Genomic DNA, 56,823 nt, shown 5'->3' with positions numbered 1-56,823 from the left:
CACTTCTGCCCGATTAAGCTAAATGAATACTTCTCCACGCCAGTCTCTATACCGCTTTCTACACCAGCAGCGCAAGTGGTTGCCAATAAGAGTGGATGTTATTACGTATAATATTACGTATAAGTCTTGAGCTTTCAACGCAGCATTCTCAGTTTTATTGATATCTAGTAAATAAGGGACAGGCGCTCAAACTATGAACAGCAGCAGTAGAAATAGTATTTACAGTGATGAGTTGATTAGTGCGACTGAGTTGAATCGCCAGCCTGGTCGCATTTTGGACATAGCTCTTAATCGTCCAGTGACCATCACTCGCAACGACCATGCCTTTGCATTGTTGCGGCGAGAAGAGATGGCGGGGCACATTAAAGCAGCGGCTATGACCAGAGTTGTGGTTGAGGTGATTAACGTTGCTTACCAATTGAGCCAAGGAAAAGAGATTGGTGACAACCACGAATATGGATGGATGAAGGCGTTTGACACAGAAGAGTTAAATGAACTGGTGGCAGAGGTAATGAATGCATGTAGTGTTGGTTATGACACTGGTGATTGGGAGGATCTCGATGTCGTGATACATGAGTGGCATCAAAGTGCCATAGCAATTAATAGTCCTCAATTGGAGAAAGCTTTCATTGACAATGATGACGAAGTGCCATTGACTCCACCGACTACTGAAAGCGTTATTGCATGAGCCAGATGATGCAACTATGTGTAACAACTGCTACTTCATCTGAAAATGTGGTGCCGCCAGAAGAACCACTCTCCAAACCGCCAACAGATATATCTACTGAAGAAGCTCTTGAAAACCCAGCCGCAGAGTCGTCTCTTCAAGCTGAAATTGCTGAACCCGCACCCCAGTGGCTAGTGGTAGCAAAGAATCGACGGGTTAATCGGGACTGGGAATTATTACTGTTGCGTGCGCCCGAAAATGCTCGTCGCTGCTATGAGGATTTATCTACCGCTCCTATGACTAGGAAACCTAAGCGGGTTTTTCCGTTAAAAGGCAAACGCTACAAGAGTGCATGGGAATATGAGGTCACAAAGGGAGATAGGGTGTTTTATGTCCCTGATGCCCAACAGGGGAAAGTCGTTGTTTATTATGCAGGAGAGCATCCGAAAAATGCTCCTGTGCCTGAATAACAGTTTATCGTACATTAAAGGGTTTAAGACCCTAGAGAGCCGGTCAAGTAATAATGGTTGACAATACAGACACAATCACCATTAATAACTTTTGTAGTTTCACTCACCTAACTGCCTTGCTTGTAATGCGCCCAATTCTATAAAAATTGGATACGCACAAACACCGCACTCCGTCAATTACGAATACTTGACCGACGCCCTAGGTCTACACGTAGTCTCAGTTTGAGTTGGGGTTTAAATCCCCAACTCAAACTGTCTTTAATGCGTGAATTTTGAATTTTGAATTTTGAATTGTTAAAGCCGTGTCGGGTTAAAGTCACGTTCAGACAAAACGAGGGTGGGGTGAAGCGAAAATTGTGGGCAAGCACAAAGCCATGATGTAACGTAATGACAAGGTTCTTGCCTTAGACACCAATGAGCAATGCTTCGTGCCCCTACCGCTTGGTGTATCCAAACGAGAACCGCTATAATTCAACTTTGTCGTCGATGGTTAGCTGCTTGTGTCAACAAAGAATCAGCAAAAGCGATCGCCTCCTGCGCCGACTTCCCACCAGCTAACTGTGCCAATTCTTCTCGGCGCTTAGTTAAATTATCCAAGGATGTGACTCGCACAACAGTACGCTGGTCAGGATGTCCGTTGTTTTCTTTATTACCTGTTTTTTCAGTAATCACTTGCTTGTCGACCCGGAAATGTCGGTCTGCCATTGCTGCAACCAGAGGTTGGTGTGTGACACATAATACTTGGGAAATTTGACCCAACTGATGCAATTTTTCGGCGATCGCCTGCGCTACGCGTCCGGAAACCCCAACATCAATTTCATCAAACACGAGTGTCGTATCAGCATCAGCTTGGGAAAAACAAGCTTTCAGCGCTAGTAAAAAGCGGCTCATCTCACCGCCAGAAGCAATTGCTGTCAGAGGTTGCAGGGGTTCTCCTGGGTTGGGACTAAACAAAAAGGTAATTTTGTCTGCTCCCGCTGCGGTTGGGGAAGTTGGTACAATCTCGACTTGGAACTTTACCTTTTCCATTGCCAAAGGTTTCAGTTCTCTAAGGAGTTTTGCTTCTAAAGCCGTCGCTGTGGTGCGCCGCAACTGAGTTAACTCCTGACAAGCTTGAGTCAACTTTTCCAAACAAAGATTTTCTTGTTGTTCTAAACTTTCAATAGATTGTTCGCTATCATCAAGCTCGGCTAACTCTCCCTGAATGCGCTGGTAGTGGGCAAGAGCATCTGCAACTGTTGGACCATACTTGCGACAAATTTGCTTTAATTCCTGAATACGCTCTTCTACTTCCTCTAAGCGCTGGGGATCTGCTTCCAAAGCTTCCCCATAAGTGTTAATCTGGCGTGCGACTTCTGCCAAGGTTGCTTGAGCATCTCTCACCATATCCAACAGCGGTTGCAGTTGGGTATCGTATTCTACCATGTCAGTGAATGTTTCCTCAGCGTCTCCCAGTAAGTCTGCTGCGGCTGGGCTTTCGCCATCGTTTTGGTACAAAGCCTGATAAACTTTGTAACTCATCTGTTGCAGTTCAACGACATGATTGAGGCGTTCCCGTTCTTGCAAAAGCTTTTCCAATTCATCGGGTTCGCTGAGGTTTGCTGTTTTGAGTTCCTGCACTTGATACGTCAGTAAGTCAAGTTGTTGCAGGCGATCGCGTTCTGATATCCGGCGTTTTTCTAATGCTGTACGCGCTTGTTGATAAGCACCAAAAACAGAGGTAACAACCTGACGCTGCTGCATCTGGGACTCGCCACCATAAATATCTAACCACTCACGCACTTGATTCGACTGTCCCACTTGTACAGTTTGCCCTTGGGCGGTGATTTCCACCAGGCGTTCCCTCAGTCCTGACATGAGTTGTCGATTCACCAACACTCCATTCACCCGCGAACGAGAGCGAATATTACTTGAGGTGGCTGCGATTTCTCGGCTGATGATCACACTATCTTCTATTAAATCTATTTCCTGTTCGCTCAACCAAGCCGTTAATCCTGAGTTAGAAGTGAAAGTGGCTTCTACCATCGCTCGACTTGTACCAGTGCGAATCACTCGACTGGAGACTTTACCGCCCAATACAGCATCAATCGCATCTAAGATAATGGACTTTCCCGCGCCGGTTTCCCCTGTTAATACATTAAGCCCAGCGCCAAATTCCAATTCTAGATGGTCAATAAGAGCAAAGTTTTCTATTTGCAACACAGACAACATTCAGCCAAATTCTCCGTGAGGGCAGACGCCGGATTCTTTTCATTTATGGGACACTAGGAATGAACTTTAAGCAATTAGCAATACCTAATACCATTGGACTAGTAAGACTTCTTGAGTGTACCAAATTTAGTTTAGTTCGAGTTTGATATATATGGTGCTGAGGATAGAGTTTCTTGATTAGGGAATAGGTTATCAAAGGAGTCAGAATGCAGAACCCACTAACTCATCAGAATTACTCCACCTCTAGGGGGATTAATTTTCACTCAAGAAAAATTGTGAGTTTTGGTTTTGCCCATAAAGACCTAAATATCAAACTCATAACTCATCTCAATCTTCAAGGTGAACTCACTCGTTCAGTTGTGAGTTATTGTTTATGAATTTCTACCATATTCTCTATTCCCTGTCTCCATACCCTATCCCTACAAGGATTTACACGTATGCATCATACATTGTTACAATACTTTACATATAAATCCGATGCGGTGGTAGAGCTACATGAATGCTAAGACAGTTCCCCCTACTTCCCAATTAATCAAGGAAGACAGCCGCATAAGTGGCGGTTCCAATTTACGTCAACTATCCGTTGAGGACAGTCACGCGAAGGATTTTCGTCGAGACGAACTGTCCAATAGTGAAGTGCTTGAAAATAGTGCTATCAAAGTTGTCAGCTTACCAACTTCAGAGGAAACTTATAAAGGCGAGGTGCTATTAACTACAAAGACTGGTGAAACAATACGTTATAACCCCCAGGAGATTTCGGCGCATTACAAAAAAAGACCTTTACAGGTTTTCGGACGTATTGTTACAGTTTTAACATCAACGTTGACTTTTGCTTTGGGGTTGTGGTGGGATAGCCAGCGGGGAGTCGTCGTCAAAAATGACCGACGGCGAGCAGTTAAGCTGCGAGAACTGCTGACAAACCTGGGACCTGCTTACATCAAAATTGGACAAGCTTTGTCCACCCGACCGGATCTCGTTCCTCCTGTGTATCTGGAGGAACTCACTCAACTGCAAGACAAATTACCACCTTTTCCCAACGAAATTGCTTATCGGTTTATTGAAGAAGAATTGGGTGCTTCTCCAGAGGAGGTTTATCTTGAACTGTCTCGGGAACCAATTGCTGCAGCTTCGTTGGGTCAAGTCTATAAAGGTAAGCTGAAAACTGGTGAAGAAGTCGCTGTGAAAGTCCAACGTCCGGACTTAAGAGAACGCATCGCCATTGATTTATATATCTTGCGCCGACTGGCTGCATTGGCGCAAAGAAATATCAAACGGGTGCGGAGTGACCTTGTTGGTATTCTCGATGAATTAGGCGATCGCATCTTTGAAGAGATGGACTATATTCATGAGGGAGAAAACGCTGAGCGGTTTTTCCAGCTTTATGGTCAAATGAAAGACGTTTATGTACCGAAAATATACTGGGAATACACCAATCGTCGCGTTTTGACGATGGAGTGGATTAATGGCGTTAAATTAACCCAAACAGAAGAACTTCGCGCTCTCGGTATAAATGCTCGTTATTTAATTGAAGTAGGTGTACAGTGTTCGCTGCGCCAGTTGCTGGAACATGGATTTTTCCACGCTGATCCTCACCCAGGTAATTTGTTAGCCACAGTTGATGGTCAATTGGCTTATCTCGACTTTGGGATGATGAGCGAGATTAAGCCACAGCAGCGCTATGGTTTGCTGGAGGCGATCGTCCACTTGGTGAACCGCGACTTTGACGGTTTAGCCCGTGATTACGTCAAGCTGGAATTTTTGACACCGGACACCGACTTGACACCGATCATTCCAGCGTTTGCTAGAGTGTTTGGTAACGCCTTGGGAGCCAGCGTCGCTGAGTTGAACATCAAAAGTATTACAGATGATCTATCGGCGTTGATGTATGAGTATCCTTTCCGCGTTCCAGCCTACTACGCCTTGATTATCCGTTCGCTGGTGACATTGGAAGGCATCGCCATTAATATTGACCCTAACTTCAAAGTCCTCAGCGAAGCTTATCCCTACGTTGCCAAACGTTTGTTAACTGATCAAGCGCCGGAATTAAGATCATCGTTGCGGGATTTGCTGTTTAAAGAAGGTACATTCCGCTGGAACCGTTTAGAAAACTTGTTACGTAATGCTCGTAATAGTCAAGACTATGACTTTGACTTGGTACTGAATCAGGGGATAGACTTTCTGTCTTCCGAACGCGGTGCTTTCATTCGTGACAAACTCGTGGATGAAGTTGTCAAAGGAGTCGATGCTTTAGGTAGAAATGTTTTACATAACTTTACATACCTACTGCGGGAAAGAGTTGGGATCACAACAGTCAATGAAACTCCTGCTGCTTCCATCGAACAACAACAAACCTTGGATCACATCAAACGGATTTTGAATATTCTTCAAGAAACCCGTGGTTTTGACCCAGCGCGACTTGCACCTCAACTTGCTCAGTTGTTGTTCAACCCAGGAGTACAGCGTTTAGGTCAACAAGTCGCCAACCAGTTGGCGCAGAAAGCTGTAGCCAGGTTCATTCGGCAACTGTTGGCATCAGAACAAGTGTATAACGCTGAAGGTCCCACCCTAGAGCAGCCTGGAAGGTTAGCTTTACCTGCTGCAAGAGTGTAGCCCTTGAAACCTGGTTTCTGTTTCTTTGACAAGACCTTCGCCAAAATGCCCTTACTCTAGAAGAGTGGGGGTATACAAACACTCGTGTCCCTCCGCAGCCTGCAACGATTTTAGTTTACGAAGGTGGGCTTCCTTTGTGTAGCCCCATTCGAGTTTGTGGGGCTTTTCAGAAATTGGCGAAGGTATTGAATAGCAGATGATATTTTAAGTAGCGATCGCGCCCCGGCGGGCACTCTGTGCCATCGCGCTTCAACAGCTGAATCAAATGCAGCAGTCATGCTATTATGAACCCAGTGGATAAACGAATATTTCTAAAAGCGCTCTAGCACTCGTGAAAGTAAACGGAGTGTTTTTAGGTTGAAAAAATACACTACATCAAATATCGGATAAAGCAACGTGCGATGATTCGTTAATAAAATCTTTGCCGTTGACGGTATTGTTCCTCTGCTTCTAGTTGTTGCGTGAGCGCATATTCCTTCAACCTTTCCCAGCTCCATCTTGTAGCTACAGAAAAAGTTATTCTCTTGCCTGTTCGCAACAAGATATAATCTTCGTTGACATCAGCAATAATTTGATTTCTTAAATCCTGACCCCACACTTTTCCTGCTTGTTCCCACCATGCAAAGCTTGGGCTTTTAAAATTAGGATTGTTTAAGTATTCGTCTTTCCAATAGCTGGATTTCCAACGTTGACCTATCGCTTGAATTAGACAAGCATTTGCATAGAAAGGTTGAGAATTTTCTGTTAGCCAGTACCAGTAAGCGATAGTGGCACATATGGCATCTTCAAAGCCGTCAATACAGTTGAGGAGAGCTTCTTGGACATCTTCTCTCTCAAAATCTACACCAATATATGCCAAAGCATACTTGTATTTACTGAAAATTTGTTCTTTGATTTCAATTTCAAAGTCGTCAAATAAATAAGCTCTTTGAAATGATCTTAAACACAGCATTATGGAAAGCTACTGAATAGGGATGCCAGTTACTTTCATGATACCAAGAGCTACATAGCAGCGCTATATCACCACTTGGCTTTCTAATGTATCACCAGGTCTTACTACATAAAATCTGGCGTTAGAAGATTTTGGGTTTTGTGAAGGAGGTATCACCGAGGCTTGTGAAAGAAGCCATTTTGAGTCCTCCCAAATTTTATCAAAGTCTTCTAGTGGGGGGATGTGCTTTCACCGCTGCACTTACCGGGTAGGTTTTGCACCTACATGGTCATTCAGTTGTCAACGTACCTAGCTTGCGGTTAATCCCCCGAAGCCTTTATAGGCTCTGGTTTCTAACCAAGGACTCGCACACTCCGAATCAGTGGCGGGAGGATGTCAAAGTATTTCAAGCAACGAGAAAAATTAAGTAACCCAAACCGAAAATGAGGATTAGTATAAGGAATGTAACTTTCTCACAATAAGCACGAGTTACTCATGAACTTCTTGACTTATGTCATGCACTTAGTTGGTTCTGGTGCTATGGCTTATTTTTCTGCTGTGCAAATCCGCGACCTCAAAACCCGCCCCAACGTCCTTGCGGGGTTCCAGTTGGCAGAGTCTGGCTCAGTTCCATTTCTGACAAAACTGAGCGATCGCGCTGCAGCAGAAGGCGACACATGGCTAGCAGAAAAACTGGCAAAACACGCATCAGATGAAACCAAGCATGGTCAAATTTTTGCTCATGCCTTAAAACAACTTAATAAAACAGTTGTAGATTTTAAAAGTTTGCCTAAGAATCCGGAGGAAAATAAAACTCAAGAACGGCGCAGCCCCTTCTTTGCTGCATTCTTTGAAGGGTACTCTCAAGAACAGCTCAAACCTGAGAATATTGATTGGGATGTGTTTATGGCTAGCACCTACATCCTAGAGTTGGATGCTAGCAAAGACTTTGCCCGCATGGCAAACGTGTTACCTGAAGATGACCCAATTGCTCGTAACCTAAAACTAGGGATGTTGAGCATTGCCCAGGATGAGACTGGTCATGCTGCCTATCTTTATGAAGCCATGACACGGCGGATGTCTGCAATCCAAGTGCAGAAACTCGTGGATGAGTGGCGCACTCGTAAGACCAACGCCTTGTTAGCATTTGCAGGTAATATGTTGCAACGCAATGATAACAGACCTTCCTTGGTACAAGATGGTGCGCCATCAGAAAGTGAGTCTGAGTTAGTGGTTGCTTGACGCTCCCACGGCTACCACATTTTCGCTCCGCTCCAATGTGGCGTAAAGCCGTGGGATTCGTGTCTAGTTCCAATCCCCCTGGATTGGGTTTTCATCCAGTTCGGGGCTGCGCCAAACAGCCCATTCTCTCTTAATGCGTGAATTTTGAATGCGTGAATTTTGAATTGGTATTAGGGGTGGGGTTCTGTAATTATCGGTAATTTGCCGGACATCATATAATTTCTCTCTTATGAAACCCTTAGCACAGATGGTTTCTTATGAGAAGGATTCACTTGCACTTTTTGCATCACTTCAATGCCAATCAAGGAATCTTATATATTAAGAAACTTGTACATTAAGAAGTTTCGCCATTAAATTTTGAAACCTCATTTGAAGGGTAAAGTGAAGTGAGGTGATTCCTCGTTCTAATTCCCTCAAAACTTTTCATAGAGGCAAGTTTGCACTTGTCATGTTTCTGATATCAGGGAGTTGCTCAAAGGTAGATAGAAAAAGGATTTTGGCTTAGCTCGTACGCTTTTTCCACTTCGGTACGCTGACGAATGGCACTCATAAGCTTATTGCTTGCTAGCCATTTTATTCTCAAGAAGCCATAGTTATGACTGTGAGCATTTACTTTAGGTTAGTTTACTCAAAATTACGTAATTTTAAGTTGAATTACGTAATTAGTATATAAGCAAGACATTTGAAAGAAATTGAAGAAGAATACAGAATGCCGAACTCAGAACTTAGAATGCAATTAGTCAAGGATTCAGACCCGCTACTAATTGAAGACCACCAAATCTTTGACTTGGTGGGGGATTTAAACCCCCCAAAACTGCCACCCAGTCCTAGAGAACGGGGGTTCTCTGAGTTTTGACTCCTGAGTTCTGAGTTCTTTCTTGTTAATGTTATTCCCACGCGTCAGACAGGAGGAGAACTTGTGATTGATGAGGTTCAGAAGGCTAAACCCGAAGACTGTTTGGCTGGGGGTGGGGAGATGGGAGCGCTGATGCGATCGCTCGATTGGTCAAAAACTCTATTGGGTCCAGTCAGTCGTTGGCCGCAAAGCTTGCGTACCGCCGTGAGTATCCTCTTAGCCTCGCGCTTCCCGATGCTGATTCACTGGGGACCAGAGTTGGTTCAGTTCTACAACGACGGTTTCCGCCCTATCCTCGGTGACCTCAAGCATCCTGGCGCACTAGGACAGCCTGCGTATCCTTGGTGGACAGAAATCTGGGACGTGCTTACTCCGATGTTCGAGCGGGTTTTGGCAGGTGAAGGCACTTGGTATGAAAACCAGTTAATCCTCCCGAACCGCAACGGGTATATTGAGGAAACGTACTTCACGTTCTCGCACAGCCCTATTCGTGACGAGTCGGGTCAGGTCGTCGGCATTTTCCAGGCTGTTACTGAAACCACAGAACGCGTGCTGGATGAACGACGCCTGCGGACGTTGCACGATTTGGGAATCAATACCGCTACGGCGCAAGTGACCCAAGAAGCTTGTAGAATTGCGACTGAAACTTTAAGTCAGAACGCTGCTGATATTCCCTTTGCTCTACTTTATCTGTTAGATGAGAGTAGGAGACAAGCGCATTTGGCAGGAACAGCGGGACTGGAACCTGATACACCTGCTAGCCCTCGAGTTATTCACCTGAGTGCCGAAGACAAACCTGGATCTTGGCCTCTAGCACGAGTGGCACGCACCGGACAAACCGCACAAGTAGACAATTTGGTAGCTCAATTTGGTGCTTTGCCAGGTCGTCCGTGGCCAGAATCGCCCTTTGTAGCACTTGTCTTGCCAGTGGCACAACCTGGTGTCACACTGCCTACTGGTCTTTTAGTCGTTGGTATTAGCCCTCGACGTGCTCTTAACGAGACCTATCGCAGATTTTTAAGCTTGGTTGCAGGGCAGATAGCAACAGCAGTTGCCAACACTCGCGCCTTGGAGATGGAACGCAAACGCGCTGAAGCCTTAGCGGAACTCGACCGCGCCAAAAGCCAATTTTTGGCTAACATGAGCCACGAACTCCGCACTCCGCTTAATGGGATTTTGGGTTATGCTCAAATCCTCAAAAAAGGCAAAACTATCACAGACCAGCAAAAGAATGGTCTGAACATTATTCATCAATGCGGTGAACACTTGCTCAACCTGATTAATGATGTTTTAGACATCTCAAAAATTGAGGCTCGGAAAATGGAACTTTATCCCAAAAATTTTCATTTTCCGGAATTTTTGGAAGCTATTGCGGAAATCTGCCGCATTCGTGCTGAACAAAAAGGTATAGAGTTAATTTACGAAACTTTAACACCGATTCCTAAAGCCGTCCGAGCAGATGAAAAGCGGTTGCGACAGGTTTTAATTAACTTACTTGGAAATGCAGTTAAGTTTACAGAACAAGGCTACATTACTTTCAAAGTTGGCTATCATCAAGAAAAATTCCGCTTTCAGGTAGAAGATACAGGCATTGGTATTGCTAAGGAGAAATTAGAAGAAATTTTTTTGCCATTCCAACAGGTGGGTGAAAAAATCCGCGAGACTGAAGGAACAGGATTGGGACTGACAATTAGCCGCCAATTAGCTGAATTGATGGGCGGCGATCTGAAAGTAGAAAGTACACTAGGGAAAGGAAGTGTTTTCTGGTTGGACTTAGATTTACCTGAAGTTGAATGGATTGATGTTGCTGATATTTCGGAAAACAATATCATTGGTTTCAAAGGCTTGAAGCGGAAAATTTTGGTAGTAGACGACAAGTGGGCAAATCGTTCTGTGTTGGTCAATATGCTAGAGCCTTTAGGGTTTGAAGTTTTAGAAGCGACTGATGGTTTAGACGGTTTAAACAAAGCTCATCAATTTCAGCCAGATATCATTTTGTTGGACTTGGTGATGCCCGTGATGGATGGCTTTGAAGCGACCCGTCGCCTCAGGATGATGCCGGAGTTGGAAGGGGTTGTGGTGATTGCCATCTCGGCGAGCGTTTTTGATTTCGACCATCAACAAAGTCGGGAAGTCGGTTGCGACGGTTTCCTCCCCAAACCAGTCCGGGAAGCAGACCTTTTGGAAAAAGTACGGGTTCACTTGGGGTTGGAATGGGTTTATGAAGAGATAGACACCAAGGTACAACTCAGTAGTGAGAACTCAGGACTGAGTAGTCAGGACTCTCTTGTAGTTCCACCTGCACAGGAAGTCGCTAGCTTACTTGATTTGGCGATGAGGGGCGACCTCAAAGGCATTATTCAGGAAACCACAAGACTGGAGGAGTTGGATCAGCAATGGGTGCCGTTTGCCACACATCTGCGTCAACTTGCTAAAAGTTTTAAAGGAAAACAAATTCGGCAATTTTTAAAAAATATTAAGAGTTGAAAATATTAAGAGGTTGGAATGAGTTTTAATAATCATGAAAAAGGTGTCATCTTAATCGTCGATGACACTCCCACCAATTTACAAATGCTGTTTGATTTTTTAGAAGATTCCGGCTTGAATGTTGTGGTGGCTGAAGATGGGGAAAGTGCGATTGAAATGGCGGAATACGCCCCACCTGACTTGATTTTGTTAGATGTACTCATGCCGGAAATGGACGGTTTTGAAACTTGCCGACGCTTGAAAACGAATCAAATCACTCAAGATATTCCTGTCATTTTCTTGACTGCCCTAAGCGATAAGGTGGATAAAGTTAAAGGATTAAAACTTGGGGCAGTCGATTACATCACCAAGCCCTTAGAGCATGAAGAAGTTTTAGCTCGGGTAAACATCCACCTGCGCCTGCAAAACCTGACGAAAAGACTCACAGAGCAAAATCAGCGTTTGGAGGTGGAAGTTTCTGAGCGTAAGCAAATAGAGGAAGAACAGCAATGCCAAAAAGATGAATTAGCCGAGTGGAAAAATCGCTATGAAGCACTCATTCAGGCGAGTGGTCAGATAATCTACGACTGGAATCCTTATACCAATGAGGTCACCTATGGCGGCAACTTAGAGCAGATATTAGGCTACTCCCCAAAGGAGATGTCAGGAGGTTTAAACCAGTGGCTAGAACTCATTCACCCTGAAGATAGAAACCCGTTTCAGCAAGAGAATAACCGCGTTTTATCTACAAAAAAGCCATTTCATTTGTCATACCGTGTTTGTCGCCAAGATGGCACTTACATCACAGTTGAGGACAAAGGGTACTTCTTTTTAGACAGTGCAGGCAATATTGCTCAGATGGCTGGCTTTATTATTGATATCACCAAGCGTAAACGAGCAGAAGAAGAGCGTGAACAAGCTTTTCGAGCACTTCAAGAAAGTGAAGCCCGATTTAGACGTTTGGTTGAATCTAATATTATTGGGATTATTTTGACAGAGTTGAACGGCAAAATTACAGAAGCCAACGATGCCTTTTTGCAGATGGTGGGATATGAACGGGAAGAACTGCTAAAAGGAAAATTGCATTGGGATAAAATGACTCCAGCAGAATATAGCGGTTTGGATGAAAGGGCGGTTGCAGAATTAATTTGTTCTGGAGTTTGTACTCCTTTGGAGAAAGAATTCATTCGCAAAGATGGTAGCCGTGTTCCTGTTGTGATTGGTGGTGCGCTTCTGGAAGAGTCGCAAAAGAGCATGGTTGGTTTTGTCCTCGATATGACAGAACGCAAGCAAGCAGAACAGAAAATCCGCGAACAAGCGGAGCTGCTTGATATCACGACAGATGCAATTATCGTACGAGACTTGGATAACCAAATCCGATTTTGGAATCAAGGGGCTGAACGTCTGTACGGATGGAAGGCACAACAAGTGCTCAACAAAAATGTCAATGAGCTTTTATATCAACACGAAAGCTTATCTCAACTCTCTAACATTCAGACAAGTTTGGCGGATAGTGGCTCTTGGCAAGGTGAATTACATCAACTGACAAAAGAAAATAAGGAAATTATCGTTGCGAGCCGCTGGATTTTAATGCGCGATGAAGATGGGCAACCGACATCCATTCTTACAGTTAACACTGACATTACAGAGAAAAAACAACTTGAAGCACAGTTTCTCCGGGTTCAGCGCTTAGAGAGTATCGGTACCTTGGCAAGCGGTATCGCTCATGACCTCAACAATGCGCTCACACCTATGCTGCTGAGTGTGCAACTTTTAGAAAAAAACCCCTTGGATGAGCACAGTCAGCAGTGGCTTTCGATCATTAAAACAAATATAAAACGTGGGGCAAATTTAGTAAAACAAGTCCTGTCATTCGCACGCGGAGTTGACGGTGAGCGTACATCGTTACAGGTAGAGCAAATCATCTCAGAAATTGAGCATATTATTAAACAGACATTTCCTAAACTCATTGAAGTCCGTACCGATGCAACAGCACAAAATCTTTGGACTATCACAAGCAACGCTACCCAACTGCACCAAGTCCTGATGAATCTCTGCGTTAATGCTCGTGATGCTATGCCTAATGGTGGTATCCTGGAAATTTCTGCGAAAAATCTTTGGATTGATACTCACTATGCCCGAATGAATATTGAAGCTAAGGTGGGTCCCTACGTTGTCCTAACAGTATCTGATACAGGAGTTGGGATTAATAGAGAAATCATTGAGCGAATTTTTGAACCATTTTTCACAACAAAAGAAGTGGGCAAAGGTACAGGTCTTGGTCTTTCAACAGTCATGGGCATTGTTAAAAGCCATGGTGGTTTTGTCAACGTCGTTAGTGAAATAGGAAAGGGGACAAAATTTCAGGTCTACTTACCCGCAACGCCGACAACTCAAACAGATGGTTTACTCACACCTGATCATGAATTACCGATTGGACTTGGAGAATTGATTCTTGTTGTTGATGACGAAGATTCAATTTGTGAGGTGACTAAAACAGTGTTGGAAAACTATGGCTACAAGGTTTTAGTTGCTAAGGATGGAATTGAGGCACTGGCGCTGTATACGCAACATCAGAAAAAAATTAGTGTTGTGTTAATTGATATGATGATGCCGTCTATGGATGGTTCAACTACGGTCAAAGTATTAAAAACAATGAACCCAGAGGTTAAGATTATTGCTGTTAGCGGACTTGTGACCTCTAAGATGGCTCAACTCCTTGGTAATAGTGTCAAAACCTTTTTGTCAAAGCCCTACACGTCAGATGACTTGTTGAAAAAGTTACAGTTCGTTCTCAACAGCAACTAAAAAACCAATTTAAGTAGGTCGGTACAAATAAAGTTAACGAGTTTCGGCAGTCATTAGTCATTAGTCATTAGTCATTAGTCATTAGTCATTAGTAAGGGTTGGCGGCGTTTTTACATTTCTTAACTAGCTGGTGTTTATTTCCACCTATCTACTTAATTTCTATTTAACCGCTAGCTAAGCTAAAATCGTGTCTCGTACTCAAATAGGAGACGACTTTCGTCTGCTAAATTCGTTGAGCCTCGCACCAGAATATCGTCATTAAGTCTATATAAGAGGTTGTAATTGAAAGGCTGATCACCCAAGAAAACTGCCGATAGAGAAACAGATAAATTCCTACTAATATCAAACACACCTTCTGCTGCTAAGCCGAGAACTGAAGCTGATTCTTGGTTCGAGATAGAGGTAGGATAGATACGAAACTCACTAAAGCCAATCGCCTGTCCTAGCGCAGTAATGCTTCCTTGCAAACTACCGAATATTGTAGAACCAGCTAGGGTGGCAATTCCAACTGTTGCGTCTGCTTGATTCAAGCTATTAATAATAGAACCGCCCAACAGGGAAATAATTTCTGCTTCACTACGGCTGGGTTGGCTGGTCAATTCTAGATTATCAGATAATTGACTCGCTGGTCCTGTTGCTCTGGCTTGAACGCGAACGGTACGTAAAGTCCCAAAGTCAATTGCAGAAACATCACTGATTTCGCTAGAAAAAGGAGATCTCAAAGTGCGACCACTTGTTCCTCCCGTTGTCTCCGGTACAAGTGCTACAAGCCGGACATCTAGGACGGGGTCGAGTCCTCGACTGGGAGTAAACTCCGCAGTTTGTTCATAGCCCCGATCTAAGGTAAACTGAGCTGTAAATAAGTTGACTTGCCCTCCTGTAAGACGAATAACTCCTTGGGGGAGAGGCTTGGCTAACGTGCCATTAATAGTCAGATTTCCTTTTGCGTCAAAGGTGAGTAGAGATGGACTCAACTCGCCTCCTGGGACAAAGCCGCCGAGTATGGGCGCAGTGGAGACACGAACATTGTTACCTAGAATCAGCCTTAAACCATCAAACTCTATAGGTAAATTAGGTCGAGTCGCAGTAGCCGTTGCGTTACCTCCTTGTGTACCTGGTTGTTCTAAGCCGAAAGTGGTTGTTGCGCCATCTGGTGTGCTAGTTCCTTGCGTATTTGTTGGTTGTGCGCCGAAAGTGGTTGTTGCGCCATCTGGTGTGCTAGTTCCTTGCGTATTTGTTGGTTGTGCCCTGAAAATAGTTGTTGCGTTATCTGTTGCGTTCCCGTTTTGTGTACCTGATGGTTTTGCACCAGCTGTATTGGATTGTCCAATCAACACCTGACCATTGTTGAGCTGAACCGTTCCGCCAATGTCAGGCGATAGCGCTGTTCCACCAATAACGACATCACCGCTGACACCTCCTTGATACAGCCCTTGAACATTCAAATTCAGATTGTTTACTGATACGGTGAGGGGATTTGTTGCGGCTTCCGCTTGTGCTGCTTGACGTGCAAAAATGGGCAGGACTCCCGCAGCAGTTACGTTACCCTTATTGTATTGCCCCTGAAGGCTCTCAACAGTCAGCGTATCGCCGTTAAATTGGAGCGTTCCTGTGACATTTGTCAAGGGGTCAGGTAAAGCTTGAGCCTGAAAAGTTGCATTATTAACTGTGGCGACTCCGTTGATAATCGGCTGCTTTAAAGTCCCTTGAACATCTACATTCACTTGCCCTTGACCATTCACCCAAGTGACTTGTTCATTAGTAAACAAGTTTAACAGCGCCAAGCCTTCATCCTGCACTCTGGCGTTGATGCTGATTTGATTGCTATCTGGTTGAGCTGAAGCAAAAGGCAACCCAAAAGGTACGCTACCTGCAATCTGAACAGGCTGTGTCCCAGTCACCAACACGGTACTGCCAAAATTCAGACGAGCATTGTTATAATTGAAACTCACTTGCCCTGTCTGCACTGCTTGTTTGTTGATAGTACCATCCACCAGCGTCAGTTCCCCGATCGCTCTGGGGTCTTTTAAATCACCACCTAGGGTAGCGACAGCATTCACATTCCCTGTGACATCGACTGGATATCTTTCTATAAAAGGCTGTAGAAGTGATAAAGGTAAACTTGCCACGCGCAACTGTCCAGACAGTTGTTCAGTTCCTAACTGTCCTGTAAATGCCAGGGAGCCTGGATTCAAATCCACACGCAAGGGTAACAGTGTCACAACACCATCTGCAAAAGTGCCTCTAGCTATGACATCATTAATCGAGTATTTACCCCATTGCCAGTTATTGCCCTGAAAATTAAAGCTGGCATTTAACCCTGACTGTAATGAGCCAGCCACTTCAATTCCTCCGCTCAAAGCGCCCTGTAATTCTGCTAGTGTGGGTAAAGTTGTTGGTTTTTTTGGCTGTGCTTGTTCTTCTACGACTCGGGCTGCAATTTGTGAGAAATACTTAAGCTGTGTTAGCAAATCTGCGTTTGGCAAACTCCGAGGCTGAGTTTGAAGTACCTCTGCTCCTGCCAAATCCGGACCCTGCAACCCTCCACCAAAATCCCCAAAATCAAAGACATTGAATGCTTGTAGAAGTCTGTCGATTCTGGTTTGGTCAAAATTAGCTTGGAATTGAAATTGCGGGTTGTTTCCTGTTTGCACATTTCCACTCAGGGCGATGCTGCTTTCTGCTATCCGCAATTGACCATTCGTTAAGCTAGCAGCACCATCGGCATAACTAATGTTACCTCGAAATTCATCTGCTGTGACTCTACCAACGCGAGGTTTGGCGATCGCCACCTCTCCAGCAGCTGCATAGTTATTCAGATTAACGACTAAATCGCCCGATGCTTGCCCTGCAAGAGGTTTTAGCGTATTATTAGGAACAAAGCCACTCAGAAGAGCTACAGGAAAATCTCGCACGTTGACGAGCAAGTTTTCTCCTTCTGTTCTGCCAGTGGCAACTGCCCCATCACGTCGGAACAAAAATGAACTTGGGCGATTGTTTGCATCAATATTAACTGCAATTTGGTCTTGTCTACCGCTAAGTTGCAGTTGTCCACCTTGCCCGCCCTGATATTTTACATTCCCAGCTAATACCGGGTCAAACGCCAAACCACTGACATTCAAATTCTCTAGCCGGATGTTTCCCACAGCATTAGGAGTCGTTGGCGTACCTGTAAGTTGTCCTGTGAAATTAAGTCGCCCCGCTAACGCTATGTTACCAGGAAGATTGGAACTCGCTTTTTGCAGGTTATAATTGCGTGCTTGCACATTGAGATTAAAACCACTGACTTGAGGTGTGCCCGTTTCTGGGACTTGGACTGCAACAACACCGTTAGCACTCAGTCCGGGGGAAGTTGCGTTTTGCAGAATAATCTGTTGCCCATTCCACTGAACTTGTGCTGTGATTGGTTGTGCAAGCAGTGATAACCCTTGTGATAAGCCGACTTGTCCGGCGGCGCGAATATTGGAAAGCGCAAAAGATTCGGTTGTTCCTGCTAACTGCAAGTTGCTATTGAGTCGTCCTTGCAGTTGTTGTGAAAAACGGTTGAGTTGAACTTGGGAAACATTAGCAAGGGCTTGCCAGCGACCATTATCAAGGCTAATATTCCTAACGTTAACTGTACCTCCTGCCACATTACGCAGACTTGCCTGTCCTGAAGCTTGAATGGTTGACGGTTGGAAGGAAGCAGTGGTTCCCGATAAATTCAACTGACTGCTTAAGACTCCCGCTTGAAGCTGGGGTGGTACCTGTGCAAAACGGCTCAATTGTAGTTGATCGGCATTAACAAAAGCTTGCCAGCGACCTTGGGCAAGTTGACCTCTCCCCCTGATTGTACTACCTGCTACTTTGACAACAGCATCTTGGAACAGAACACTATTACCTTGTTGATTGACAACAACTTGTCCACTCGTGGGATAAGTTGCTGTAGGTGCTGAAACCTGCGCGACTGTTTGCAAATTGCCAAGTGAGCCAAAAATCCTGGCGTTTGCCGATACATTACCAATTGTGATGGGAGGTGAAGTCTTGTAAGCTTTGGCAATAGCATCGCCTGGTAAATTCTGAGCTTGCACATTAAATGAAACTCTACCTTTGGGTGCAAGCTGAAGTTGACCGTTTGCCGTGATTTGTCCTCCTACTTCTGGAGTCGCCTGAACTCTGGCAACATTGACTGTTAAAGGCTGCGCACCGAGTTTTCCAGAGACTGTGGCGTTAGCGGATACACCACCAAGATTCACGGGAACTGAAACGCCGTAACCTTGGGCGATCGCATTTGCTGGTATACCTTGAGCTTGAACATTTAACGCAACGTTACCTTGGGGGACAAGTTGAACTCGACCGTTTGCTGTGATTTGTCCTCCTGCGGGTGGTGTCGCTTGAACGCTAGATATGTTAAGCGTCAATGGCTGTGTCCCGCCTCCGGGTGAACCAGAAACTTCGGCTTTAGCTGACACATTCCCAATACTTGTGGGGAGAGTCAAGCCGTAAGCACTAGCAAGTGCATCTGCTGACACACCTTCGGCTTGGAGATTAAACTTCACTCCACCTTGTTGAGGTTTAGATCCGAGTTGAATTTGACCGTTCCCTGTAATTTGCCCACCTGCTGCTGGGATCAATTGCAGGTTAGAAACGGCTACTTGAGATCCGGCTTTAGATAGACTTAACCGAAAGCCAGTGCTAAGACCATTGAATAAAACGCGGTCAACTTGAACAGGTTTGATGTTGCTTGCGGTTCCGCTGAGAATGGGTTGTTGAATTGGTCCTTGCAACTGAATTTTTGATTGTACTTCTCCAGCAACCGGAACTGGCAATTTCGCATTCAGCGTGTCTAAAAGATTTTTGGCACTGACCGCCTTTACCTGAGCAGAAATATTGTAACCTGTTTGGAGATTGAGACCTCCATTTGCCAGAACGGGAACTGTGCCATAGTTCGTACTCAGATTTTCTAGACCAACTGTCTGACCTTGGAACGTTAATCTGCCATTGGAATTGATAAACTTTTGGGGAACGTTTTGAATTTGAGCAGTGACTTGATTGGCGATCGCCGTTCCATTAATCGCAATTTCCTGCTGATTGGCTTGTTGCTGATCAGGCTGTAATTGAACCGCTAAGTCAGCATCTACACGACCTGATTGCAAAGCAATTGGTAGCTCAATTAATCGACTAACATTGGCTGCTTCCAGATTTTGCGCTTGCAGCTTGACGTTAGTTTGTAGTGTTTTCAGTTGTGTCTCACCAACTATTTTGACTGTTCCTCCCGTGGTTGGTTGAGCACCGAGATCATAGCTAATTCCTTGATTTTGAGACAGAATTCGCGCTGTACCATTTACCTGATCTAACGCAACTGAACCTTTGGGTTTATTTGGTGTCGGATTTGGCACCAACACCACATCTCCATTCTGAAGCCGTATTGTCTGCAGCTCAGTTTGAATAAAACCTTTTCCTTCTCCCGTCTTCAGTTGAGTTGTTACCCAGCGTCCCTGTTTATCTTGTTCAAGATACACATCAGGCTGAACTAGAGTAACATTTAATGCCAATGTCCGGTTAAAAAGGAGCCGCAAAGGGGAAAACTGTACGTCCACAGCTTTTGCTGCAACTCTGTCTGGATCATTGGCGGTTGCTGGTACCGATAACGCTCCGAATCTCAAACTAGAAAGCGAAAATCGCTCAACTGCCCCTAATTTTACTGGTCTTCCAAGCAACTGCTGAAGATTGTTCTCCACCAATGGTGCTAAATCTTTATAAACATAGTTCCTAGCCCACCAAACACCACCTGCAATTCCAGCTAGCAAAATCACTCCCAGAGCAAGACTAGTACGTCCTAAGAGGAGAAGCCACAGACGACGGTTAGAAGGCTCCTGTTCATTTCCTGACTTTGGAGAGCGCGTCATAAGTCGTTACCAGTACTGTACTTTAGAGCAGTGAGATGAGCGGGTGAGTGTTTGAAAAAGCAAGTCAAAAGCTATGGTTCCAAGTTGTGACTCCAAAACAACACAGAACTATGTTACTGGAAAGTGTCCTGTTTATGGAACTAGATTCATAAGTTCTGATCAACGTGACAGCTTAACTGTAATTGCATTAACACTGAAAATGACTATAGCGAGAAGACAGGGTTAAATGGTGTAAATTCTGTGGAGAAATTCAGATTATTATAATAAATATGGCTTAAGAAGTATTTTAACAGTACCAAAAGGAATATTTTTGAGTACTCAGTGATCGCTTAAATAAGAATTCTTTTGATTTTGTACGTAGTATAAAAAAGTATTGAAGAGTTAGAAAAAATAGTTAGAAAAAATTTCTTTTATTTTGATTACGGAAAAGTTTAAAAAACTCAGAAAAACACAGAATGCTGAACTTTGCAGCGAAGAATGACCCCAAAGGATGTTGACGCAGAGAAACCCTGTTCGCGTAGCCGTGGCATTCCCTGCCATAGGCAAGTTTTGCGCGCCCAGAGAACTGAGCGCAAAGTGTATGCCGCACATATGTCTGCGGCACGCTTTGCGCTAACGGGAAATTTGGCGTTGCTGAATCAAGATATGATACCAAATCCGCTTTTATAACCACCTTTTAGCCCAGGCGATTAGAAATCGCGGCTACACAAACAAAGTCCGCCTACGCGGACTAAATTATAAAGGGGGTATTAGATCAGGATTTGGTATGAATTTCAAAATTCTCATTGATGTAGAGACGTTGCATGCAACGTCTCTACAGAGATTGCAGCAAATTGAACATCGCGCTACAACCATAATTCATTACCAAATTCAGCAACGCCGGAAATTCAGTTGACAAGATTGCATCTCTTTGATTCCATCTGTGTCCATCTGTGTCCATCTGTGGTTAATTATTCTTTTTTTCGACTTTTGCAAGAAGTCTAGTATCGAACAATTCTTTTTTTCTCAAAACAACGTATTTTGAGCGATTATATCTTCTGAATCATGGCTTTAAAAAGCAGAACTAATTACTGGTCTTTCTCAAACTGAATTGCCAAAAAACATCAGGCGATGTAGAAGATGACGGCAGTCCGTGACGGGGGTTTTCTTGGCTGTAGCAATGACCTGGTGGCAAATCTTGAATTCTAATGCTGGAATTTTGTTGGCTTGAAGTTTGTTTCTCAGTTGCGTTGTCTTTCAGTCGAGTGGAAAGCCCCATTTCCTTAAGCAAACGGTTGATGTGGCAACTGCTAACCTGCATCGCCAGTTCTTTCGCCAGATGTTTGCTTAACCATTGCGCTGTCCAGCGTTGAAATGAATAGCCATATTCACGCGGACTATGGCTCACCAGTTCTTTCAAGCGAGCAAGATATTGCTCATTCACAGTCTTAGGGCGTCCCATCGGGCGATCGCCCCAGTTATGAGCGTTACCTGTTTGTGCCATAACAATCCAATACCGTGCAGTTTCTTGAGCGCATCCCAAAGCTTCACAGATTTGAGTCTGAGATTGACCTGCATCTGCAAGCAGCATAATTTCAATGCGACGGCGATATTCTGGGCGTAAGTCGGTTTCTAGACTCTTAAGCAGAAACTTGCGCTGAAAAGGTGTTAGGTAAAGACTCTGATTTTCCACAGCGATTCCTCTTTGTAAAACTTGGGGGTGTTGGAAGTTCGTCTGAATGCTTCGCAACGAACCTCTGTCTACTTATCGGAATCAAAAGTCCTGGAATTCCACAACTCGTTACAATATTTCACACTAATTGGTGAACGGTCAGAAGTCTGGTTTTTCAGGCGTTGGTGCTGTACCGGCGCTCAAGCACCATCTCCAACCAGATATATAGCCTCAGTTTGAAATTGCATGATTCGCAGTAGTGAGAGCGCATTACTGTACTTTAATTTGGAAGACAAAAGTACCTTGTTTTTTGAACAGAAAAGATTTTAAAAATAAAAACATAACTCATTGACTTATGCATAAATAACAAATTTAAAACCCTTGCCATACTAGATTTAATTTCAGAATATAGAAGTGTGATTAGCGAAGAAAAAGTTAATTACAACTCACTAATAAATAGTTTGTTGAAGTGACAACTATTTAGTCACTAATTACAAACCCTTTGGCAATTGACAACATAAAATCTTACACTGTACAAGGAGAAAGAAGATGAAAGAAGCTCAGAATGAACAACTGTTTCAGGAACTTAACAATGAAGTTGCTGCTACCTGTAGCGGAGGTGTTGCATATTTATACGAGAATGATGGATTTAATCAAGGAGATTCAGGGCGAAGGCTGACGTTTTATGAAGGTACTGACGACCTGCGCATTTACAATTTCAACGACGAAACCTCATCTATTAAGATTACAGGGGATAAATCATGGGTGTTTTATCCAGACATAAACAACCAAGGTGCTCCTGTAACACTTCGACCTGGAGAATACAATTTATCCCAGTTACAACAACGAGGGATTCGAAACGACTCGATTAGTTCTCTAAGACGCAGCGATATTCCTGCTTCCAGAGTCCTCGTTTAGTTCTCTCATCTGATTAAACAAACTGATTAGACCAACTGTGGTGCAGCCTGCCTTGCCACTGTTGCCAAACACGAAGGACGCATCTTTGCTATTAGTTTTGTGAAGGAATATTACAAGAACTAATGCCTTGCGTAAAACACAGACATAACTCTCCGAGTAATAGGTAGCAACTCAAAACAACAAGTTTTGTGCTTGCAAACAAAAACTGTAGTTCCTCAAGGAACAACACAGAACAATTCACACTTAATTAGGAGAAAAAAGATGAAAGACAATCAGCATGAACAACTGTTCAGCGAATTAACTGCCGAATTTGAAGCAACTCCTGCCTTCCAGGAACTTAACGATGAGGTTGCTGCTACTTGTAGTGGTGGTGCTGCACCTGTTACTTTGTATGAAGACGCATATTTATCCGGCGATAGGCAGGATATTTTCGGAAACGATCGTGACCTTCGCAACGGTCCCTTCCAAGGCTTCAACGACAGAACCTCATCTATCATCATTCGTGAAGGAAAATGGGAGCTGTTTTCCGATAAAGAGTATTCGCAGGGTACAGGGTCACGTAAGAATCCTTTAGGTCCAGGGGTATACAATACTGCCACAGATTTTGGCTTGGCGAACGACTCATTATCCTCAATTAGGAGGGTTAGGGGGACTTAAACATTTTTGAGGGAAAAACAAGCCTCAAAACCATACAGGGTAAGGGAAATACACCAAATGCTCAAAAATGGCTCAAACCTAGATATATCAACAAACTAAGCGAATGATGTCAAAGTCTTTCTATATATAGATTTGAGGCTTTTTTATGAGTGTTTTTTGTCTAAGTCCCATAGCGTTGGATTAAACATCAACCTTGGCTGAGTTATATGCTCTCTTGCTAGTAGGGGCGAAACACGCCTCGCCCCTATTTTTTGTGAGTTTGCAATCAAAGAATTTACACTCTGTCCGAATAGGGAACTATTCAAACAAACTGATTAGATCAGTAGAACATTTACAGCGCTCAAGACTTTCCCCTTGATCGCTTTCTCTCCAACAAAGCGAGACATAACACATTTGTTGTTGATTGTTTTGAAAGATGCAAGAAACGTACCTTTCCAAAAATCAACAACAGAACTAGATGGTTTTAGTTTTAAGGAACGACATAGAACAATTCACACTTAATTAGGAGAAAAAAGATGAAAGACTTTCAGCAGGAACAACTATTCACCGAATTAACTGCGGCAGAAGCTGCCGTTGTTGAAGGAGGTGGTAGTTTCGAGTCCACTATTAAGTTTGATACCTTCCTCACCACACGAGAGTTCTATGTGCAACCCGGTGGAACAATCAAACTCACTTCCAACACCAAATCGGCTACGGATAACCCATCCTTCGGTGCAATTATTAGAAATGTAAAAACTAATAATTCAAATGGAAAAATAGTCAGTGTTGGTAAAGATACTACTACATGGACTGACATACGGGGAGGCAATTACGTAATCGACTTTAGAGATGATAAAGACGGTGTATTTGTCACTGGCGACATAAGAGTTGACTACACCTCCTGACGCAGCACATGAAGCTAAACGCTGAGGAGTCTGATCAAACAAGCTGATTAGACCAACTGCGGTGCTGCCTGCATTGCCACGGTTGCCAAACACTAGAGTTTTAGTGACAACATCAACCTAGAAATCAAGGAAAACGACAATGTTAAACACTAAAGAATACCTCAAAAAACTCGATGCAGATCTTGCTGTTAAGGAAATAAACGATGAGGTTGCTGCTAATCTTCAAGGCGGTAAATATGCTTTGCAAGTCTACAAAGACCCTGGCTTTCGGAATTTGATAGGGGAATTCAATGTTAGTCCAGGAAAGTTACTTCCAGGGCTGGATAACCAGATTAGCTCAATTAAAATCAATACGGGTAAATGGAGGTTTGCCAACGACGATCCTCGTAGTAATCCAAACCGAGTCATAACACTTGAACCAGGAGAGTATCCCACTCTTCCCTTTGGGCTTGATAACACCATTTCATCCATAAGACGAGTTGGTTAAATTGCCTAGCACTTTTATCAATTTGGTGTCATTTCTTAGGATTCCTAAGACAAGTTCATAGGGGCGAAACATGCCTTGCCCCTATTTTTTGTTGGCTTTCAATGTAACGATTCACACTGTATCTCAATAGCAAACGATTCACTGGTGCAGGTCTTGAAGATGAAATACCAAATTGTTTTACAACACAGTGAAGAAGACTGTGGTGCTGCCTGCATTGCCACCGTTGCCAAACACTACAAACGCACCTTTGCCATCAGTCGGGTGCGGGAAGCAGTTGGTACTGGTTCACGAGGAACGTCCCTGCTGGGGTTGAGACGGGGAGCAGAAGCATTAGGATTCAATGCCCGTCAAGTCAAAGCTTCCCCGCAACTGCTTGACTCTTTACACAAAATTTCCCTGCCTGCCATCATACATTGGAAAGGCTATCACTGGGTTGTTTTGTACGGGCAAAAGGGGAAAAAATATGCACTTGCTGACCCAGGCGTGGGCATTCGCTATCTCACGCGCTCCGAGTTAATGGCGGGTTGGGGCAATGGCGTGATGCTGTTGTTAGAGCCAGATGACAGTCGCTTTTATCAACAACCATCAGATAAAGTTGGCGGCTTTGGGCGTTATCTGGTGCGGGTTTGGCCCTATCGCTTCATTCTCGCCCAAGCAATTGGCATCAATATCGCGATCGGTCTCCTCTCCCTCGCCTCCCCGTTGATGATGCAACTCCTCACCGATGACGTGCTGGTGCGGGGAGATACCCAACTGCTAACGACAGTGGCAATTGGGGTCATTGCCATGAACTTATTTAGAAGTGCCATTGGTTTAGTACAATCTCACCTGATTGGTCACTTTGGTCAGCGGCTGCAATTAGGACTCATCCTAGAATACGGGCGAAAACTCCTACACTTGCCCCTCTCATATTTTGAAGGACGGCGCAGTGGAGAAGTCGTCAGTCGCATTGCCGATGTTCATGCCATTAATGCCTTAGTTTCCCAAATTGTCCTCGGTTTACCCAGCCAATTTTTTATTGCCGTGGTTTCCTTGGGCTTGATGCTCTTCTATAGTTGGACACTTACTCTGGCTTCCCTCGCCGCCTTTGTCATCGTCACAGGAGTCAACCTGCTTTTTCTCCCTGCTTTGCGCCAGAAAACCCGCAACCAGATTGTCTTAGGCACAGAAAACCAAGGCTTTCTAGTCGAAACTTTTCGCGGTGTCCAGGTGCTAAAAACTACCCAAGCCACCCCCCAAGCTTGGCAAGAGTATCAGAGCAATTTTGGTCGTCTTGCTAACTTGGGCTGGAGTACCATGAAGCTGGGGCTTTACAGCGGTACAATCACCGGTATTCTTTCCAGTTTCACTAGTATTGCCTTACTTTGGTTAGGTAGCTACTTAGTAATTAATCGCACCTTAACTATCGGTCAGCTGATGGCGTATAGTGGACTGAGTGGCAACTTTCTCGGCTTTCTCGGTTCAGTCATCGGGTTAGTTGATGAGTTTATCACTGCTCAGATTGTCATCCAACGCTTGACAGAGGTGATTGACGCTACGCCAGAAGATGAAAACGACTTCAAAAAGCCCATAGCAGAAATTCCTGGTGATGCAGATATTACCTCCACTTGCCTCAACTTCCACCACGCAGGTAGAGTTGACCTCCTGCAAGATTTTTCCCTCACTATACCTGGCGGTCAAGTGACTGCCCTGATTGGTAAATCTGGCTGTGGCAAAAGTACCCTCGCCAAAATGATTGCTGGTTTATATTCCCTGCAATCTGGTAATATCCGCTACGGCATCTATAATCAGCAAGACCTCTCCTTGGAATGTCTGCGACAGCAGGTGGTTCTAGTACCTCAAGAACCTCATTTCTGGAGCCGCTCAATTATTGACAACTTCCGCTTCAGCTATCCCCACATCAGTTTTGAACAAATTGTGAGGGCTTGTCAGATAGCAGGTGCAGACGAATTTATCAGTAAACTGCCGGACAAGTATCAAACTGTCTTAGGAGAATTTGGCGCGAATCTCTCTGGTGGACAACGGCAGAGATTAGCTATAGCTAGAGCTATAGCGACTGAGCCGCCGATACTTATATTAGATGAATCCACTGGCGCTCTTGACCCGGTGAGTGAAGCTCAAGTACTAGATAAACTGCTGTATTATCGACAGGGTAAAACCACAATTATGATTAGCCACCGCCCAAAAGTGATCCAGCGAGCTGATTGGATTGTACTGCTTGAGGAAGGGCGTTTGAAAATCTCTGGCACTCCACAGGAGCTGCGGCTTGTTCCTGGTGACCACTTAGACTTTTTAGACGACTTTGCCTTATCAACGAATGGTTTGCTGGTGAAATCCTCCCCCAAATCTGAATCTAACGGCAAATCTCCTGCAATCAGAAAATAAAATTATCTTTTGCAGTGAGCATGTACCCGGATTATCAATTATCAGTTTTTTGGTCACTGCGGCTGGTACTGTTCACTGGTCACTGTTCACTGTTCACTGTTTTAATATGCTTAGTCACTTCAACTCACCAGACTCTCTTCCAATTATTGAAGAAAACGAATTTCTACCACCAATTAGTCGTTGGACTACTTTTGGTGGACTGGTTATGCTAACTGCTGTGGCTCTTGCTCTTGCTGTTGCTTCTGTAACTAAATATAAAGTCACCGTTAAAGCACAAGCGAACATCCGTCCTGCTGGTGAATTGCGGATTGTTCAAGCTGCAACAGAAGGTCCAGTGATGCGCGTCTCGGTTAAAGAAAATCAAGTTGTCAAAAAAGGAGATGTGATTGCCACTATCGACGCCAGTCGCCTTCAAACCAAAAAGAGCCAACTGCAAAGCAACATCCAGCAGTCTCGGTTACAACTGGTTCAACTCAACGCCCAAATTAGTGCCACGAATAGCCAAATAACAGCCGAAACTGACCGCAATAACCGCCTTGTCGCTGCCGCTGAAGCTGAATTGAGTGGTCGCAGTCGCGAATATCAAGATAAAAAAATGACTAGCGCTGCTGATGTCGAAGAAGCCGAGGCGAACGTCAGGATAGCCGAGAAGGAATTGCAAAAAGCCTTTGCAGAGTTAAAATCAACTCAAGCGAACTTAGGGGCAACAGTTGCCACCTTAGCAGCCGCCGAGTCAAAGCGAAACCGATATCAAAAGGTAGCCAAACAAGGAGCGCTTTCTCAGGATCAATTTGAGGAAGCACAACTGGCTGTTGACCAGCAAGAACAAGCAGTAGAGGGGCAAAAAGCAGCGATTGAGGCGCAAAAACAAACAATTTCGCGGCTACAACAAGCAATCTCGGCAGCTGTTGCTAGAAGGCAACGTGCTTCTTCTGCCCTTAATCCTAGTAACGCAGAAGTGGCGATCGCCTCCTCACGCATTGCCCAAGAAAAAGCCAGCCTTAAAGCCAACGAAGCTTCTTTAGACAAACAACGCAAAGCCCTCATCCAGCAACAAATTGAAATTCAGCAAACAATTGAGCGCGACATCCGTGAACTCCAACAAGTGAAAATTGACCTTAGCCAAACCGCTATTACTGCCACAGCTGATGGTATAATCTCTAAGCTGAACCTGCGAAATCCTGGTCAAACTGTGCGCCCAGGAGAGGAAATAGCCCAAATTGTCCCTAGTGATGCTCCCTTGGTAGTCAAGGCAGCGGTGGCATCTGAGGAAAAAAGCAAGTTGAAAGAAGGTCAAAAAGTACTTTTGCGGGTTTCTGCCTGTCCTTATCCAGATTACGGCACTCTTAAAGGTCACGTCAAAACGATTTCCCCAGATGCTTTCGTCCCTCAAGCCAATGGTGCGACTGCAGCTGCCCCGACAACAGGTACAAGTCAAAAGGCAGTTGGTGTCGGTGCTTTCTATGAGGTCACAATTGAGCCAGAAAGCCTATCTTTACATCAAGGCAAAAAACAGTGTTCTGTCCAATTGGGGATGGAGGGCACAGCTGATATTATTTCCAAAGAAGAGACTGTACTGCAATTCTTTTTGAGGAAGGCAAGGCTGATTGCGGACTTGTAAGGTTGTTGATTGAATTAGGCACTTGGAAAGTGTAGCGATTAGTTGTAATGTTTGGTAGGGTCAATACGATAGCTGGTTGAGAAGTAAATGACTACTTCTAATAAGGGTGCTATGTCTGGAATGACTGTATGCTGGCGGCGTTGGAACTGGAAATTGGCGCTAGCGAGTTGGTTAGCGATTGGTGGTGCATACGCCTCCTCTCTCCATTGCGCTTCTGCCCAAATTACCCCCGACGCTACTCTACCTAATAATTCTCGCGTTACAACACAGGGCAATATCAGAATTATTGAAGGTGGAACCCAAGCAGGAAGCAATCTGTTCCACAGTTTTGAACAGTTTTCCGTACCTAATGGGAGTACAGCTTACTTTAACAATGCTCTTGATATTCAGAACATTATTAGCCGGGTAACGGGTAAGTCTATTTCTAATATTGAAGGCACACTTCGAGCTAACGGCACCGCCAACCTGTTTCTGATTAATCCCAACGGGATTATTTTTGGTAAAGATGCCAGTTTAAATGTCGGTGGTTCGTTTGTGGGAACGACAGCAAATGCAATTCAATTTGGAACTCAAGGTTTTTTCAGCGCTACCAATCCAGAAGCACCCTCACCATTGCTGACAATCAATCCATCGGCATTGTTATTCAATCAAATAGTTGCTGGTGCATCGATTCAAAACAGTTCAACAGCACCAGCAGGAGTTGCACCAACAGGTGTAAATACGTCTGGATTACGTGTTCCAGATGGTAAGAATTTGCTGTTGGTAGGTGGTGATATAACGATCGATAGCGGAAGATTAAGAGCCTACGGTGGTCTAGTTGAATTAGGAGGATTGGCTACTTCTGGTACAGTAGAACTTGGTGTAGACGGTAATAATATCAGCTTGAGTTTTCCTACTGAAAGTACCAGGACATCGGTATCTCTAATCAATGGAGCTAATGTAAATGTCTGGGCTGGTGGTGGCGGCAGCATTACTGTCAATGCTAGTAATCTAAACATTACAGGTGGCAGTAGTTTGATTGCTGGTATTGCACCGAGTTTAGGGTCTGTTGGGGCAAAGGCTGGCGATATTACGCTTAATGCTACTGGAGATATAAAGATTGATCGAGGTAGTATCACCAATAATGTTGAACAGCAAGGAATAGGCAATGGTGGAAATATTACTTTATCTTCTAATTCCCTTTCTCTTACCAATCGTGCTCAATTGGCAGCTATTACCTTTGGGCAAGGCAATGTAGGGAATGTAATTATCAATGCGACCAATAGTGTTTCTTTAGATGGTAGAAGTACTATCTTTAGTACTGTAGGAACTCGTTCTGATACCCCGGAACAACGTAATGCGATCAAAGGCAATGGGGGCAATATTCAAATTACAACACCTCAACTTTCTCTTACCAATGGTGCTCAACTGGCGGCAGGCACTTTTGGGCAAGGCGATGTTGGGAATGTAATTATCAATGCGACCAATAGTGTTTCCTTAGATGGTAGCGGAAGTATTATCTTTAGTAGTGTAGGAGATAGGTTTGATAGCCCGGAACAACGTAATGCGATCAAAGGCAATGGGGGCAATATTCAAATTACAACACCTCAACTTTCTCTTACCAATGGTGCTGCATTGGTGGCTAGCACCCTTGGGCAAGGCGATGCTGGGAATGTAATTATCAATGCGACCAATAGTGTTTCCTTAGATGGTAGTTACACAAATAGTAATGGTCAATCTTTTGTCACTGGTATTTTTAGTACTGTAGGAAATGTTTATGATAGCCCGGAACAACGTAATGCGATCAAAGGCAATGGGGGCAATATTCAAATTACAACACTTCAACTTTCTCTTACCAATGGCGCTCAACTGCTAGCTAGCACCTATGGGCAAGGCAATGCTGGGAATGTGACAGTGAATGCACTTGATGGTGTTTCCCTTACAGATGCTACCATCTTTAGCACGGTGGAAGCAGGGGGTGTAGGTAAGGGTGGCAATATCGACATCAATGCTGCAACCCTGTCATTAAAAGATGGCGCTGTACTGAACACCTTTACTCGTGAAGCATCTGATACCCAGCCAGCAGGAAGGGGGGATGCGGGGAATGTCAATGTTAAAGTTAGTGGCTCTGTTGATATTACTGGGGAGAAAAATGGTTTTCCCAGTGGGATCCGCAGCAAGGTGGGAACTGGGATCCAAGGCAATGGGGGTAACATTACTATCGATTCTGGTTCATTCTCATTGCGAGATGGCGGTCTACTTACTGCTGAAACCCTTGGACAAGGGAATGCAGGGACAATTAAAGTTAATGCTGGTGCTAATGTCACCATTTCTGGCAAGAGTTCTAACTTTAACAGCGGCTTGTACGTTTACTCCCAAAGTACGACGGGGACTGCTGGAGATATTACCGTCACCTCACCTAGAGTTACCTTAGACAACGGTGGCACACTCGACGCCCAATCTGGATTGGGTAACGGTGGCGACATCAACTTACAAACTGATTTACTCTTTCTGCGTCGTGGCGCTCAAATTTCCACTACCGCAGGCACGGCACAAGCTGGTGGTGATGGTGGCAATATCACCATCAATGCTCCAAATGGCTTCATCGTTGCCGGAGCAAGGGAAAATAGTGACATCACTGCGAATGCGTATAGTGGCAGTGGTGGGAGAGTCACAATTAACGCTACTGGCATTTATGGTATGACAGTGCGTACTCGTGAAGACTTGGTGAGGCTGCTAGGAACTAACTTAGAGCCTCAACTGCTACCAACAAATGACATCACAGCAATTTCCCAGACAAGTTCGACTTTAAACGGCACTGTAACAGTCAACACCCCAGATGTTGACCCCAACAGTGGATTAGTCAACTTACCAGCCGTACCAGTTGATACCCAAGTAGCACAGGGCTGTACTGCGGGTGGCGCTCAAGCACAAAGCAGTTTTATCATCACCGCACGCGGCGGCTTGCCTCCTAATCCGGGTGAAGCCCTCAGCACTGATGCAGTTCAAGTAGATTTGATAACTCTCAACTCTGAAGTGGATAAACGCTCTACTACAGCAGTTTCCACAACTCCCACTAGCCCTACACCACCTCCAATTGTAGAAGCTACTGGTTGGGTGATTGATGCCAACGGCGATATAATTCTCACAGCGAATGCACCCACTGTCACACCCCATAGTTCTTGGCAAACTCCAACTAAGTGCAGTGCGCCCAAACCTTCTTAAGAATATATAAAGCCGTCAAACGAAGGACGGAGCTTTAGACCCAAATTTTCGGTAAAAATTTTCCAACTATAGTTTACAAATCCCGCTAATCAAATTTGCTTTTGTTCGGTAAAGTTAGAGTTAGTGTCATAAGAAGCTTTCCTTGTATAACTCTGAAACTAGTACAGAGCGGCGTAAATAGGGCAACCATTTAAAATCCCTAAAAAGCTCATTCCATAATACTTTTGACTTTTGACTTTTGACTTTTGACTTCCGCCTTGCGGTACTAGCCTAACTTAAGTTATTTCTGGACACTTGGGTTAAGCTGTTGTGTTGAGTGTGATACAAGTACTTAACAAAGTGATAAACCAGTAGAGCTAGATTGCGTGTTGGTCTCAAGCAATACTCTTCTAAACTGGCAAATAGTAGGACATTCCGTAGTTGTGTATCTGTTGTCAATTTAGAGATACAAGTTATTTGTTGTTGTATATAACTATCACTTTGCAATATTTCTTGGAGTACTTCTTGCAATACATCTAGCATTGTACGCTGGTGCTCGCGACTCATGGCTACCCAAGTCTGAATTTTATTTCGATGTGTCACTGCACTCCCTAAGCGAATTATCAGGTTACGATAAGCATCTTCTCGCTCCTTCCCTAAGTAGCGTTGATGTAAAATACGATAGCGATATTCCATCACTTGAACAGCGATATCCAGATCCTTAGAGTCAAACAGATCAAACCGCTCTACATAGGTTCCCAAAAGCCAGCGAATAATACTTTCCTTAGAAGCCACACTTTGTTCTGGACACTCTGCATCCAGTCGCTTACGCCAATATTGCGCGAGTTTTTCTGCAACCGTTGCTGTAGTGATATTGTACTCCTCAAAAGTATATTTTAAAGTTGGCATAACAATCTCCATTTAGTATCAAAGTTTTCAATTAACTGCTTTCAATTCGCTACATTCTTTCGGCTTCAGCAATACAGGTTTTACACAAGACTCGCCATTTCTTCACAAAGCTTCACCTTCCTCCGTAAATTTTGGAGTGCGATCGCACTCCGACTCCCATACCTGTCAACTTAAGGTGAAAACCAGCATAGAACAAGCTTTTAGAGATTGCCTTGTTCCCAGCCTCAGGCTGGGAATGCCTACTGGCGGCTCTCTCTGCCTGTCTTAACAGCGGCAGAATTGCTTCAACGGTATTTCCAGGTTCCACCTGGAAACGAGATTTTAGAAGGGTTTTAGCTTAAGTTGACACCAATGCCCCACTCCCCAGTACGTGATAGGCGGGCGAGACTAGCGCGAGCGGGCGTTGGTGGTATGGGACGGGCGAGTAATTGTGTAGTAAGTCGTCTGAGGCGGGGTTTTGGGAGTGTTGGGAAGCCGCAGGGAAGGGGCGAGACGCGGCTTAATCCTCTGTGATTGATTCTGAAATATCCCCGTCTTTAAGCTGTTCTCGTAGGGGTGCTAGGTGGGGTACTGCTTACTTTCCTGTATCAAAAGTCCTGGAATTTTACAAATTTTACAAAACTTAGCATTAATCTAGCAAACAGTTATAAATGCGCCTTTTTCAAGTGGTTGTGCTGTGATAAGGCACCATCCTCTATATACAACCAACAAACATAGCTTCAGTTTCAAATTACATCATTTGGACTATCGAGAGACACTACAGTACTTTAATTTGTAAGAGAAAACCTCTTGTTCCTCGAATTTTTAAGGTTTGGCTCATCAAAACATAAGTCATATAGTTATGCATTTTCAATATGTTTTGAAACCTTGTAATAGTAAAGTTAATTTCATAAGATTTATATTATTGAAGTGGGTTTATACATACAGTTAATTGCATTTTTAGGATTTTTTCTTGAAAGCTACTAATTGAGTAAACGAGGAAAAAAATAATATGGTCTACATTTGCAATTTCCTGATTTAATCGAAGGTCAGCGTCATTACCCACAAATCAATAACACTACTTGAAAAACCAACTTGCATATTAATGAAGGAGTCGGTATGAACATTAATGACCCTAGTGTATATTTTGAAGATTTCTCCCCTGACGAGGCTAGTGCTATTAGAGGCGGTGCGGACTTAGAACTTTACAATGGCGACAATTTTAGGGGGCTGTTAGTGGGTACAAACACTAGTATCCGGAATGTAGGTGATACCGCAAATGACCTAACTACCTCAGCTAAAGTTAAGCGTGGTACATGGCGATTATGGACAGGTCAGAATTTCACGGGTACGTCTAGGCTGGTAGGAGTAGGAAATTATCCGAATCTTTACTTTGACGTAGGCTTACCTAACGATTCGATCACATCGGTTGAGCGTGTAACGTAATCTCGTAGAGAACCGAAACCGTGCAGCGCGACTGTCTTTACGTTGAAGCAATCGCAAGCCTGACTTTTCACGTTATGTGGAAAAGGTCATTTTGACGTTTTCTCCAGCCCTTGTTTTTTCGTTGGCTATTATCAATAGCTTAAAGTTATTGATAATCAGCCTGTGGAAAAAGTAACGTAATTTCGTTGGTTAAGGACTTACCGTGAAAAGTCAGATCGCAAGCAGTGGTTAGCGTTAAAGCAGACTTGGTGGGGTTGTGAAAACTGCTTGAGTATTTGAAAAATTAATAACTATTTATATTTCAACCCAAGAGAAATCTTGGGTTTATTTTTTGGAAACCTTTGGAAAAGAGCGGCCTTGAGGTAAGCCAAACAAGCTGTATTGTAACCATTTGTAACTATCTCTGGCAATCCTACGATTTTCTCCCCATCTATTCTGTATCCAGAGTAGGCTGTAGTCCGTTTAACAACTGTTTCTTTATCAAGGCAAGTTTACCAGATGATTACTAGCTGGAAGAATTGGGGCAGTCAATTGGCGCTGGCGAGTTGCGTAATCGTTGGGGGAGCGATCGCCTCTGCAAATTGCGCTTTTGCCCAAATTACCCCGGATGGCACCCTACCGAATAATTCTCGCGTAATAACACAGGACAACATTAGAACTATTGAAGGAGGAACCCAAGCTGGTGGTAACTTGTTTCACAGCTTTCGGGAGTTTTCCGTTCCTACTGGCGGTACTGCTTTCTTCAATAATGCTCAGGGCATTCAGAATATCATCAGCCGGGTAACGGGCGGATCTGTTTCTAATATTGATGGGTTAATCCGCGCTAATGGCACAGCTAACTTGTTTTTGATTAATCCGAATGGGATTGTTTTTGGGCGTAATGCCTCATTGAACATTGGCGGCTCGTTTGTTGCAACTACGGCGAGTAGTTTAAAATTTGCAGATGGCAGTCAGTTTAGTGCAATTGCTGCACAATCTACACCCTTGCTAACTATCAGTGTTCCCATGGGTTTGCAATATGGGGCGAATCCAGGTTCGATTCAGGTGCAGGGTGATGGACAGGGGTTAAGGTCAACATCTGAACTGATTGATACTACATCTGGGCTATGGGTGCAACCGAATCAAACCTTAGCTTTGGTAGGTGGTGATGTCAGTTTAGAAGGGGCAACGCTCAAGACTGCTGGGGGACGCATAGAACTGGGCAGTGTGGGGCATAACAGTTTAGTCAGCCTCACCCCCATCAACAAAGGTTTTGCCTTGGGCTATGATACTGTGCAAAACTTTGGGAACATTCAACTATCCCAACAGGCGGCAGTTGATGCCAGTGGCGCTGGCGGTGGTGATATACAAGTGATGGGTAGGCGCGTTACCCTCACCAATGGTTCACAAATAGAAGCAAGTACTCTGGGAGCAGAACAAGGAGGCAATCTAGTTGTCAATGCTCAGGATTCGGTGCAACTGATTGGTATCTCTGCCGATAGCCAGTTTCCCACTGGCTTGTTTGCTAATGCTTACCCAAGCGCAACAGGAGCGGCTGGAAACCTGAGGATTAACACTCGTGAGTTGCTAGTTCGGGATGGGGGACAAGTTAGCGCTAGCACTTATGGTGCAGGCAATGCAGGGAATCTTACAGTAAGAGCCGACTCTGTGCAATTGATTGGCGCATCTTCTAATGGTCGGTCTCGCAGCAGCTTATTGACTGAAACTTCCAAAAACTCAACAGGAGCGGCGGGAGATCTGACAATTAACACTCGTGAGTTGCTCGCCCAGAATGGAGCGTTTGTCGGTGCTAGAACTTTTGGTGCGGGAAATGCAGGCAATTTGACTGTCAATGCAGATTCTGTGCAACTTACTGGTAATTCTCTTAGTGGTGATGCTAGCGCCTTGATTGCTACATCTGAGGAAGCTGCAACCGGGGCAGCGGGAAACCTGACGATTAACACTAGTAAGTTGAGCCTTGAGGATGGAGCACAAGTCAGTGCTGGAACCTGGGGTCCTTTGAAGGGGGGAACCTGATAGTAACAGCAGATTCTGTGCAAGTGATTGGGATTGGGACATTATCTGTCAGCAGCTTGAATACTAACGCTTTCGCAACTGCAACCGGGGCGGCGGGAAACTTGACAATTAACACTCGTGAGTTGCTAGTTCGGGATGGGGGACAAGTCAGTGCAGGGACCTGGGGTCCTTTAAAGGGGGGAAACCTTACAGTAAGAGCAGATTCTGTGCAAGTGATTGGGGGGACATCAGATCTAAGAAGCAGCTTGAATACTCAAGCTTTCGCAACTGCAACAGGAGCGGCAGGAGACCTGTCAATTAACACTCGTGAGTTGTTAGTTCGGGATGGGGGAGAGGTTAGTGCTAGCACTTATGGTGCAGGAAAGGGGGGTAACATCGACATCACGGCTGGGTCACTGTTTATAACCAATGGCGGTCTGCTTAATGCCAGTACATCAGGACAAGGAGATGCGGGCAGTGTAAATATCAATGCCCGTGATACCGTCTCCTTTAATCGAAGTGGGGCATACAGCACCGTGCAAAATGGAGCTGTAGGTAAAGGTGGCAACATCAACATCACGACTAGGTCACTCTCGTTAACTGATGGCGCTTTCCTAAATAGCAGCACTTTTGGAAGAGGGGATGCGGGCAGTGTGACAATTCAAGCCAGCGGTCCTGTCTCCTTTAACGGGGTGAATAGCACTGGGCAATCTAGTTTTGTTTCCAGCACTGTAGAATCTGGAGCCGTGGGCAATGGTGGCAGCATTAATATCAAAGCTGGATCACTTTCCTTAACCGATGGCGCTAACATCCAAACCCTCGTTCGTGGAGCCTCGTATCATAACAAACTTTCTCCTGGACGTGGGAACGCTGGTAACGTGTCTATTGATGTGCGTGATGCTGTCACTATTGCTGGAATAAATAAGAAGATCGGATACTTCGGTGGTATTGTCAGCAGTGTGAGTCCTGGGGCTGTGGGCGATGGTGGTAGCATTAATATTAAAGCTGGGTCGTTCTCCTTAACTGATGGCGGTACACTGTCGGCTGATACCTTAGGGCAAGGAGAGGGGGGAAATATCAATTTAGATGTTAAAGGTGCAATCTTACTCTCTGGAGGGAGTACTGCTTTTGATACTGGGGAATCCACCAGAATTACCCTAGGTGTAATACCAGGGGCGATAGGTTCAGGGGGAGACCTTTACATCAAGGCTAGTTCTTTAGTAATGACAGACGGCGCTATAGTCAAAGACAGTACCCAGGGACAGGGGAACGCAGGTAATATCTATGTTGATGCTGACGTTGTCGATATCTCAGGAAGTGTTCCCAGTAATGGATTACCTAGTGGATTATTTACCAGTACTACTACCAATGGCAGAGCAGGCGACATTATCATTAATACTCAGACATTCCGGATTGCAGACGGGGCAGCTTTGAGCGCCCGCAGTAAAGGGGATGGGCAGGCTGGCAACATCAGGGTAAATGCCAGTTCATTTGAGGCAACCAACGGCGGGCAACTGGTGACTACAACATTTGGTAAGGGGCAAGCAGGTAATATCTTGATCAATGCCACAGATCGGGTAAGTATCTCTGGTAGCGACCCGAATTACTCCAACCGCATAGCCAAATTTCCCAGTCCTATCAACCCAAGTGTTGCCAACGACATCACAGAAACAGGCGCTACCAGTGGTCTATTTGCTAACACAGAGCCTAACTCCACAGCCCAAGGGGGAGGCATTAAAATTACTACTGGGCAGTTGGTTGTCCAGAATAGAGCTGAAGTAACTGTGAACAGTGCAGGGTTAGGAAATGCAGGCTCACTAACAGTGAATGCTAACTCTATCAAACTAGACACTCAAGGAAAACTCGCAGGTACAACAGCATCGGGCAGGGGCGGAGATATTAGGTTAGATGTACAAGATTTCATCCTCATGCGTAACAATAGTGCGATCGCTACCACGGCTGCCAAAAACGGTAGCGGCGGAAATATTACAATCAATTCCCCATTCATCGTCGCTGTACCCGATGAAAATAGTGATATCGTTGCTAATGCTGAACATGGTCCTGGAGGTAAGATTGAAATCAACGCTACTGGCATTTATGGACTAGAAGAGCGCACCAAGCTATCTGAAGATCCAAAAATAAGTGAGATCAATGCTAGTTCAGAGTTTGGCGCAAACGGCACTGTAGAACTTAACACACCTGATGTAGACCTTAGTCGCGGGTTTGTCAACCTGCCAGCCGTACCAGTTGACACCAAAGTAGCACAGGGCTGTACTGCAGGTGGAAGTCAAGCACAAAGCGAATTTATCATCACCGGACGCGGTGGTTTGCCCCCCAATCCCGGCGATGCCCTCAGCACTGATGCAGTACAGGTAGATCTGATTACTCTCAACCCTGAAGTCGATCAGCCCTCTACGACCGCAGTTTCTACAAATCCCACTAGCCCAACACCAGCTCGTATCGTAGAAGCTACAGGTTGGGTGATTGATGCTGATGGCAACGTGGTACTTACAGCAAATGCATCCACTGTCACGCCCCATAATTCCTGGCAGAAAACAGCGGATTGCCGTGCGTTCAATCAGCAGCCAGGAGGTTGATGAGCGCAAACTGCACTGTTCATTTTAAAGGAAAGACGCAGCACGAGTGAGGGCAAAAACATGGCAAGAAAAAAATTTAGATTCCGTAGAATCAAACGCCTCTTAAGTGTACTGCTGTTTTTGGCTATGTTCTTGGGCGCAGGGTTATTGCTGCCCACTTTCGCACATATGACTGCGGAAACCTCCATTGTTCAAAGCTTGCCCGATGCCCAAAACTTGGTGGAACAGGGAAGAAAATTCTATGAAGCCCAACGGTTTGCTGATGCAGTCACTTCTTGGCAACAGGCTATCTCTGCGTTCAAAGCCAAAGGGGATCAACTCAAACAAGCGATGACACTGGGCAATCTATCATTAGCTTATCAGCAACTTGGACAATCAACTGAGGCTGAAGGTGCGATCGCCCAAAGCCTCAACATATTACAAACCGCCCAAAACACAAAAGAGCGATCGCAAATCCTTGCCCAAGCCCTAGATATTCAAGGTCGCCTGCAATTGGCTCAAAGCAAAGCTCAAGATGCCCTAAATACTTGGCAACAAGCAGTTGACATTTATGCCAAAATAGGCGATGAAAATGCATTAATTCGTAACCGCATAAACCAAGCACAAGCTTTACAAGCCTTGGGGCTTTATCGTCAGGCTCAAAAGACGTTATGCGAAAGTACCCAGCTGTTGCAAAATCAACCAAACTCACCGCTTAAGGTTACAGCATTGCGTAGCCTCGGCAATGTCCTGCGTGTCACGGGTAATTTAGAAGCATCCCGGCAGGGTAATTTAGAAACATCTCCACAGTGTTATTTAAAAACATCCCGGCAAATATTACAACAAAGTTTAGAAATAGCTTACTCGTTGCCAGATAAGCAACCTGTAGCTGATGTTCTGCTGAGTCTAGGCAATACAGCCCGCAGCGAGCAAAAAATCCCAGATGCTATAGAATTCTACCGCCAAGCTGCCAACGCTGCCACTTCACCAAGTATCCGCATCGATGCTCAAATCAATCAACTGAAACTATTGCTGGAAAGCAAGCAAATCACTGCTGTTCAGGCGTTATTGCCCCAAATCCAAACTCAAATTGGCGATTTACCCCCCAGCCGGACAGCAATCTATGCCAGAATTAACTTTGCCGAAACTCTAACGCAACTTAGACAAAATACCAACACAGACACTCCATCATGGGTGGATATTGCCCAACTAGTGTCAAGCGCTGTCCAACAGGCGAAAAGCTTGCAAGATAGACGCACAGAATCTTATGCTCTTGGTGTCCTGGGCAGTCTGTATGAAGAAACCCAGCAGTGGTCCGATGCACAAAACCTCACCCAGCAAGCCCTGTTTATGGCTTCTGCTATTGATGCTAAGGACATTGCCTATCGATGGCAATGGCAACTGGGACGTTTGCTTAAGGCTAGGGGAGATATTAAAGGAGCAGTAGCCACTTACGAACAAGCAGTTAACACCCTCCAGTCTCTCCGCTACGATTTAGTTGCCATCAATCCAGAGGTACAGTTTTCCTTTCGAGAAAAAGTCGAACCAGTTTATCGACAGCTAGTCGAGTTACTTTTGCAACCCCCTTACCAAGGGGGGGCTGGGGGGTACCCAGTCAAGAAAATCTCCTGAAAGCCCGCCAAACAATTGAATCTCTGCAATTAGCAGAACTGGATAACTTCTTTCGGGAAGCCTGTTTAGGTCCGTTATCCCAAATTGACCAAGTTATTGACCAAAAAGACGAAACAGCGGCAGCTATCTATCCAATTATTTTACCAGACCGACTAGAGGTCATTCTCAAGTTGCCGCAAAAGCCTTTGCTGCACTACGCTACTGCAGTCCCTCTAAGCCAAGTTGAAACCACGCTAAAACAACTCAGGCAAACCCTCACAGAACCTGACACTCAAGCAGAAGCTAAGTCTTTATCTCAACAGGTGTATAACTGGTTAATCAAACCCGCTGCAACTGAGTTAGCCCAAACGAAAGTAAGAACCTTGGTGTTTGTGCTGGATGGTTCTTTGCGGAATATCCCAATGGCAGCTCTTTACGACGGCAAACAGTATCTGATTGAGAAGTATAGCATTGCACTCACCCCAGGTCTGCAACTGGTTAACCCGAAACCATTGCAGGAGAAACAATTAAAGGCAATAGCCGCAGGATTGACTGAATCACGCCCCGGATTTTCTGCATTACCCAACGTCAAGCGCGAAATCGAGGAAATTCGCTCTTTTGTACCCAGCAGTATACTTCTTAACAAACAATTTACCAGTTCGGCTTTGCAAAACCAGATTAATTCTCTGCCTTTCCGTGTAGTTCATCTTGCAACTCATGGTCAGTTCAGCTCTAAGGCTGAGGAGACATTTATTGTGGCTTGGGATGACCGTATCTATGTTAAACAGTTGAATAACTTAGTGCGAACTCGAGACACCGCGAGACCCGAGGCGATTGAATTGCTTGTCCTGAGTGCCTGTGAAACAGCTACTGGTGACAATCGAGCTGCTTTGGGAATTGCTGGTGTAGCTGTACGGGCGGGAGCGCGTAGTACAATTGCTTCTCTATGGAACTTGAATGATGAGTCCGCCTCTGAGTTGATGAGTAAGTTTTACCAAGAGTTAGGAAACAAAGCCCTAACTAAAGCCGAAGCACTCCGCCGCGCCCAGTTAGCTCTTTTACAGAATCCTAAATATCAACGTCCGAGATACTGGGCTCCTTACATTTTATTGGGCAATTGGCTCTAGAAGATTATGGCGGTTCTCATTTGAACCACATACACCACCACGAATAAGCTGTTCCACATAAAAGTTGCATTATTTGGGCGGGCAAGATGCCCACCCCACAAGAATTTGAAAGAATTTAAATATGCAAACCAAATGTGCTTTAGCTTAATGTAGTCAGGACTTACGCAAAATACCTCTCAAACTCTCATTTCTCAGTGTCCTCTGTGCCTAGTAAGGTTTGATTCTTCCGTTACTTGTGCGTAAGTCCTAGTAGTAAAAGTGGGCGTTGCTGATTCCAGGGCGTGAAAATTATTTTCCATAATACCAAAATCCTTGTAGAGACGTGCCATGGCACGTCTCTACATCCGGATTCATACTTCAATTTAGCAACGCCTAAAAGTGCATGCACTTTCACTACAGCTGTGTACTGCGCGCAACCAAAAAGAGCGATAATTACGTGCTACTGCCAAACAATTTAGCAATAGTTGTCATTGATAAATACAAGCGCTGTGACTGCTCAGAAAACGGAATAAATTGATGGTGTTCGTAGAAATCACGCGCTTTGTCATCCTTTGCATCAACCACAACCGCCATTGAAGCAATCTCACTATTGAAGCTGCGCCGCAATGCATCCATCAAAAGAAACGAGCCGATTCCTTGCCCTTGATAGCGTTGGTCAACAGCGAGCCGCCCTAGGAGAGTAGCAGGAACAAGCGGGTATTTTGGCAATTTCTTGGTTATCTCCGGCGGTAATTCTGCCAAACGGATTGCCGTAGCAGCCAAGGTATAGTAGCCTGCTATTGAGTCGATATCTTGGTCAACCAGCACAAATAAAGCAGCTATTCTCCGCCGCATATCTTGGCTTGCTTGCTGTTTCAGATACCGATCAAGCGGTTCAACTCCACACTCAAAATCAGAACGGTTATGTTGAGCATCTAACGGCTCAACAACATAAGCAAACGGAGGAAACTTCACTCACAAAAGCCCGGTACTTTGTTTGTATCGTTGAGCTGCTGCCAATAATGCTGCTCCAGGCTCAGGGGGATTCAGTAAAGCTTCGACAAAGGCTTCACTGTCCCGCTTGGTCAAGCTAATCAGCGTGTGTTCCTGAATGGTACGCAGTGCAGCCGCTTGGGCGCTGCTGACAACAAAATCCGTCAGCGTCCTACCTTCTAGCTCGGCGGCTTGTTGGAGCAATTCTTTCTGTTCCCGCGTTAGTCTGGCTTCCAAGCGTTCAAGCTTACTATGCTTTGCTTCCCCTTTTACCCCATTTTTAGCATTCGGTGTGGTCATCTTACTCTCTATATTAGCTTCTCTTCTTAAGAATACGGCAAAATGCCGTACAAGACTACTAAGCTAAAGCACATTTGGTTTGCATATTTAAATTCTTTTAAATTCTTGTGGGGTGGGCATCTTGCCCGCCCAAATAATGCAACTTTTATGTGGAACAGCTTACTAGCACTTATGGTGTAATTGGTTCATTTGCCAAATCATTCAAACCAACGGCTTGCAACAGCGTTGCCCAAGAAGTCTCTTTCGGATCGCGACGACGCAGTTCCCCTGCCGTAGTCAACGCTTCAAACCAAATACCATTGGCAGCATAAAGAGCAACTCGCTCGCGTGGAGTAGCTTTCTCTAACTGACTATTGAGGGCGGGGTTGAGTGAGTTTCTTTGAATCCAACCTTCAACAAAAGCTGATGGTTGTTGCGCTTTGCAGTAAATCTTGAAAAACCAATGATACCGCTTGCCAATTAAGAGCGGTGCTACTGTCTGAGGAAGAGAGAAACTGATAACTCCTGGCGTTTGGGGCAGCGTGACATCGGTTTGGTAGACCAAGTTATCATCTTTGTCCTGCAATACAAACTTTCCAGGAGATGGTGGTTTATAAGGAATATAAAACCAAAAGGTGGGATGCGAGGCGGTTGTTGCTCCAAAAATCAATTGTGAATTTGAATAGACAGGCATTAAGGCTGTAAGCTGCTTGTTCCCTCCACCACAGCCACGGCTTCCTGCTTCTGCTCGCTGACCTGGTTCCCCGATGTCTGGTGGTGGAGGCGGTGCAGCGAAAATCAATGATTGGTTTAATTGTCCTCTAGGGTTTACTGTCGAGCTTTGCCCAATAACTAGAGAATTGACAGACTGTGCGTGCATTTGTGTGCAACTAAGGACTGCCCAACTGATAGCAAGGGTTCCCACTGCTGAACTAAAAATTGGACAAAGCTTCCCAAAACTACTCATTTTTCGACCTAACCAGTAACTTAGGTAGCGTTTCTCTCAATGGTTTGTGCCAGTCAGGGTAAGTTTAATTTTTTGCACAGGCAATTTAATCTCAATCATACCTCAAAGTTTCACAAGTAAGCTGTTGCTGACTCTGTTGTGAAGTAAGGTAAATCAGCACAGTGCCGCCAGTCACTACTAAAACCAAGGCTGACGGGACGAGGGGAACCCAACTGCCAGAGCACAAGAGGACTAAGCAAAGAAGGTATAAAATCAAGAGTGCGCCTCCACCTGTCAGTATGAGATATAACCCCGACCGAAAGCGCCAAGCAATTGCTCCTCCAACCACGGACCAACCCCAAACCCATAACACCTCGCCCCAAATAGGCAAAGCTGATAACAAAGGTCGCCCATCTTTAACCGCACTCACGATTTGACTAACCATTTGCGCTTGCACAATTACCCCTGGCATTTCCTGGTAAAACCCCTGCTGGGTACTGTAGGGTGTGGGAAGATAATCATGGACACTTTGAGCAGTAGTACCGATGAGGACAATTCGGTCTTTTACTTCTTCAAGCTTGAGCGCACCATTGAGAACGTCTCTAAGCGTGACTGTTGGGGCAATTTCTAAAGGAGAGCGGTAGGAGCGGTAATTCAGCAATATTTGATAGCCCCACGCATCCACTTGTTGATAGCCGCCCATTGGCACTCGCAACCGTTTAAATATGACGTTACCTAGCTGCAAATCCCCTTGGGGAGTGTACTTGGCAGAAATGCCCTCTTTTTGCAAGTAGTGGAATGCCAGTTGGGCGCTGAGGGCATAGGGCGTAATACAAGGGGATGTGGGGGCTGGTTTCATCGCTAATAAATGGCGACGCAAAACGCCGTCTGGGTCTTTGACTACATCGCTAAAGCCAAGGCGTGCTTGCGGAACCTCAGGAGGGGGTGCAATTCCTGGATGGTTGGAGGGGCGATCGCTCACTTTGCAAATCACAAAGAAGTTGTCATCAGTTTTCCAACGAGTGGTTAAAAAAGCCTGGTTAGGTTGTACTGGCTCATCACGATGAATATCCAAGCCGATGGCTCGCGGTTGGAGGGGTGCAAGTTTGTCCAACAGTCGTGCCAATGCCAAATTTGACAGCGAGCCACTTTTATGCCTCTGATCTGGCAGTTTAAAATCATCTTCAGTAACAGTGACTATCAACAGGCGCGAATCTTGCTTTTCTTCTGGACGCGATCGCATTAATTGGTCAAAAGTCTGCAATTCCCATGTTTGCAATCCTCCCAACTGCCTTATCCCAAGTATGCCTGCGGTTATTAGCACAGTTACTAGCAGCATAGTTGGGAGCCGGCGACTGTTGGGTTTGATTCGCGGTTTTGCCCAAGTCATTGGCACTACGCCAGGATGTTCGCAAATGACTGGCAACCAACTTGCACCAGGATATTCGTTTTCTAGCCCTCCGTGCAGTCTTTCTCTAGCAGTGCGAACCGCTGTATACAAAGACTGTCCAGAGGAAAAAACCTCCAGAAAATACTCTAAAAATTTTTGAGCCACTAAGTCCGGTACTGGCTCCCGCATAACAATTATTTGCGGAATATGCAAATCTTGTAACTCTCGTGCTAATCCCAACCCATCACAGGAGTTGAAAATCGCCAGTTGTAACCCATTGGCAACGGCATTTCTCAACGCATACTTGAGTTTATCAATTGTTAAGTATTCTGTTTGATTAATATAGATGCGACCAGTGCCATCTTCTGTCTTGCTATGACCGGCAAAAAATAGAATGTTCCACGGTTGGTTCCACAGCTGCTCGTTGATGTCTTGACGTTGAGGCTCTACCAAAAACGTCGTAGCAGCTAGTGGTAATTTTTCTAGCAACTGGCGGTCTTGCTGCACATCAATACCATCACTATCACCCAAAATCGCTAAAATTCTGACTTTCTTTCTATAGGTAGATGTCTGCAATGCAGCTGCCGCTTGTTCTGACTCTGGAACACTCAAGGCTACTTCAGCTAGTGGGTAATCCCGATCCACCAAATCCCACAAATGCCAGGGAAGTTTCTTGAGCTGTTCTGAAGTAGTGCGAATCAGCACCCGCACTTCGTCGTCGGGCATTAAGTATTTGAGCCATTTCTCGCGGATACGGCGAAACGACTCTGACAGTAACCAGTTATTTAGGAGCTTACGCAACTGATCAGCTAACTTATGACAGTCCTCGCGTCGCTTGGAGATGGAACCATCGTAAACGATTTTTTTGGCTTTGATGCGAGTAAATTTCCACAGACTACCATAGATTGACTGCCACTGATCAAGGGAAGTTACGATGTCTGGATTTGGAGGTAGGTAGCCAGCGATTTCTGTACTGGGGCGAAAGCCTTCTTCCCCAATCTCCAGCGTCACCCGCACCCCCTCCTCTAAATCGCCATCCAGCTTCAAAACAACTAACTTTCTCATTGGCAGCACCTCTATATTCGCTTCAGATGACAAAATTTTCTATAGTGCTGACATCTCCCAGAGCGAGTTTAACACTGAAACGTTCTCCTATCTCGCAACTAAACTCCAATTGAATATTCTTATTGGTGCTTCTAGTTTGAGCTTCCATGACAGATGCTCCATCACAATCCAACAATGTTAAATGGAGATTTGGTGGCAAATAATTTTCTTTGCTTGTGGGATGTACTTCCACGATAACGTCCATTTCCTGCTCATTGTCTGGAGTGAGAGTAACGACTAGAACGACGGCTTGCTGGGTCAAAAGTTTTCCCAAATCAATTAACTTGCCCCTGCTAACCAAATCGCCCTTAGTACTTCTAACGCTACTAGCTACATAGGCTGGTTGAATGCGTAAGAGAGCTTCAATTTCTTGCCACCCAGCATCAAAAATATTCTCAAGCCATTGCTTCAAGTTGACCAAATTATTATTTACTGTGAGCGAATCATCAGCTAATTTGGCTGTATTTAATTGAGTGAGATATTCTAAATAATCCAGTAAATCTTCCAAAGAATGCAGTTGACTGATTGATAATACATCATTTGATACTTCCTTGACAAATCCTAGCAACTTTGCTTCTCGAAATGATTTACTAATTTGCACAGCCACATAGCCGATTCGGTTTGACTGTGCTTCGGGTGGCACATAGACAAACTGTTCCCCTGACAACACCGGACGACATTCTAAGGAGCCTAAATTTTTTAGCGACAAATCAGCTACGTCCATAAGTAGATGCTGCACTGGGTTCCAACTGTCACTCGCTTCCAAGTCTGTCTCGAACCCCATGCATTGTAGATATGAATTCACAAAAGATACAGATAAAGTATTGAGACGGACTTGTTCGCCTTTTTCAGGTGTGGCTTGTTGTCTACATAACTGTTCAGCTAGCCGCCTAGTAGCTGGAGATATCGGTCCTGTAAATGTTAAAAAACCTGTTTTGTTGCTCATAATTTTTTGACCACCCGGTTAAATCATATGAAATCTACAAATATTCTCTTAATATAGGAGCAAATTTTTTCACACATCTTTGATAAAAATTATGTAATGATGAGATTCCAATTCGCCATTCGGCTGAGATGTCTTTCCAGGAAATTCCCGAATACCTTCGTCTAGCTATTTCTTGAAAATTTGCTTCCGGATGACCTTTTATATGCTCTTTGATAAAAATTCCTTCTGGGTCAGATTCTATACATTGAATGATTTGTTCATACAAAGACGTAGATTCAGAGTCGGAAACATTTTCTATGTGAGACTTGTCTAAACTTATTTCATTTTCTTGTCCTACAATTACGGGTATAGCCTCTGGAAAAAAGCGTTTAGTGAGTAGCATATTCACCCAAGTCATGACTTCGCCCCGTTCTGAGTCATATTTGCTAATATTGTCATCTCGACAAATATAAAAGAATAGACTTTGTACCGCTTCTTCATAAATATCTTGATAAAGTCGTTGAAATTGACCGCTATAGGGACGACAAAGTTTACCCGACAGCCAAATGGTATTGATGAGCTGTGTTAAAGCCATCCGCCGCTCCTTGGTTGCTTGTGGGTGTCGTTGGGCAAGAAGCGCTAAGTCTTTAAGTTGTGCATCTAACTCTTTTCTCGACGAGTCGTTAGTCATAAAAGACCTCGAATTTCATCGCACCTCGTTGCGAATCTCTATCTTTCTCAGCTAGAAAGCGCGACTTTTACACAAACTATTGTTGATTGTTACAAAACTTTTCATTTAGTCCCGATGTGAAACAGGTAATCCAGCGATTCGGGAAATGGCTGGAAGTGTTTACCGCACTTAGGCTACTGGGCTAGTCACGACTTACGTTGCAATCTGGTTCTTGCAAGCCCCAATCTCAGCCGTTAGGCAGGTTCGGGTTCATGACTATCACTCGTTCTGGAATTTGAGTAAGTTGGTAGAAGCGCTATGTCAATGACAAAATCTCAAACTCAAACTCCAGATTATGGCTGTTGAGAAAATTGTGAGTGAAATGATCCACCACATTTGTATCACTCAATTCCAAGTTGTAAAAATCCACAACCTCATGCTCAAAATAAGGTCCAGCGTGCCAAGTTCCTACCTCTAACTTGATAAAGCAATTTCCTGGAATGCGGAAAGCTGCCATATCTTCTAAAGATGGTTCATCAATATTATTATTAGGAGGACAAACCGCAATTAACCAGTCCTTCCCTTCCAGTGAACCCAAACATTGAGTACATTGCACATGGCGAGTGATAGTGTGAAATTTGCGTCCTCTACGGTGTAGCTGCATGATATAAAAGCGGGGGATACCTCTGTCAAGTACGAGTTGAGCATCTTCTGCATCAAAGGATTTACCGTCTTTACTGGGAAAAATGACCTGTCCATATCGACGAAAATTTTCCGGCGTTATCCATTCAGCCCGCAATTGTTGAACTGTCTTTGATGTACTCATATCAAACCTGCTTGCACCCACATTATTTTACCCTTGATTTCCTCTCCTTTGAGAGGATGTTTGTAAAGTACCAAGTTATATCGAGATCCCCCCTAGCCCCCCTTCTTAAGGGGGGAAAATAATTTCAAAGTCCCCCTTTTTAAGGGGGATTTAGGGGGATCATCGATAAATTTTGGTACAATACGACACTTTCCAAACATCCTTTTAGGAGAGGGTTAAACAAAAGTCTGCGAAAACGACTCACTTTAATTCCTGCAGTTGTTTGGGAATGAGTGACTTGGGAATGATAGAAGCTTGTTTTTCAGGATCTGAAGGTTTTGTATACAACCAAGCCCAAGCAATTAAAACTGCCTGAAAGGGAAGCCTGATAACATGTAGCCAGGGTGAATTTGGTATATGGTCAATTTTAATCAGATTTACTGCCATATTAATATTGGATGGATAAACAGCAATAAAAAGAACAAGTAGTCCCCAAGCAGCAGCTTGACTTACAGGCGGAACTAATAACCCGATACCACCCAAGATTTCATAAAAGCCACTCAGATAAACTATTTCTAAAGGGTAGGGCAGTTGCGGCGGCACAATTCTGACATACTGGTCAGCAGATGTAAAGTGCGTCACTCCGGCTACAATCATACATAGCGCTAGGATGACACGAAAAATTTCCTTGAGATTGTTCATCTATTCCCTTGACTTTATAGTTGCGTCTACTTCTTCAGTTTGTTTGGCTTCAGGTCACTACGTCTTCAGCCAACAGTGGGAAAAATGAACGAGGAGGTAGGGGAATGAAGCAGATATAGTAATCAATAACAACGATTACCCATCTCAAGGCTAATGTATGACGGTAAATTTTAGTAGGCGTAAATTTCTTTTGTATGGTTCAGCTACCTTCAGTACCAGTTTACTGCTGAAAGCTTGCAGTAGCAACTCAACAACGACAGGGGGTAGCCCAGGGTTTAAGATAGCGATCGCCCTCCCTGGAGTCATCAGCGATCAAGCCTGGAACCAATCTGGTTACGAAGGCGTACAGCTTGCTAAACAAAAGCTGGGTGCAGAAACATCCTATGTAGAACAAATAGCACAAGCAGACCAAACCGAAGTTCTCTCAGATTTTGCACGTCGGGGCTATAACCTAGTATTTGCCCACGGGGGACAATTTGATGCTGCTATTCAACAAGTTGCGCCGCAGTTCCCCAACACTTTCTTTGTCGGTGTCAATGGTGCTGTGAACGGTTCCAACATCGCTGCTTTGCGAATTGACCATTTGCAAGCGAGTTATCTCTGCGGAATCATCGCTGCATCAATGACCAAATCCAATCAACTCGCTTACATTGCAGGACAACAATTTGATGCTACCCAACAAGAACTACGCGGCTTTGAATTAGGAGCAAAATCTCTGAAGCCAGATATCAGAATTAGTTCTACATTCACGGGTGACTGGAACGATGTCGCCAAGGCAAAAGAAGCCACTCTTGCAATAATTTCTTCTGGCACTGATGTCATCTATCAATGGTTAGATAGCGCTTCTGCTGCCGTTTTGCAAACTGCAAGTGACAAAGGGGTTTATGCTTTTGGTAACACGAAAGACCAGTTAGAAATTGCACCCAAAGGAGTTTTAACAAGTGCGGTAAAGCGGCTGGATTTAGCGATCGCCTATTTAGCAGAACTAGCAAAACAAAATCAACTCAAAGGTCAAATTTACACAATAGGTTTAGAAAAACCAGATATTTTATCTTTAGGAAAATTTGGGGCGATGGTTCCCGAACCACTCAAACAAAAAGCACTCAATACAAAAGAGGAAATTGTTGCTAAAAAAATCACCTTTGAAAAATGCCAACAAGCTGGCAAAGATACCCGGTGCGTTAAAAAAACCACAGCTTAAAATCTCATTTGATAGCGGTTTGTAACCCTTGTAAGGTACACAAAGAAATAATGAACCACAGATGGACAACGGACACTTGCGGGGCTGTCGGGGAACCCGCCCACAGCAGTGTCCTCCAGATGGACACAGATAAATAATTACTTCATTCAAATGGAAAGCGCTATATTTTTCGTTCCTATCTAACTTGAAAATACATCAGTGTGACCCCACCCCTAACCCCTCCCCCTCCGGGTATGCGCAAAGCGCACGCAATCATGCGAACGCCAGTCGCCTACGGCGGGAAACCCGCCTGCAGCGCTGGACTCACCGCATGCGGGGAGGGGAAAAACTCCCCCTCTCTGCTTGCGGAGAGGGGGCTGGGGGGTGAGGTTTTTCTCTACCTTTTCTCTTGCCTAGTGCGGTTTGTTATATGTCTTATTTACGCTTAGAAGGAATTAGCAAAAGCTTTGGCTCATTCATTGCCAATGACAACATCAACCTCACTGTTGAACCAGGAACAATTCACGCCATCCTAGGCGAAAATGGGGCTGGTAAAACCACTTTAATGAACATTATTAGTGGTCTTTATCAACCAGATGCAGGTCAAATATATCTACAAGAAAAACCAGTAAAAATATCTTCATCAAATGCAGCAATTGAATTAGGTATTGGCATGATTTACCAACATTTCATGCTAGTTCCCCAGTTAACTGTAACAGAAAACATCATCCTAGGAACATTGAATCACTGGCGTTTAAATCTGCGTCAAAAGCAACAAGAAATCGCTGCTTTATCCCAAGCTTATAGATTAACAGTTGACCCTGCTGCTAAAGTAGGAAATCTGCCAGTAGGGGCGCAACAGCGAGTCGAAATCTCAAAGTTCTCTACCGGAAAGCAAAATTGTTGATTCTTGATGAACCAACAGCAGTGCTGACACCAAGAGAAGTAGAATCATTAATTGCTATTTTGCGACAACTCGCAGCAGATGGACACACAATTATTTTTATCAGCCACAAATTGGATGAGGTTATGAACCTATGTGACACAGTAACTGTGTTGGCGACGCGGAAGGTAGTAGCAAATACAACTACCAAAGAAGAAGCGACGCCTCAACAGTTAGCTGAATTAATGGTGGGGCGCGAGGTGGCTTTACGGTTGGACAAAACTCCTGCTTCTCCTGGAAAGGTGGTTTTGTCAGTGCAAAATTTACAAGTTGAGGATGACAGGGGTGCGATCGCTGTCCGCAATGTATCTTTTGAAATGCGGGCGGGAGAAATTCTGGGTATTGCAGGTGTAGATGGTAATGGACAGCGAGAATTAGCAGATGCAATCACTGGTGTGCGAACTGTCAAGGCTGGAAAAATTGAACTGATACAGAACCCCTCCTCACAAGCCGGGGTGGGATACATCCCGGAAGATAGGCAAAAAATGGGTTTGGTGTTGCAGTTCAATATTGCTCAAAATCTCATTTTGAAAGCTTTTAAAAAATTACCGTTTTGTCGTCGCTTTTTATTGCAGAAGGAAGCAATCAGCAATAATGCTAAGTCTGCAATGCAAGAATTTGATATCCGGGCGACAAGTGAAGGTGTGAAAGTCAGTCAGCTTTCGGGGGGAAATCAGCAAAAGGTAGTGCTGGCGCGGGAACTGGCGAGAGAACCAATGTTAATAGTAGCTATGCAACCAACGCGGGGGCTGGATGTGGGGGCGACGGAAGCAGTACAGTTGCAGTTGTTAGCCGAACGCGATCGCGGTGCGGCTATTTTGTACATTTCTACCGAATTGGAGGAAGTTATGGCAATAAGCGATCGCATTGCGGTGATGTACACAGGTGAGTTTGTGGGTGTTTTGGATGCGACGACAGCAACGGTGGAGGAAATCGGGTTTTTGATGGGTGGGGGAAGGTAAGCAATTCAAAATACCCTGCGGGAAGCCGCCCTTCGGGCGTCTACAAAATTCAAAATTCAAAAATGTAAAACTCAGATGACTACAACGAATCGGATTCAACCTCTGCTGCTACCAATCTTACCTCCCGTAATTGCGATCGCATCGGCGTTACTCGTTGGTGCAATTCTGATCTTAGTTGCTGGGGCAAATCCCATCGCAGCATATACGGCTTTGTTTCAAGAATCTCTTTCTACCTACTTTGGATTTGGCAACACTGTTACCAAGATAGTACCGCTGTTGCTAACCAGTTTAGGGGTATTGGTGGCTTTGCGTGCAGGTCAATTTAATATTGGTGGGGAAGGGCAAATTTACCTGGGTGCTTTGGGGAGTGCGTTGATAGGGTTGTATGTGCAGGGATTACCTGCTGTGATTCATGTACCACTGGCGTTGCTTGCAGGATTTCTCTTTGGTGGAGTTTGGGGTTTGATTCCAGGTTATCTCAAGGCGGTACGCGGGATAAATGAAGTCATCACCACGTTGCTATTGAACTACATCGCCTTTAACTTTATTAGTTACCTCGTTCAGAACCCCTTGAAGCAACCGGGTGCGCCTAGTCCTTATTCACCACTGATTGCTAAATCTGCTCAACTACCGATTATTTTACCAGGGAGTTTCGCCCATGCGGGGATTTTACTGGCGTTAGTTGCAGCAGTCATTGTATGGGTTTTGCTCGTACTATCACCTATAGGCTACCAAATCGCTGCCGTGGGATTTAACCCTATTGCTTCCCGTTATAGTGGTATTTCTGTCGAACGCACCATCATGCTGGTAATGGCGTTGGCGGGTGGTTTAGCTGGGTTGGCGGGTGCAACTGAAGTGATGGGGTTGAAATATCGGTTGTTTGAGCAAGTTTCCTCTGGTTATGGGTTTGATGCGATCGCGATCGCATTTCTCAGTCGTGGTAGTGTTTTCGGTGTCGTGCTGACTTCCCTGTTTTTTGGTGCGCTTCGCAGTGGTGCGAATGTGATGCAGCGCAGTGCAGGAGTTCCAGTGACTGTGGTTTACGCTATTCAGGGTTTGACTGTACTGTTTATTGCCATTAGTCTGGCTCTAGAACACCGTATCAAAAATAGACCTCTTGCAGGAATAGTGGAAAGATGAAAATGTCTTCGCTAAAGCGCTTAAGTAAGTAGGCGAGAAAAAATTAAACAAAATTAAACTATATAAAGAAAAGTAAAGCTTGGAAACTAGCTTGTAGTAAGCCCTTTAGCGCTTTAGGGCTTACTACATACCGTTCGGAGTTCGGCGAGGCTCACTCGAGCGTTCGACTGAGCGCTCACGCCGAAGTCCGCTAAGCTCACGGCGAAGCCTTTAATTATTTACACTGAAGTACTTATATAAATCAAACTCACCAGTCAAGCATCATATTATTATGTCGAGCCAAAAGAAACAGCCAAATGGATGTGGATGCTTAAATATACCGATATCTCTAATTCTTGTTATTTTCGGAGGTGGTTATTGGTGGTTTAGCCAGAAAAGCAATTTAGACATCAGCAAGTTTTTAGCGAAAATTCAACAAATAAATATTCCTTTCTTAAATCCGATTCCAACTCCTACTTCAACTGTCAACCCAAATATTTATTTAACTCCCACTCCCTCCTTATCAAGCCCTTCAAATCTCACTCCCAATAATAAACAACCTTTCCCTAAAACAAGAACACCTCAAACAACAGCATTACCACAAACCCCTTGGGAGAAAAAAGTCATTAGAGGAATTTATTTAAGTCGCTACCAAGTTACCAATAATGCCGACGAAAAAACGATTCGTGAGAGAGTTCGTTACTATCGCTCTCAAGGAATTAATACTATTATTCACGGTGTTTGGGGTAATGGTTGTACGATGTACAATAGTGAGGTGATGCAGCAAACCCTGGGATATAGAAGTTGTCCAAACCAGTTTCAAGAACAATGGTTAGATTGGTTGATTGATGAGGCACACAAACAGGGAATGCAAGTACATGCTTATTTTGAAAAAGGCATTAAGATAGATAAAAACAGTCCAATTTATGATTTAGCAACTTCTCGGAGATGGATTGTTCCTGGTGTGGATAAAACGTACGTTGGCATTGATCATTATGTCCTTGATGTGCAGATTCCTGAGGTTGCTAGTTTCTTTAAAAATATCTTAGTAGAGTTCGTTCAAAAATATCCAAAGATTGATGCAGTTCAATGGGATGATTATCTAGGTTATTATGCTGAATTACCAGGTAAAGTTGATCGCACCTCTAATTTAACTAATTTGTTACAAGAAATGATAACTGCAATGAAACAAGCTAACTCGACCGTTAGTTTTGATATTTGTCATCATAACCCTTATTGGGCTAAACGATATTTCGCTGCGGATTGGCAGAATTGGAATGTTGATCGAGTGTTTATTCAAGCTTATAATGAGGCGAATTTTCAAGAAGAATTAAATTATGCCAAAAATTATGCGGGAATTGCCATTACTGACCGACAATTACATCGCTTAAAAGAATTAGTAGATAACCAGGCAATCAAGAGTATTTTAGTTTTCCCTCTGTCTGGAAAACCAGAAGAAACAGCTTCTAGCTTAAAAAGCTTGACGCAAAACAACAAGTAAGATGTGATGAATAACATAAACTTCTTCTCAGACTACCTCGTTTCTAGCCTCCGTCTTGCAGTTCCCCTAGCATTTGCCGCACTGGGTGGACTTTTTTCGGAACGATCGGGGGTACTGAATATTGCCTTAGAGGGAATGTTGCTCACTGGTGCATTTACTAGTGCTGTTGCCAGTTTTTACACTGGTAATGTCTTGCTTAGTGTCTTTGCTTCTCTGATTGCTGGGGGATTGGTGGGACTACTCCATGCTTTCTTATCCGTAACTTTACGGGTTGACCAGTTGGTGTCAGGGTTAGCAATTAATCTTGTTGCCGCTGGGTTAACATCGTTTTTATCACGCTTGGTGTTTGGTGGTAGTAGCGCCCAGCGCATACCTGGAATTGAACCAATTATGATTCCTGGTCTTGCGAATATTCCCCTTGTCGGACCTTTACTATTCCAGCAAGACATTCTCGTATATTTACTGTTGTTTTTAGTTTTTCTCAGCACCTATATTTTGTTTAGTACCAGCCCGGGTCTTACCTTACGAGCTGTAGGGGAATATCCTAAGGCTGCTGATACTGCTGGGGTGTCAGTGCAACAGGTGCGTTACCTTGCTGTGGTAGTCAGTGGTTGTCTAGCTGCGTTGGGAGGTGCTTATTTAACTTTAGTGCAGGTAAAATACTTTGCTGAGGGAATGAGTGCTGGAAAAGGTTTTATTGCGATCGCTGCCTTAATTTTTGGCAGATGGCATCCTATAGGAACTGCGTTGGCTTGCTTGTTGTTTGGTGCTACGGAAGCTTTGCAGTTGCGAATTCAGGCATTGAATGCAAATATTCCTTATCAATTTTTGATTATGCTACCGTACATAACAGCTCTGCTTGCCCTGGTTGGATTAGCTGGTCAACAATCTACACCTCCAGCAGCTTTGGGAGTCCCCTACTTCAAACAAAACCGACACCAATAGGACTTACGCACTGTACAAAAAAACCGAATTATGATATTTGCGATTGCCTTTGGCACTGGAAAGAAGTGCAATCGTGAGGGAAGCATTGTCTGTATCTGCAGATCAATTGCACTGCGGCTGCGTTCCGGTTTCAGCTATCTACAATCCACGTTCCATCTGAATTAAGTGCATAAGTTGATTTCACTTACACCTACTTAAGAATGCAGCTATGAGGACTTATGTCTTCTAGGTTCAAAACGCTACTAAGTTGAGGTGATTTATGTAGAGATGCACTATGGCAAGTCCCACACACAATCAAAATTTTGGCATCACTCCTAATCAAGAGTCATGCTCTATAAAATTTAACCACAGCTAACCAAAGCTAAATTTTTTTCAAAAAAGACTTGACGAAATACACACCTAACATGATGATATTTGCTTAATGTTGCCACTAGCTCTTCGTGTCCTTCCCTGGATACCAGCGCAGACACCAAGCCTTGTGAGTCACAGACGAGTCACTCCATCTCAAGCCGCTAACAGCCGCCTGAAGGAAGCCTCGTACATCTTGCTAACAGGGTAACCTTCCTAAAAACGAGTTTTTTAGTCACGAGGGTTTTGATGTATGGTCCTTCTTTAAAGGTGAGGAATAATTTATGTCCGTGCAGCCTTTTGTTTTAGTTGTAGAACAAGATCTACACTATTTAGAACTTCTCAATGGTCACCTGAAGTTACTCAATGTATCGTGTATTTGTGCTAAACAAGGAATCAAAGCTTTGATTTTGTCACAAACACACCAACCAGATTTAATCCTGCTCGATATTGC

The 56,823-nt window shown here is 44.4% G+C and carries 35 protein-coding genes and 4 pseudogenes; 25 read left to right on the top strand and 14 right to left on the bottom strand.

The features are described from left to right. Positions 1-193: 193 nt before the first annotated feature. Both V5G28_RS29485 and V5G28_RS29480 read left to right on the top strand, forming a co-directional pair. Positions 194-688, top strand: coding sequence for a hypothetical protein (locus tag V5G28_RS29485; RefSeq protein WP_332997343.1), 495 nt, complete (start codon positions 194-196; stop codon positions 686-688). Further along, on the top strand, positions 685-1,137 hold the full coding sequence (locus V5G28_RS29480; protein ID WP_332997341.1) for a hypothetical protein: 453 nt from the start codon (positions 685-687) through the stop codon (positions 1,135-1,137). Before V5G28_RS29485 ends, V5G28_RS29480 begins: the two co-directional genes overlap by 4 nt. A 471-nt stretch (positions 1,138-1,608) precedes the next feature. Here V5G28_RS29480 and recN read toward each other — a convergent pair whose 3' ends face one another. Further along, entirely contained in the window at positions 1,609-3,348 is a 1,740-nt protein-coding gene (recN, locus tag V5G28_RS29475; RefSeq protein WP_332997339.1) for a DNA repair protein RecN, read from the bottom strand. 495 nt (positions 3,349-3,843) lie between these two features. Between recN and V5G28_RS29470 the strand changes: the two genes are divergently transcribed. After that, positions 3,844-5,958 carry an ABC1 kinase family protein gene (locus V5G28_RS29470; RefSeq protein ID WP_332997337.1) on the top strand — a complete coding sequence of 705 codons (2,115 nt, stop codon included), beginning with the start codon at positions 3,844-3,846 and terminating at the stop codon, positions 5,956-5,958. 409 nt (positions 5,959-6,367) lie between these two features. Here the strand turns inward: V5G28_RS29470 and V5G28_RS29465 are convergent, their stop codons facing one another. Further along, positions 6,368-6,910 carry a hypothetical protein gene (locus tag V5G28_RS29465; protein ID WP_332997334.1) on the bottom strand — a complete coding sequence of 181 codons (543 nt, stop codon included), beginning with the start codon at positions 6,908-6,910 and terminating at the stop codon, positions 6,368-6,370. A gap of 474 nt (positions 6,911-7,384) precedes the next feature. Between V5G28_RS29465 and V5G28_RS29460 the strand changes: the two genes are divergently transcribed. The 4 genes and pseudogenes from V5G28_RS29460 to V5G28_RS29450 all read left to right on the top strand — a co-directional run bounded on the left by V5G28_RS29460 (position 7,385) and on the right by V5G28_RS29450 (position 14,261). After that, complete coding sequence (locus tag V5G28_RS29460; protein WP_332997332.1) at positions 7,385-8,131, top strand: ferritin-like domain-containing protein; 747 nt, start codon at positions 7,385-7,387, stop codon at positions 8,129-8,131. Between the two features lie 976 nt (positions 8,132-9,107). Continuing rightward, positions 9,108-10,028: pseudogene (locus V5G28_RS36925) on the top strand (GAF domain-containing protein); the annotation flags it as partial. 36 nt (positions 10,029-10,064) lie between these two features. Continuing rightward, positions 10,065-11,474, top strand: a pseudogene (locus V5G28_RS36920) (ATP-binding protein); the annotation flags it as partial. A gap of 18 nt (positions 11,475-11,492) precedes the next feature. After that, the gene (locus V5G28_RS29450) at positions 11,493-14,261 is read left to right on the top strand and encodes a hybrid sensor histidine kinase/response regulator (protein WP_332997330.1); all 2,769 of its coding nucleotides are present in this window, start codon (positions 11,493-11,495) and stop codon (positions 14,259-14,261) included. A gap of 179 nt (positions 14,262-14,440) precedes the next feature. Here V5G28_RS29450 and V5G28_RS29445 read toward each other — a convergent pair whose 3' ends face one another. Then, positions 14,441-20,149, bottom strand: coding sequence for a translocation/assembly module TamB domain-containing protein (locus V5G28_RS29445; RefSeq protein ID WP_332997328.1), 5,709 nt, complete (start codon positions 20,147-20,149; stop codon positions 14,441-14,443). 766 nt (positions 20,150-20,915) lie between these two features. Between V5G28_RS29445 and V5G28_RS29440 the strand changes: the two genes are divergently transcribed. Continuing rightward, positions 20,916-21,044 carry a hypothetical protein gene (locus V5G28_RS29440; protein ID WP_332997326.1) on the top strand — a complete coding sequence of 43 codons (129 nt, stop codon included), beginning with the start codon at positions 20,916-20,918 and terminating at the stop codon, positions 21,042-21,044. A gap of 168 nt (positions 21,045-21,212) precedes the next feature. On the opposite strand, the gene V5G28_RS29435 is transcribed toward V5G28_RS29440, so the two are convergent. After that, positions 21,213-21,821, bottom strand: a complete 609-nt coding sequence (locus tag V5G28_RS29435) for a helix-turn-helix domain-containing protein (RefSeq protein WP_336231466.1) — start codon at positions 21,819-21,821, stop codon at positions 21,213-21,215. Between the two features lie 528 nt (positions 21,822-22,349). Here V5G28_RS29435 and V5G28_RS29430 point away from each other — a divergent pair. From V5G28_RS29430 to V5G28_RS29400, 7 genes are all read left to right on the top strand, one after another. Beyond that, a complete protein-coding gene (locus V5G28_RS29430; protein ID WP_332997322.1) occupies positions 22,350-22,718 on the top strand; it encodes a beta/gamma crystallin-related protein in 369 nt (122 codons plus the stop codon). Positions 22,719-22,979: 261 nt separating this feature from the next. Next, a complete protein-coding gene (locus V5G28_RS29425; protein WP_073635300.1) occupies positions 22,980-23,375 on the top strand; it encodes a beta/gamma crystallin-related protein in 396 nt (131 codons plus the stop codon). Positions 23,376-23,890: 515 nt separating this feature from the next. Next, positions 23,891-24,259: a hypothetical protein gene (locus V5G28_RS29420; RefSeq protein WP_332997318.1), complete on the top strand. Its 369-nt coding sequence runs from the start codon at positions 23,891-23,893 to the stop codon at positions 24,257-24,259. A gap of 139 nt (positions 24,260-24,398) precedes the next feature. Beyond that, on the top strand, positions 24,399-24,746 hold the full coding sequence (locus V5G28_RS29415) for a hypothetical protein (RefSeq protein WP_332997316.1): 348 nt from the start codon (positions 24,399-24,401) through the stop codon (positions 24,744-24,746). A gap of 159 nt (positions 24,747-24,905) precedes the next feature. Beyond that, positions 24,906-27,131, top strand: a complete 2,226-nt coding sequence (locus tag V5G28_RS29410; RefSeq protein WP_332997314.1) for a peptidase domain-containing ABC transporter — start codon at positions 24,906-24,908, stop codon at positions 27,129-27,131. A 106-nt stretch (positions 27,132-27,237) separates the two neighbouring features. Then, the gene (locus V5G28_RS29405; protein ID WP_332997312.1) at positions 27,238-28,752 is read left to right on the top strand and encodes an HlyD family efflux transporter periplasmic adaptor subunit; all 1,515 of its coding nucleotides are present in this window, start codon (positions 27,238-27,240) and stop codon (positions 28,750-28,752) included. Positions 28,753-28,839: 87 nt separating this feature from the next. Further along, complete coding sequence (locus V5G28_RS29400) at positions 28,840-31,956, top strand: S-layer family protein (protein ID WP_336231465.1); 3,117 nt, start codon at positions 28,840-28,842, stop codon at positions 31,954-31,956. Between the two features lie 276 nt (positions 31,957-32,232). On the opposite strand, the pseudogene V5G28_RS29395 reads toward V5G28_RS29400, so the two are convergent. Continuing rightward, positions 32,233-32,856 (bottom strand): annotated as a pseudogene (locus V5G28_RS29395) (hypothetical protein); the annotation flags it as partial. Between the two features lie 100 nt (positions 32,857-32,956). Next, complete coding sequence (locus V5G28_RS29390; RefSeq protein WP_332997308.1) at positions 32,957-33,151, bottom strand: hypothetical protein; 195 nt, start codon at positions 33,149-33,151, stop codon at positions 32,957-32,959. A gap of 791 nt (positions 33,152-33,942) precedes the next feature. On the opposite strand from V5G28_RS29390, the gene V5G28_RS29385 reads away from it, so the two are divergent. From V5G28_RS29385 to V5G28_RS29365, 5 genes are all read left to right on the top strand, one after another. Continuing rightward, entirely contained in the window at positions 33,943-34,269 is a 327-nt protein-coding gene (locus V5G28_RS29385; protein ID WP_332997306.1) for a beta/gamma crystallin-related protein, read from the top strand. Positions 34,270-34,767: 498 nt separating this feature from the next. Continuing rightward, on the top strand, positions 34,768-36,285 hold the full coding sequence (locus V5G28_RS29380; protein WP_336231464.1) for a two-partner secretion domain-containing protein: 1,518 nt from the start codon (positions 34,768-34,770) through the stop codon (positions 36,283-36,285). Positions 36,286-36,302: 17 nt separating this feature from the next. Further along, the gene (locus tag V5G28_RS29375; protein ID WP_336231463.1) at positions 36,303-38,861 is read left to right on the top strand and encodes a beta strand repeat-containing protein; all 2,559 of its coding nucleotides are present in this window, start codon (positions 36,303-36,305) and stop codon (positions 38,859-38,861) included. A gap of 60 nt (positions 38,862-38,921) precedes the next feature. After that, positions 38,922-40,472 (top strand): tetratricopeptide repeat protein, encoded by a 1,551-nt coding sequence (locus tag V5G28_RS29370; protein WP_336231462.1) that lies wholly within the window; start codon positions 38,922-38,924, stop codon positions 40,470-40,472. Between the two features lie 170 nt (positions 40,473-40,642). After that, complete coding sequence (locus V5G28_RS29365) at positions 40,643-41,578, top strand: CHAT domain-containing protein (RefSeq protein ID WP_336231461.1); 936 nt, start codon at positions 40,643-40,645, stop codon at positions 41,576-41,578. Between the two features lie 432 nt (positions 41,579-42,010). Here V5G28_RS29365 and V5G28_RS29360 read toward each other — a convergent pair whose 3' ends face one another. From V5G28_RS29360 to V5G28_RS29325, 8 genes are all read right to left on the bottom strand, one after another. Beyond that, positions 42,011-42,532 carry a GNAT family N-acetyltransferase gene (locus V5G28_RS29360; protein ID WP_332997300.1) on the bottom strand — a complete coding sequence of 174 codons (522 nt, stop codon included), beginning with the start codon at positions 42,530-42,532 and terminating at the stop codon, positions 42,011-42,013. Then, positions 42,533-42,850 carry a type II toxin-antitoxin system TacA family antitoxin gene (locus V5G28_RS29355; RefSeq protein ID WP_332997298.1) on the bottom strand — a complete coding sequence of 106 codons (318 nt, stop codon included), beginning with the start codon at positions 42,848-42,850 and terminating at the stop codon, positions 42,533-42,535. It abuts the gene before it with no gap. Between the two features lie 169 nt (positions 42,851-43,019). Beyond that, the gene (locus V5G28_RS29350; RefSeq protein ID WP_332997297.1) at positions 43,020-43,796 is read right to left on the bottom strand and encodes a DUF928 domain-containing protein; all 777 of its coding nucleotides are present in this window, start codon (positions 43,794-43,796) and stop codon (positions 43,020-43,022) included. A 91-nt stretch (positions 43,797-43,887) separates the two neighbouring features. Beyond that, complete coding sequence (locus tag V5G28_RS29345; RefSeq protein ID WP_332997295.1) at positions 43,888-46,230, bottom strand: CHASE2 domain-containing protein; 2,343 nt, start codon at positions 46,228-46,230, stop codon at positions 43,888-43,890. A gap of 22 nt (positions 46,231-46,252) precedes the next feature. Next, the gene (locus tag V5G28_RS29340; RefSeq protein ID WP_332997293.1) at positions 46,253-47,215 is read right to left on the bottom strand and encodes a DUF1822 family protein; all 963 of its coding nucleotides are present in this window, start codon (positions 47,213-47,215) and stop codon (positions 46,253-46,255) included. A gap of 34 nt (positions 47,216-47,249) precedes the next feature. Continuing rightward, the gene (locus tag V5G28_RS29335) at positions 47,250-47,885 is read right to left on the bottom strand and encodes a sigma-70 family RNA polymerase sigma factor (protein ID WP_332997291.1); all 636 of its coding nucleotides are present in this window, start codon (positions 47,883-47,885) and stop codon (positions 47,250-47,252) included. Between the two features lie 295 nt (positions 47,886-48,180). Then, entirely contained in the window at positions 48,181-48,690 is a 510-nt protein-coding gene (locus V5G28_RS29330) for an ureidoglycolate lyase (RefSeq protein WP_332997289.1), read from the bottom strand. Positions 48,691-48,930: 240 nt separating this feature from the next. Next, entirely contained in the window at positions 48,931-49,371 is a 441-nt protein-coding gene (locus V5G28_RS29325) for a DoxX family protein (protein WP_332997287.1), read from the bottom strand. Between the two features lie 157 nt (positions 49,372-49,528). Between V5G28_RS29325 and V5G28_RS29320 the strand changes: the two genes are divergently transcribed. From V5G28_RS29320 to V5G28_RS29300, 5 genes and pseudogenes are all read left to right on the top strand, one after another. Continuing rightward, the gene (locus V5G28_RS29320; protein WP_332997285.1) at positions 49,529-50,572 is read left to right on the top strand and encodes a BMP family protein; all 1,044 of its coding nucleotides are present in this window, start codon (positions 49,529-49,531) and stop codon (positions 50,570-50,572) included. A 409-nt stretch (positions 50,573-50,981) separates the two neighbouring features. Then, positions 50,982-52,456, top strand: a pseudogene (locus V5G28_RS29315) (ABC transporter ATP-binding protein). Positions 52,457-52,531: 75 nt separating this feature from the next. Then, entirely contained in the window at positions 52,532-53,596 is a 1,065-nt protein-coding gene (locus tag V5G28_RS29310) for an ABC transporter permease (RefSeq protein ID WP_332997283.1), read from the top strand. Between the two features lie 271 nt (positions 53,597-53,867). After that, positions 53,868-55,076 (top strand): family 10 glycosylhydrolase, encoded by a 1,209-nt coding sequence (locus V5G28_RS29305; protein WP_332997281.1) that lies wholly within the window; start codon positions 53,868-53,870, stop codon positions 55,074-55,076. A 6-nt stretch (positions 55,077-55,082) separates the two neighbouring features. Further along, the gene (locus V5G28_RS29300; RefSeq protein ID WP_332997278.1) at positions 55,083-56,021 is read left to right on the top strand and encodes an ABC transporter permease; all 939 of its coding nucleotides are present in this window, start codon (positions 55,083-55,085) and stop codon (positions 56,019-56,021) included. The last annotated feature ends 802 nt before the right edge of the window (positions 56,022-56,823 follow it).

The organism is Scytonema sp. PRP1, assembly GCF_036697665.2.
GTDB classification, from domain to species: domain Bacteria; phylum Cyanobacteriota; class Cyanobacteriia; order Cyanobacteriales; family Nostocaceae; genus Kalymmatonema; species Kalymmatonema gypsitolerans.
This window is presented reverse-complemented; position numbering and strand designations above follow the sequence as displayed.

Excerpts from the sequence above, each read along its gene's own strand:
- V5G28_RS29405 (WP_332997312.1), top strand. The coding sequence starts at position 27,238 with ATGCTTAGTCACTTCAACTCACCAGACTCTCTTCCAATTATTGAAGAA.
- V5G28_RS29310 (WP_332997283.1), top strand. The coding sequence starts at position 52,532 with ATGACTACAACGAATCGGATTCAACCTCTGCTGCTACCAATCTTACCT.
- V5G28_RS29400 (WP_336231465.1), top strand. The coding sequence starts at position 28,840 with ATGACTACTTCTAATAAGGGTGCTATGTCTGGAATGACTGTATGCTGG.
- V5G28_RS29320 (WP_332997285.1), top strand. The coding sequence starts at position 49,529 with ATGACGGTAAATTTTAGTAGGCGTAAATTTCTTTTGTATGGTTCAGCT.
- V5G28_RS29460 (WP_332997332.1), top strand. The coding sequence starts at position 7,385 with ATGAACTTCTTGACTTATGTCATGCACTTAGTTGGTTCTGGTGCTATG.
- V5G28_RS29385 (WP_332997306.1), top strand. The coding sequence starts at position 33,943 with ATGAACATTAATGACCCTAGTGTATATTTTGAAGATTTCTCCCCTGAC.
- V5G28_RS29440 (WP_332997326.1), top strand. The coding sequence starts at position 20,916 with ATGAATTTCAAAATTCTCATTGATGTAGAGACGTTGCATGCAACGTCT.
- V5G28_RS29470 (WP_332997337.1), top strand. The coding sequence starts at position 3,844 with ATGAATGCTAAGACAGTTCCCCCTACTTCCCAATTAATCAAGGAAGAC.
- V5G28_RS29485 (WP_332997343.1), top strand. The coding sequence starts at position 194 with ATGAACAGCAGCAGTAGAAATAGTATTTACAGTGATGAGTTGATTAGT.
- recN (WP_332997339.1), bottom strand. The coding sequence starts at position 3,348 with ATGTTGTCTGTGTTGCAAATAGAAAACTTTGCTCTTATTGACCATCTA.
- V5G28_RS29430 (WP_332997322.1), top strand. The coding sequence starts at position 22,350 with ATGAAAGAAGCTCAGAATGAACAACTGTTTCAGGAACTTAACAATGAA.
- V5G28_RS29330 (WP_332997289.1), bottom strand. The coding sequence starts at position 48,690 with ATGAGTACATCAAAGACAGTTCAACAATTGCGGGCTGAATGGATAACG.
- V5G28_RS29305 (WP_332997281.1), top strand. The coding sequence starts at position 53,868 with ATGTCGAGCCAAAAGAAACAGCCAAATGGATGTGGATGCTTAAATATA.
- V5G28_RS29340 (WP_332997293.1), bottom strand. The coding sequence starts at position 47,215 with ATGAGCAACAAAACAGGTTTTTTAACATTTACAGGACCGATATCTCCA.
- V5G28_RS29350 (WP_332997297.1), bottom strand. The coding sequence starts at position 43,796 with ATGAGTAGTTTTGGGAAGCTTTGTCCAATTTTTAGTTCAGCAGTGGGA.
- V5G28_RS29425 (WP_073635300.1), top strand. The coding sequence starts at position 22,980 with ATGAAAGACAATCAGCATGAACAACTGTTCAGCGAATTAACTGCCGAA.
- V5G28_RS29410 (WP_332997314.1), top strand. The coding sequence starts at position 24,906 with ATGAAATACCAAATTGTTTTACAACACAGTGAAGAAGACTGTGGTGCT.
- V5G28_RS29345 (WP_332997295.1), bottom strand. The coding sequence starts at position 46,230 with ATGAGAAAGTTAGTTGTTTTGAAGCTGGATGGCGATTTAGAGGAGGGG.
- V5G28_RS29480 (WP_332997341.1), top strand. The coding sequence starts at position 685 with ATGAGCCAGATGATGCAACTATGTGTAACAACTGCTACTTCATCTGAA.
- V5G28_RS29355 (WP_332997298.1), bottom strand. The coding sequence starts at position 42,850 with ATGACCACACCGAATGCTAAAAATGGGGTAAAAGGGGAAGCAAAGCAT.
- V5G28_RS29370 (WP_336231462.1), top strand. The coding sequence starts at position 38,922 with ATGGCAAGAAAAAAATTTAGATTCCGTAGAATCAAACGCCTCTTAAGT.
- V5G28_RS29465 (WP_332997334.1), bottom strand. The coding sequence starts at position 6,910 with ATGCTGTGTTTAAGATCATTTCAAAGAGCTTATTTATTTGACGACTTT.
- V5G28_RS29450 (WP_332997330.1), top strand. The coding sequence starts at position 11,493 with ATGAGTTTTAATAATCATGAAAAAGGTGTCATCTTAATCGTCGATGAC.
- V5G28_RS29445 (WP_332997328.1), bottom strand. The coding sequence starts at position 20,149 with ATGACGCGCTCTCCAAAGTCAGGAAATGAACAGGAGCCTTCTAACCGT.
- V5G28_RS29380 (WP_336231464.1), top strand. The coding sequence starts at position 34,768 with ATGATTACTAGCTGGAAGAATTGGGGCAGTCAATTGGCGCTGGCGAGT.
- V5G28_RS29300 (WP_332997278.1), top strand. The coding sequence starts at position 55,083 with ATGAATAACATAAACTTCTTCTCAGACTACCTCGTTTCTAGCCTCCGT.
- V5G28_RS29420 (WP_332997318.1), top strand. The coding sequence starts at position 23,891 with ATGAAAGACTTTCAGCAGGAACAACTATTCACCGAATTAACTGCGGCA.
- V5G28_RS29335 (WP_332997291.1), bottom strand. The coding sequence starts at position 47,885 with ATGACTAACGACTCGTCGAGAAAAGAGTTAGATGCACAACTTAAAGAC.
- V5G28_RS29415 (WP_332997316.1), top strand. The coding sequence starts at position 24,399 with ATGTTAAACACTAAAGAATACCTCAAAAAACTCGATGCAGATCTTGCT.
- V5G28_RS29325 (WP_332997287.1), bottom strand. The coding sequence starts at position 49,371 with ATGAACAATCTCAAGGAAATTTTTCGTGTCATCCTAGCGCTATGTATG.